Genomic DNA, 56,816 nt, shown 5'->3' on the forward strand with positions numbered 1-56,816 from the left:
GGGCTGAAATGTCACTTAAGGGTTTTCGTAAAATTCATCTGAAGCCAGGACAGACCCAGACCGTTACATTCCCTGTGCAAAAAGAACATCTCGCACTGATCGACTCCCGTCTCCAGTCTGTCGTAGAACCGGGTGAATTCAGGCTCATGGTTGGCCGCAATTCTATGGATTGGACCGCCTGCAGTCTGCACATTCAGAAGGTGGGGGTGGAGGTATGATTCGAATTCAGCGATTCATCGAAGATATGAAGCACCGACAATGGCTGGATACGATCGAGCTTCCAGCGTGGGAGATGCAGAGGGCCAGATACATTCGGCCAGGGGAATACGAGTACGAACAGGCAGAAGTAAATGAAGATGAGCAGGCAGACAAGGCTATGCAAAGATTGAATCCGCTGAACAGCGTACATGGAACGACGTATTTTCTGAGCAAACGTGTGGAGATTCCGGCGGAATGGCAGGATCAGGCTGTTGGGCTGATCTTCGAGGCCGGAGGAGAAGGGCTGCTGAAGGTGAATGGCATGCCTTATCATGGACTGGACCGGAACCACGGGTTCGTACCCTTACCGAGAAGTCGGGTAGGGGATACGCCGCAGTTAGAGATTGAACTCTACGATCCGATTCCTGAGCCGCATGATCCACTCAACCGACAAGCTGTCATTCAGCCGCCTATTCAGGGCATTCGGGCAGCATTGGTGCATGTTAATCAGCCACTGCAGAGCCTGATGTACAGCGTTACGGTACTCGCCGAGTCGCTCCGGGCATATAACGAGAAGGAGCCCAAGCGGATGGCACTTGTTCAGGCTATTTATCAGGTGATGGATAACATGTACAATGACCCGGAACGCTGGAGTGATGCAGCCTGGATACAGAACTTCGAATATGCATTAGCACAGTCGGTACAGCAGGAAGACCCGGAGGAATATCGAAGTGGCTTCATGCACCTGGTTGGACAATCCCACATTGATATTGCCTGGCTGTGGCCTGTACGTGAGACGGTTCGCAAGTCCAGTCGCACGTTCTCGACCATGTGCACCTTGATGGATACGTACCCGGATTTTGTGTATTCCCAGAGCCAACCGCAGTTGTATGCCTTCGTGAAGGATCATTACCCGGAGTTGTACGAGCGAGTTAAAGCCCGTATTGCTGAAGGCCGCTGGGAGCTGGTCGGAGGCATGTGGGTCGAGCCGGATCTGAATATTCCGAGTGGCGAGTCGTTAGTTCGGCAGATTCTGTATGGACAGAACTTCTATCAGGCGGAGTTTGGCAAACGCTCCAACATCGAGTGGCTGCCGGATACCTTTGGTTACTGTGCTTCCTTGCCGCAGATGCTGAAGCTTGCGGATATTCCTTATTTTATGACCACCAAGCTGAATTGGAATGATACCAATGCGTTTCCGTATGACCTCTTCGACTGGGTAGGCATTGATGGTACTTCGGTGCTTGCGTATCTGAACCATGGAGTGAATGAGCATACGCGTCCCAAAGATGTGGATGAACATTGGCAATCATTTAAACAAAAGGATGTGCACCCTGAGCAAATGTTGCTTTACGGACATGGCGATGGTGGTGGCGGTGTGACGAATGAGATGGTGGAGTTTGCGGAGCGATCCCATTTGATGGTCGGACAGCCGATCAGCAAATTCAGCACGGCTGGTGCTTTTTTTGAAGATATATCGTTAAACAACCCGACGTTGCCAAAGTGGCACGGGGACTTGTATCTGGAACTGCATCGCGGAACGTACACAACTCATGCGAGGAACAAACGTAGCAACCGTAAGGCAGAGGTATTATATCGGGAAGCGGAGATCTGGGGGCAATTTGCCGGGGCTTACGCCACACACACGAAGAATGATCTGGATGAAGGCTGGAAGTTGATTATGCTCAACCAATTCCATGACATTATTCCGGGAACGTCGATTCCAGAAGTTTACGTAACGTCCACCGAGGAGTACACGAAAGTATTTGCACTGGGTACATCCGCACTGCGGGAAACGCTGGATACTCTTGCGGAGAACATTGCAACAGATGAAGTTGATGGTCTCCCCTACATTATATTCAACAGCCTCGGCTGGGAACGGGGAGAAAATATCACCATTACAGGCGATGCCCATCTCGCAGGGCTTGCTGCATTTGATCGTCAAGGAAACCGTCTGGCTGTTGATCTGGAGCAAAAGGAAGACAAGTACACGCTGCTCGTGTATGTTCCATCGATTCCTGCTTTTGGGTATACAACCATATGGCTGCGCGAAGCATCGGATGTTATTCTTCCAGTAAGGGAAGAAAAATCCTTCCCTTCCACGTGGGAAACCGAATTTTACACGCTTGAGTTTAATGACTTGGGAGAGATCACTCGATGGTATGACAAAACGGTAGGACGTGACTGGCTGAAGCCTGGTGATCGGGCGAATGAGTGGCAGTTTTTCCACGACAAACCGACGTACTGGGATGCATGGGATATCGATCCACGATTTGAATCCCAGCGAGCTGGTGCGGTGCAGTTGATCTCCAGAGAGATTGTACAGCGCGGGGCTACGCGAGATGTACTACGCTTTGTCTGGAAGTTGAATCAATCGGAGATCAGTCAGAATATCATTTTGCATCGTTACCAGCGGCGTGTTGATTTCCGTACAAAAGTGAACTGGAATGAGAGCCATAAACTGCTCAAGGTGGCATTTCCGGTGGACCTGGTGGCAGCCAAAGCGGCTTATGAAATTCCGTTTGGAGCGTTGGAGCGTCCAACTCATAACAACACCAGTTGGGAGCAGGCGCAGTTCGAGGTCTGTGGACATCGTTGGGCGGATATCTCGGAGGGCAACAGCGGTGTGAGTTTGCTGAATGATTGCAAGTACGGGTATGACATCAAGGATCGGACGATCCGCCTGTCTCTGCTTCGTGCTCCGAAATGGCCGGATGAACATGCCGATCAGGGCGATCATGAATTCACGTATTCGATCCTGCCCCATCAGGGGGATTGGCGACAAGCCACTGTCGTTCGCCGGGCGATGGAGCTTAACCATCCGGTGGAAGTTGTGGCAGCGATTCAGTCTTCCGGTCATTTGCCATCTGAACACGCTTGGGTTCAGTTCCACAGTGAGCATGTCATTCTGGATGCAATCAAGCCCGCGGAAGACGGCTCTGGAACGGTGATGCGTTTCTATGAATCATCAGGAGGTCGGGAAACGGTGCAAGTTCAGTGGGCTGAAAAGGAAATTAAGGCGTCCATCATTAATCTGCTGGAGGATGAGATCCATCCGTTGGCTTGTCCAAACGGCACAATCGAACTGACATTCAAACCGTATGAAATTAAGTCCGTGAAGCTTGTTGATATCAGTAATGAGTCGAACCTTACATTTACATGAGAACGTAGAGTTACTCACTCAATCACAGGAGGTATGACATGAAATTAACGAATAAGATCGGTGTCATCGTGGATAGCTTTGGCGTAGGTGTACGGGAAGGGTTGAACAAAGCCAAAGACGTAGGTGCAGAAGGTGTGCAGATCTACGCCGTCAAGGGAGAGATGGACCCTGAAAATTTGTCACCTGCGGCGCGTAAAGAGTTGAAGAGTTACATCGATTCTCTGGGTCTTGAAATTTCAGCACTGGTTGGCGACCTGGGTGGACATGGTTTTCAGGTCAAGGAAGATAATCCGTGGAAAGTAGAGAAGTCGAAGCGGATCGTGGATCTGGCCCTCGATCTAGGCACCAACATTGTCACTACACATATCGGCATTGTTCCACATGACCCTTCATCAGAAGTTTATGCCACACTGCATGCTGCTTGTGAGGAACTGGGCCAATACGCGAAAAGTGTTGGCGCATACTTTGCCATTGAGACAGGACCGGAAACGGCTGCTGACTTGAAAGGTTTCCTGGATACGTTATCGACCAACGGAGTATCGGTGAATTTTGATCCGGCGAATATGGTGATGGTGACCGGAGATGATCCGGCGCGGGGCGTTCATCTGCTCAAGGATTACATCGTACATACTCATGTGAAGGATGGTGTGCGGCTGAAGGAAGTTGACCCACGAGACGTATACGGAGCGGTTGGTTATGCCCCTATGGATCACGATAAAATTGCCGAGATGGTCTCTTCCGGGACTTTCTTCCGTGAGGTGCCGCTGGGCGAGGGTGGCGTTGATTTTGACGGATACTTTGCAGCGCTTCAGGAGATTGGTTACACCGGTTATCTGACGATTGAACGCGAGGTTGGTCATCAGCCGGAGCAGGACATTCGCAAGGCGGTTCAATTTATCCAACAATATCGATAGGGAGCTGAGCAGATGAAAGTGGGCCTGAGCACGTATAGTTTGTTGAACGATTTGAATTCGGGTGAGATGACGGTGCTGGATGTGATCGACTGGATTGCGGCGAACGGCGGCGAGCATATGGAGATGGTGCCTTACGGTTATACCGTGGAGGATAATCACGATCTGGCGGATGCGATTCGGGAGCGGGCGGCGATTGCGGGTATTGAACTGTCCAACTACTCCATGCCAGCGAATTTCGTGCAGGAGACGGAAGAGGCGTTTGAAGAAGAGATGGCTCGGGTCAAAAGGCATGTGGATGTCGTACACCGGATGGGTGTAAAACATCTGCGTCATGACGTCACGGCGTTTACCCTGCCAAAGGAGAAGATGACCATCACCTGGTTCGAGGAACATCTGCCTCTGATGGTGCGGGGAAGCCAGATCATTGCGGACTATGCCGCGCAGTTTGGCATCACCACAACCATTGAAAATCACGGCTTCAGCGTGCAGGCGAGTGACCGGGTGCAGCGTGTTCTGCATGCTGTAGATCGTCCGAACTTCAAAACAACACTCGATATTGGCAACTTCATGTGCGTGGATGAGAACCCGATCATCGGTGTCATGAAAAATCTGCCGTACGCTTCTCTGGTCCACTTCAAAGATTTTTACTTCCGTCCTTATGATGAGCATCCGGGTGAGGGTGAATGGTTTACGACAGCCTACGGTAACTTCCTGCGAGGAGCGATCGTTGGACAAGGGGACATTCCGATCCGCAAAATTGTAAAGCTGATCAAAGACTCCGGCTATGATGGCAACATTACGGTGGAGTTCGAAGGCATGGAGGAATGCAAATCCGCATCCAAAATCGCCATGGACAACCTGCGTCGCTTCTGGGAAGAGGCGTAACGAAGCATGATGAAACATAATAAGGGATTGGATCAAGGGCCACTTTTCGAAGTGGCTCTTATTGTTGATCATCAGGATTCTGGATTGTCCATCGGTCCAGGATCATTTCGATGTAACGCATGGTATCTGTTGTCATACCATATACACGAGCTGACTGATCATCCTCTGGGGTGATATAATCCCAATATTTTTCTGCCAATTCTGCATTCCCTTGAAAAGCCCTTTCAGCATAATCAGAGATTCGGATGGCCAGTAACCGTGAGGCTTCGGAATCCGGAGGTTCCATCTTGCATGTATGAACATCTTTAAGAATATCAGCCCATTCCATGGATATTGAATTGTTCTGATTATTCAGAGGTAACGATTCCATTTCTTCAGGTGTAAAAACATCTTGTCGGAACTTGCCCGGAGGCTGATCCAGTTCACGGATGAAACCTAACATTTCATCCAGACTGATTGTACCAGATGCTCTGATGGCATATATGGTTGAAAAAAGAAGATGCTCGACCTTGCTTAATCTCTCCTGCTGTTCCTTAACGACGGCCAGTTGTTGTTCCAACGTATTATTCCATAAAGTAAGGGTACTCTCTGGTTCAGAGCGAGCAGCATCCTGATCGAGGAATTCTCCAATCTCATTCAATTTAAAATGCATTTTCTTCAAAATGGTAATCTGCTGAAGCCGTAAAATATCCTTTTCACCATATAATCGATACTGATTGTTCTCATTACGGGCCGGTCGCAGTAAACCCAGCTTTTCATAATAATGCAGTGTTCGGATGGATACTCCGGTATGTTTGGATAGTTGTCCAACGGTATACAACAGGCAGAACCCTCCCTCATGATTTATGTATTCTCCACCAGCGCCATGCATTGAGCACCGCCAGAATGATCCCACCGACGAAGATTATCATCATATACAAAATAAATATTTCGGCTAACCCGTTATCTTGCGCGGTATAGTTTAACAATGCCGGTCTATCACCTGGCATAACAACGAATCTGGCTACCTCCAGGTAAGCGATATGAAATCCGATGGAGGCCCATAAAGATCCGGTCAAACTGCGCAGAAGCTGTAACGTAATACCATAGGTCAAGAGCAGGATCATATAATCCAAGGTTATCCGGTTTCCGGCATCCATACCGACGAGCTCTTGCAATAGGCTGACACTCATCGGAACCAGCAGAAAGAGTATGATTTGAGTTACATAAGCGAAAAACACAGGAAGTCGCAGTCTGAAGCGTAATCCATCATAGACCATGCCTCGCATGGATAGTTCCTCTGGCAAAGCTTCGTACAAGAAAGCAATACAACTATTAAGTGCAACAGCAAGCAAGAACTCGGCTGAGAAGTGCCACTCCGTAATCGTAATCCAGTTGTTCATACTAGCTATCGCTAACCCGATGAAGGCCAGAGAAGTGGCAAACAATGCGCCAAAGAGCAAGTGAATTATGCTTTTTCCTGTCAGAGGAAGAAGAACGGACTTCATATGGAAGTGCCTTCGAATGACGAGTAGTACGGGCAAGACGATACTAATAATGACAACAGCTTGGATGAGATGAACCATCCATTCACCAGCAACAATAGTGCTGACAAACTCCCCTGCGAGTGTAGCAAAAAACAGACCCAATGTCATCGTCAACCAACTCATTCCAATAATGGCTATTCCACTGCTGCGTCGTTTCTTGGTTACATGTTCAGGTGACATACTCATGCTAATCCCCTCCTGAAGCCAGTATAAACCCTCGAGTTAACGTCAGGGTCAAGCAGGAAATATGCCTATCAGAATATGGTTCTGCGCAAGGATTAAGTTACGAGCAGCACAAGTGTGGTATACTGGATATATTCAGCCTGATAATAACTGGCTATGGATAGGAGATGTCACTGATCTATGCAGGTATTCGAGGACTGGAATCAGAAAGTAAAGAGGACGTTTAATGCTACGAACCCAGAGGTAGTGTTGACGGTATCGGAAGCTGGAAGTTTGCTTGGTTTGACCAAAGACCAGATGAAACTGTACGTGGACAAGAACAAACTAACGAAGGTCCCGATCATGAGAAGTGTTCACCGATACCTCTTATTGAAAAGTGAAATAGATAACATCGTTCAAGCTCGATAACTTCATAGGATTGAACACAACCATTTTACCGATAGGATTCGGGAGAGTGGTCTTTTTTTTATCGGAAAGGGGACAGAACGTGCTGAATAAAGTGTCAGGTTGGTTCTATCAGCGGGTGAATTGGAAATGGGTTGCAGCTGCGATTGTTGTTTTTGCCTGTTTTATTGCATTCATTCTGCCCTGGCAGGCGGCAAAGTCGGAGGAAGCCACAGGTGGTGGACAGTCCCCGGATTCATCGTTTCTGTACACGGCGGATGATCTTTATCAGATGGCTGAGCAGTATGGAGAAGCAGGGCGAAGCGCCTATATTCAGGCACGGTTCACATTTGATCTCATATGGCCTTTGGCCTATCTGTCCCTCTTAGTTGTTCTGTTATCGATACTCTATCGTGTGCTTCCGGTAAAGAGTCGCTGGCGTTGGGTGAATCTGATTCCGATCTTAGGTTGGGTTATGGACATGCTTGAAAATATAGGTGCATCCCTGATCATGTATCGTTATCCTGAACGTACGTCTGTGCTTGCTGAACTCACTCCGATATGTACCCTGTTGAAATGGTGTCTGATCTATGCCAGTTTTGCAGCACTGGTTCCGGGTGTTCTGATCACGGTTCTCTACTACATACGCAGGCGCAAGAAGTAGTGGGAGAGGGATGGATTAAGAATATGTTGGTAACCCTAATCGTGTAAAGGTCCGCAGTGATGAGTGCAGAAATATACGCTTGTCAAAGGACAACCCGTTCATATATACTCATGTCGCAAGTGGCGTGAATCGTATAATTACAAGAGCCCAAGGAGATGAAGAACGCATGTCGATCAGCTTGAATGTGTATCTGGTTACAGACGGTAATGGACGTGAAGCGGTAGATTTTTATCAAAAGGCATTTGGAGCCGAAGTGCTCGCGCTTCAAACATTTGGCGACGGTCCATCTGACCCGAATCACCCCATCCCGCCAGAAGCGAAAGACCGTATTATGCATGCTTCTTTGCAGATTGGCAGCTCGGTATTAATGTTGTCCGATACATTTCCAGGCATGCCGTACACTGTAGGTAATCATGTTACGGTTACGGTGAACACGGATACGGCGGATGAAGCCAAAGCGATTTTCAACCAGTTGCAAGACGGTGGCGAAGTGAAAATGCCGATACAAGAAACGTTCTGGAGTCCAGCCTACGGCTCGGTTGTCGACAAGTTTGGCGTACAGTTTCAGATCAGTGCTACGCCGGGACAAGCTTAAGAGTGTACTCTTCACTAATATAAACTTCAAATGGCAAAAACCTCCGCGATCTGCTTTGAGCAGTTGTGGAGGTTTTTTGTGCTAATTTTTGTAATGACTCGTGATTAATCTTCCTTGATTAGTCTTCCTTCTGAATCTTGGAAGGATTGTTGATTTTATAGGGAACCGGGTTACGTGTCAGCTTCTTCTTGATAATTTTCGCTTCAAACGTGATAACATCGCCCACTTCCAGTTCCTGTTTCTTAACGGTGGCACTGTGGCTTGACCAGGCTTCCCCAACATCAATGACGTCTGGCTCCGTAATGGTAACTGCTTCATAGATGATGACTTCATCGTCATTGTCCGAGAAGTGATTCGGTACGGTGGTGAACTCTTTGACAACGGCACTCATCTTCACTTTACCTTCTGGCAGATCAATCTTAACCGTCTTGGCTTTGCTCGCTGTTTTGGCTTTAGGTTTGGTTTCACTTGCTGCCCCAGACTGAGGTCCAACATACTCTTCTACTAGCCCATCCGGATCACCCTTCATCCCCGAGGAGAATTCATCAGTGTCTGTGTCGTCCGGATCATCCAGATCCACCGGAATTTCATCCGGATTAACCAAGGCATCTGGAGTTTGCGTAAGTTCAGCAGGGGTAACTGGTACGACTGTATCCGAAGTTGAGGGTTCTGTGCTGCGATCTGACCCGACATTACTTATGCTTCTGGCGCTGTAACTGGACGCTTGCATTTCCTTCAGATAAGACGGGTGAATACAATGCTTTTGTCCATTATCCAGTTGAATAACGGCTGCCATGTGATCCACATATCCAATGATGGTACACGGCATGTTCAGACCGTTTCCTTTATAATAGAACGTTTTGAGTTTGGTCGCTTTACCGGAAAGCAGGCCCCACTCCTGACATTTCTCAATCAGTTCATCTTCGTTATCCAGCGCAATAAAATCCTGCGGTTCAATCATAAATGCGTATGTCATATGGAATTTCCGCCCTTCCAATCCATTCTTCATGTTCATCGTTTCCAAATTACAACCAGTGTATCACAAATGAGCATTTTGCATAAATCGAAACGCTGAAATCTGTACTCGGAGATGAAGATTATCAACGCCTGCTCACAGAGGCCTATGCTATAATTTGATCAGAATATATGGTGGGAAGATGCCTTTGATATATATATTTCAGGAAGGGAAGATATGCATGGAGAAGAAGGTAAATCATCAAGCCGTATGGCTTGCTATAGGAACGGCTATGGGAGTCAGCATTGGTACGGCTACAAAGCAGCTTGGACTCGGGATTGCTTTTGGCTTGGCGCTTGGCATTGTGATCGGTTCGGTGGTTAGCAAACGTGCAGGGTCAGACTCGGAACATATGCTCAGCGAGCATGTCCGGGAATTGCACAAACCAGATGACTGGGAAGACGCGCTGCATTGCTCGCAGGATCATCCGGTGCTTATCCTGAAACACAGCACGACTTGTCCAACCAGTGCGAGAGCGTACAGAGAGTTTATGGCGTTTGTAGGCACCCATGCATCAGATCCCAAACAACCTATGGACTACCGCATCGTCAAAGTGATTGAAAATCGTTCGTTGTCCCGCCATATTGCGGAAGAGACAGAGGTTCACCATGAGTCACCACAGGTACTTCTGCTCGATCAGGGAAAAGTCGTCCATCATACCTCTCATGGCAAAATCACGAAGAAGAGATTATTGCAGTGGGCACAGAATCCATTTGGATGAATAATACACCTTCATAGACCCGTTCTTCTCAGCCCATATCTGAGGAGAGCGGGTCTTTTTTACGCTTTTTTTACACCTGTGACGGCATTTCTTTACCCCTTTTTTACAGCGTTTCATATTACGATTTTATATGTAGCAGGTGCAGAGAACGGTAGAGAGAGGGAGGAAGGGCGCATGGTGAATGATGCCACGATGATTGGATTGGTTGTGCTGCTGTTTGCGGTGTTTTGGGGATTCTTGAAATTCTGCGAAAAGGCTTGAGGGTAGAGAGGGGGAGCGGAATGATTGTCATCGGCATGATTGTACTCTCACTGGTAATTTATCTCGGTTATGTGCTGGTGAAGCCGGAGAAATTCTGATGCTGACAATGTGCGTAATGCGGGAACAAGGGACGTTGAATAGGGAGGAAATGCGGATATGGGTATCGGTGTAGTGCAAGTAGCGGTGACGCTACTGATCATCCTGCTACTGGTGAAACCGGTGGGAAAATATATAGTGAACGTGTTTGATGGACAGCGAACGGGGTTGGATCGGATTTTTGGTGGACCGGAGCGACTGCTCTATCGAGTAATGGGAGTACGCGAGAACGAATCCATGGGGTGGAAAAAGTACCTAACGGCTGTTCTCCTCTCCAACTTTGTAATGTTGGTATTGATGTTTCTGGTGCTGCGACTACAAAAATATTTACCGCTCAATCCGGATGGAATCGGCAATATGCCAGCGGCGCAGGCATTTAATACGGCCGTTTCGTTCATGACCAACACGAACTGGCAGTCGTATACGGGCGAGAACGCCTTGTCGTACCTGTCACAGATGCTGGCCGTGACGTTTCCGATGTTTACGTCGGCAGCGACCGGATTCGCGGTGGCTATTGCGTTCATTCGCGGGCTGGTAGGCCGTCGGGATGAACTGGGGAACTTTTACGTCGACCTTGTACGGTCGATTACGAGGATTTTTTTGCCGCTGAGTTTCATCGTGGCTCTGTTCCTCGTGTTCCAGGGGGTGCCTCAGACACTCGCGGGAGCGGTGAACGCAACCACGCTGGAAGGCGCGCAGCAGACGATCACACGTGGACTGGTCGCCTCACTGGAGTCGATCAAACACATCGGAACGAATGGTGGCGGCTGGTTTGGAACCAATGCTGCACATCCATTCGAGAATCCGACGGCCCTGAGCAATCTGGTGCATATCGTCTGTATGATGCTGTTACCCACTGCACTGGTATACGCCTTCGGCTTGATGGTCAATAACCGGAAGCAGGGTTGGGCATTATTCGCAGCGATGAGTTTTCTTTTCCTTGTGATGTTGACCACCGTATTTGTCTCCGAATATCGCGGAGTACCCGCGTTGGATGCAGCTGGTCTTCAGGGCAATATGGAGGGGAAAGAGGTCAGGTTCGGCATACCCGAATCGGCTTTATTTACAGCGGTCACGACGGCGGCTACAACAGGTTCGGTCAACAATATGCACGAGTCGCTTACCCCGCTTGGAGGTCTGGTCTCACTGGCTCAAATGATGCTCAATAACGTGTTTGGTGGTAAAGGGGTAGGGCTGATCAACGGGCTGTTGTATGTGATTCTGGCTGTGTTTATCTGTGGATTGATGGTGGGACGCACACCTGAGTTCCTGGGCAAAAAAATCGAGGGCAAAGAAGTGAAGCTCGCATCCATCGCCTTGCTCATTCATCCTTTGATTATTCTGGCGCCAACGGCAATCGCGCTTATGCGTCCCGAAGCCATTGCGTCCATCTCAAACGGGGGCATGCATGGCCTGACCGAGGTTCTCTATGCTTTTGCCTCGGGTGCAGCCAATAATGGATCGGCCTTTGCCGGACTGAATGCCAATACAGACTTTTATAACATCACAATTGGTATCGTTATGCTGCTGGGAAGGTACGTTTCGATGATCGCCATGCTGGCTATTGCGGGTTCGCTCGCTACGAAACGGGTTGTACCGGTAACTACAGGTACGCTACGTACGCACACGCCTCTATTTGCTGGCATTCTGGTTATGATGATCGTTGTTGTCGGCGCGCTCACGTTCTTCCCATCACTTGCCCTTGGACCGATTGCAGAGCATCTGGCGATGATTCAATGAGAGATATGACAGGGAAACGACAGATGGGTCAGCACAAGGACGTAACGTATGGAGGTGGCAGTGCACGATGAATGCAGTCGAACGAAAGAAGGAACAGACGATGCAACACATGGATACAGAAATGTTTAGAACGAAGGGCAATGAGCCGGATAACAACCGCGGTAATATTCAACGTGATCCCGGATCAAAACGTTCGTTAAGCAAGGATATGATAGTTCAGGCTTCACTGGATGCAGTGAAAAAGCTAAATCCGGTGGTCATGATCAAAAATCCGGTCATGTTTATTGTTGAGATTGGTACATTCATTACGCTTTTATTAAGCATCAATCCAGATCTCTTCACCGCATCCGAGGCTGGGCGCGGGTACAACATTGCCGTGTTTTTCATTTTGCTGTTCACACTGCTGTTCGCTAACTTCGCGGAGGCACTTGCAGAAGGTAGAGGCAAGGCGCAGGCGGATACGTTACGCAAGACGAAGTCGGACACCATGGCCAATCTGGTACAGAAGGATGGAACCATCCGGCAAGTGTCTTCGACCCAGTTGAAAAAAGGCGATATGGTCCGTGTGGAAGTTGGTGAACTGATCCCGACGGACGGTGAGATTGTGGAAGGCCTGGCCTCCATTGATGAATCGGCCATTACAGGAGAATCCGCCCCAGTCATCAAGGAAGCAGGAGGTGATTTCTCCTCGGTTACCGGAGGTACCCGCGTCGTGTCCGATTACATCGTCATGCGTGTTCAGACCGATCCGGGTGAGTCATTCCTTGACCGGATGATCTCTCTGGTTGAGGGTGCACAGCGCCAGAAAACGCCTAATGAAATCGCGCTGACCACCCTGCTCGCCGTTTTAACCCTGATCTTTCTGATCGTCATTCTAACGATGGTTCCGATGGCGAATTATCTGGGTATTCGACTGGATCTGGCGACACTGATCGCACTGCTTGTCTGCCTGATCCCAACCACAATTGGTGGATTGCTGTCCGCCATTGGTATTGCCGGAATGGATCGGGTTACGCAGTTTAATGTGCTCGCCATGTCGGGTAAAGCGGTGGAAGCAGCCGGGGATATCGATACGTTGATTCTGGACAAAACGGGGACGATCACATACGGAAACCGTATGGCGTCTGAATTCATTCCAGTTCAGGGCATTACTTCATCAGAGATGACGCGGGCTGCTTTACAGGCTTCTGTGCGAGATGAGACCCCGGAAGGGCGTTCTGTTGTGGAATTGGCAGGCAAACAAGGCCAAAGTTGGTCTGAGACGGAGTATGCCAATACGGAAAATGTGGAGTTCACGGCAGAGACCCGGATGTCTGGTCTGAATCTGATCAGCGGAATGAAGATCCGCAAAGGAGCGGTGGATGCAATCAAACGTTATATTGCTTCCGAAGGAGGCCGTATACCGGGAGATCTGGATGAGATTGCAAATCGTATTGCGAAGGCCGGAGGAACGCCGCTTGCTGTTGCCATCGATGAACGAATCTACGGTGTGATCTATCTGAAAGACACTGTGAAGCCAGGGCTGAAGGAGAAGTTCGCTGAGATGCGCGCCATGGGCATCAAGACCATTATGTGTACAGGCGATAATCCGCTGACCGCAGCAACCATAGCGCTGGAAGCGGGCGTGGATGATTTTATTGCAGAAGCGAAGCCCGAGGACAAGATTGCGGCGATCAAAAAAGAGCAGCAGGAGGGCAAGCTCGTCGCCATGACGGGCGACGGTACGAATGATGCTCCTGCTCTGGCGCAGGCCGATGTGGGCCTGGCGATGAATTCGGGCACCATGGCGGCCAAAGAAGCGGCCAACATGATTGACTTGGATTCCGACCCGACCAAGCTATTGTCGGTCGTCTCCATTGGCAAACAGTTGCTGATTACACGCGGCGCACTGACAACCTTTTCGATATCCAATGATATCGCGAAGTATTTTGCGATCATTCCAGCCATGTTCATTCTCGCTATGCCGCAGCTTCAGGCGCTGAATATTATGAATCTGGCTTCGCCGCAGTCCGCGATCCTGTCGGCGCTCATCTTCAACGCTATTATTATTCCGCTGCTTATTCCCATCGCGATGAAAGGGGTTAAGTATCGGGCGATGTCAGCCGAACGACTGCTTGGTCGCAATGTGTTCATCTATGGCGTAGGTGGTGTGATTGTACCTTTTATCGGCATTAAGCTGATTGACATGGTTCTGTCGGGATTTTTTTAACGAGATAACAACCCATATCAATATTGTCCTTCTATCCTAATGAAATCAGGAAGTGATCTGTATGAACATGTTCTTGACCGCCGTACGGTTATCCGTTGTGCTTATGCTGATATGCGGCTTAATCTACCCGCTTGTAACGACTGGCGTAGCTCAACTTCTCTTTCCTGCGCAGGCGAATGGAAGTTTGATTACGCAAGATGAGAAAATCATCGGCTCGTCCCTGCTGGCGCAGGAAATCCAATCGCCGGGGCTGTTCCAGCCCCGGGCATCAAATGCCAATTATGATCCAACGGCTTCAGCCGGTTCGAATCGCGCCGTAGCCTCGGAGGAGTATATCGGCGAGATGAAAGAAAAGATTGCTCAGCTCCAGCAGGAAAACCCGGGATTGAAGCAGATCCCTGCTGATCTCGTGACGGGTTCAGGCTCTGGACTTGACCCGGATCTCTCTCCCGAAGCCGCTGAGGCGCAGATCCCACGCATTAGCAAAGCTACAGGGCTTAGTGAACAGCAGCTTGTGCAACTTGTAAATGAGCATACGCAAGGCCGTCAGATGGGTATATTCGGGGAACCGCGTGTAAATGTAACGGCTCTGAATCTGGCGCTGACAGCAGAAATGAACTAACGAACATATTAGCCTGCTCACGATATATCGGGAGGGGCTTTCTCCATTTTTTTCATCCTATTTTTAAAGGAAAGGGGGAGAGGGACGGATGGAAGACAGCTTCAAGCGCAAGTCACCGGAAGAGATGTTGAGGATGATTAGGAAGCTGCAGCAGGGTACGCTCAAAATCTACATCGGCCCAGTCAGCGGATCGGGCAAAACGTATCACATGTTACGAGAAGGGAATACGTTGCGTGAGCAGGGCATTGATGTGGTCATCTGCGCTGTCTCCACAATGCGCAGACCGGAAACGGTGGAACAGCTTGGCGCACTCGAACGAATTCCAAGCATTCACTGGTTACGCCAGAGTGATGATGTAGAGATGAAGGATCTGAACCTGGATGCACTATTGGCGCGTAATCCGGAGGTTGTGCTAGTGGATGGTTTGGCACATCGCAACAGAGAAGGTGCTCGCTATGCTACACGGCTGGAGGACATTCAGTTCTTGCTCCGAAACAACATCAGTGTCATGACAACGGTGAATGTGTATGAGCTGGAAGGCTATACAGAGCTGGCACGGCAACTTACGGGGATCGCAGCAGAATATACGGTGCCTGCCGATACATTGGAGCTTGCGGATGAAGTGAAGTTGATTGATGTCACGCCGGAAACCATACTGAGCCGTCTGGCAGAAGGTCATCTGAAGGGGCATGAGGAAGAAGCTGTGTTCCGTCAAGGCAATCTGGGTATTCTGCGCGAACTGGCCCTGAGATTGGTTGCGGAAGGGGTGAATGAATCCCTGCGCGAGCATCGAGAGGAGATGGGAATTACCGTCACAACAGGCATCATGGAACGGATTCTGGTGTCCACGCAATATCATTGGAATGGCTCCATCTATATCCGGCGTGGACAACAGATTGCCAAACGGCTGAATGGTGATCTGTGCGCCGTGGTTTTTCGGAATATGAAGCAGCCATTAACCAAGGAGGCAACCGTATTTCGGCGCAATATGATCAAGTTGGTGGAGAAGTTTGGCGGCCATATGGAGGAACTATCCGTATTACACCGTCGCAACATCCCGTCTACGCTGGCGCGTTACGCCATGGAGCACCAGATTACCCGGATTGTGATGGGACACTCCCGGCGTACACGCTGGCAGGAACTGTGGCAAGGGTCCGTTGTTAACTCGCTGCTGCGCAGATTACGTGGTGTCGATCTGTTTCTGGTTGCTGATCGAGCGGCCCGGGAGGGTGAACGTGTGGTTCCGGCTAAAGTTAACGATGTGGAGTCACTGACATACCGCAGACTAAGCGAGCAGGAAATGAAGGAACAGATTGGCCAGATTCAGCGCGGCACATTCAAAATATATATCGGAGCCGCACCAGGTGTAGGCAAAACCTACATGATGCTGCGGGAAGGCAATGATTTGCTCCGCAAGGGCATCGATGTGCAGATCGGCTTGCTGGAGACACATGGGCGGGCGGAAACCGTGGAGCAGATGGGCCACCTGTCTGTGATCCCTCGCGCGAAGCGCGTTTATCAGGAAACTCGTCTGGAAGAGATGGACACGGAAGCCATTCTGCATCTTTGCCCAGAAGTGGTGCTTGTGGATGAACTGGCACATACGAATGTACCCGGGAGTGTTCGGCAAAAGCGTTATGAAGATGTTCTGCTCCTGCTGAATGCAGGCATCTCGGTGATTACCACAATGAACGTACAGCATCTCGAAAGTCTGAATGATGCCGTTGAACATATTACCGGTGTTCGTGTCCGCGAGACCGTACCCGATCGGATCATTCAGATGGCGGATGAGGTGCAGTTGATTGATGTCGCGCCCCAGGCCTTGCGGCAGCGCATGAGGGAGGGTAAAATCTATGCAACTGCCAAGGTCGAGCAAGCCCTTGCGAATTTCTTCAAAATCGGTAATCTGATTGCCTTGCGAGAACTTGCCCTGCGCGAACTGGCGGACGATGTCGATGAACGGCTTGAAACACAGCAGGCCAAAATTGCACTTCGAGGACCTTGGCGCAGACAGGAAGCGGTCTTTGTATGTGTAAGCAGTGATCGTCATGCCGAGCGGCTGATCCGGCGCGGATTCCGCATGGCTTATCGTCTAAAAGCCATCTGGAATGTACATCATATCCACATCGGTGAGTCCATGAGTGACGAAGTGAAGTGCCATCTGGAAGCGTTGGAGCAGCTGACAATTCGGCTTGGTGGTCAATTTCATATTCATCACAGTCCAAGACTGCGCGATGTACCTGAGATTTTGGCAAGAAAGGCATCGAAGGCAAGAGCAACCCAGCTGGTGGTCGGGCAGGCAAGACGGGTGTGGTGGCTGAATGGCTATCGCGGCTCAGGGTCGGTGGTCAACCGACTTGTACGCTTGTCGCGGCATCTGGATGTATTAATCGTTGCAGATTATGATTATGAACTGAGCGGGATGTGAATGGATATTGTCTGAACAAATAAAAAAAGAAACGCAGGCAGCCCACGGGAAACGGGTTCCGGCATATGTATGGGTGACCCTCGGGGTGACGCTGCTAACTTTACTGCTTCATGCCATCGGCATGAGTGGTGATTTGGTTAATGTAGCGCTTATATATCTGTTTCCCGTCCTGGTGAGTGCCGTGTATTGGGGAATGGGGCCAGCTGTATATGCCGCGAGTTTTAGCGTCATTATGTTTGACTTCTTTTTTGTCCCGCCATATTTGAGCTTTACGGTTGAGGATTTGAGATATCTCATCTCCTTTGTTGTATATCTTGCGGTGGCGATCCTGACAGCCAGTCTTGCAGGTCGATTGCGACAACAGTTGGAGATGGTAAAAGCACGCGAGGCCACGACTAACTCCCTATACGCATTGAGTCGTCAGATGACAGCCATTACGGATCTGAATACGTTGCTGGTTAACATTGCAACCCAGGTTTCGCTCACCTTGGGCAAACCAGCAGCTGTTTATCTTCCGGATGGGCAGGGGGATCTGCTGGTTACAAGCTCTTCTGCACCCGCATCAGAAGGGGAAAAGGATGGCTGGGGAGATGGAGAGTCGGAGATTGCCATTGCCAAATGGGTGTATAATCACGGACAGATCGCAGGTAAGGGATCATCCGCTTTACGGGAATCTCCCGGACTTTACGTGCCGCTACGCACAGAGGAGCAGATTCATGGCGTGCTCGCTGTGAGCATGGACGTTGGTGAGGTTCATGAGCAGCAAGAACAGCAAGAACAGCTTCGTTTGCTGGAAGCATGCGGAGGACTGGCCGCAGGTGCCATTGCCCGAGTGAAGCTGGCGGAAGAGGCCCGATTGGCGCAGATCACTGCTGAATCGGAGCGCATACGCACAGCACTGCTGGATTCTGTCTCCCATGAATTGCGTACTCCCCTAACCGCCATTATCGGCTCGGCTACGGGATTGTTGGAGAATGATATACTTTTTACACCCGAGGATCGGAGAGAATTAACAGGCAACATTCGGGATGGAGCTTTGCGTATGAATCGTCTCGTCACGAATCTGCTGGGTATGGTTCGGCTGGAGAGCGGCATGTTGCAACTGAATCGGAAATGGTGTGAAGTGGGGGACATGATCAGCGTTGTACTGACACAGGTTCGGGAATTCAGTCCGCATCGTAACATTCAAGTTGAACTGCCTGATGATCCGGCCTTCATTTACGGAGATGAAGTATTGCTGGAGCAGGTACTGGTCAATATCGTCAGCAACGCCATCAAATATTCGCCCGACGAGACCCAGATTGTCATCATTGTGGCGAGTGATAGAAGTCCGAATCAATTGACGATCATGGTTGCTGATCAAGGCATCGGTATACCGGAAGCAGAAAGAATACGTATATTTGATAAGTTCTATCGCTCAGAGTCGACTCAGCATGTCACAGGGACGGGGCTTGGTCTGGCGATCTGCAAAGGTATTGTGGAAGTCCACGGAGGTACCATTGTGGCAGAGCCGAATCCGGGCGGGGGAACGAGAATGCGCATAGATATCCCCATGGAGGCTCACGGATCACGGTTTCCCTATTCAGAACAAGGAGAGGTTGAAGAATAACATGAACGCACCACTAGGGGCTCGCATACTGGTGATAGATGATGAGCCGCAGATTCGCAAATTGCTCAAGGTCACCCTTCAGGCACACCAATTCGAACTCCACGAGTGTGGGGATGGCGAAGAGGGCGTTATTCAGGCCAGTATTGTACATCCGGATCTGATCATCCTTGATCTTGGTTTGCCGGGAATGTCTGGCATGGAGGTACTTCGCCGGATTCGCGAATGGTCACAGGTACCGATTATTGTGCTGACAGCGAAGGATCAGGAGGGAGACAAAATTGCCGCTCTGGATGGTGGTGCAGATGATTATGTAACTAAACCATTCGGGATGGGTGAGTTGGTCGCCCGTATTCGGGTGGCGCTGCGTCATGTAGCCAAAACGACGGATGAGCCAATACTGCGCTTCGGATCACTAACGGTTGATCTGGCCCAAAGGCAGGTCGAACTGGAGGGGACTTTGGTCAGATTAACCCCGACGGAATATGAGATGCTGAAGGTGCTCGCCTCGAATGCGGGGAAAATCATCACTCAGCGTCAGCTTTTGCAGCAAGTATGGGGAGGGCATCATCATGAGTCCGACAGCCATTATCTTCGAGTATATGTGGGGCATCTGCGTAAAAAATTAAATGAAGATCCAACCAATCCGCGATATATTCAAACGGAGCCTGGCATTGGTTATCGCTTTTTGCTTCCTGCAGAATAAGGTTTAATGGAGCGGGGCGTTTCTTATAAATGATGTGATGTACGCTTCGGCGGGTGAGCGCTATAGAACGAACAATACACCGTCCCCTTTAGCTGCAAAGGAAACGGTGCTTTTGTATTATGACGTGTATTTTGGCAACCAGTCGCCGTGAGCCTCAATCAACTCATCGCACATCGCTACGATGTCATCGATAGACAGCTCCGCAGCTGTATGTGGATCAAGCATGGCGGCGTGATAGATATGTTCTTTTTTTCCAGTGATTGCCGCTTCAATTGTTAGCAGTTGCGTGTTGATGTTTGTCCGGTTCAATGCCGCGAGTTGTGGAGGCAGATCCCCAATGTACGTAGGGCTGATTCCTGATCCATCCACCAAACAAGGTACCTCAACACAAGCCTCGCGAGGCAGGTTGGTGATCAGTCCGTTGTTCATAACGTTTCCGCCAATTTTGTACGGGTTATTCGTCTCCATCGCTTCGATAATATGCGATGCGTATTCACGGCTGCGGGTATGTTCAATATTTTCGCTGGCAAACAGCTTGGTACGCATTTCTTTCCAGCCTTCAATCTGGTTCACACAGCGGCGTGGATACTCATCCAATGGAATGTTGAAGCGTTCAATCAACTCCGGGTAATTCCGTTTGATGAAGTAAGGGTGGTACTCAGCATTGTGCTCGGAGGATTCCGTTACATAATAGCCAAAACGCTGCATCAGTTCATAACGAACCATGTCGTCATGCTGTTCCTTCTGTTTTTCTTTCGCCAGACGTTTAATCTCGGGGTACAGATCCTGCCCGTCTTTTGTGACTTCGAGCAGCCATGCCATGTGGTTGATGCCTGCAATTTTGGCTACGACACCCGTCTGATCGATCCCCAGTGCATCAAACAGATGTGGTACACATACCTGCACACTATGACACAATCCTACGGTTTTGATCCCACCATGTACGTTCATGACGTTGGTAAGCACGGCCATTGGGTTGGTATAGTTCAGGAACCACGCATCTGGACATACTTCCTGCATATCTCGGGCGAAATCCAGCATGACCGGAATCGTCCGCAAGTTACGGAAAATTCCGCCAATGCCGAGTGTATCTGCAATTGTTTGACGCAGTCCGTATTTCTTCGGAATCTCAAAGTCCGTAATGGTACATGGATCATATCCACCGACCTGGATGGCGTTGATGACATATTTGGCCCCGCGCAGCGCTTCTTTGCGGTCATGATATACGTTCACAACGCAACGACTTCCGAGTGAGCGGGCCAGACTGGTCAACAAACGCTCTGAGTCGCTCAAGCGTTCAGCATCAATATCGAACAATGCCAGCTCAAAATCCTGCAGTGCTTCGGTCATCATGACATCACCCAATACATTTTTAACAAAGACAGTGCTGCCTGCACCGAGGAACGTAATTTTATTCATTTAAGTTTAGCCTCCCTGAAAAATGTTGTACCCCAACTATAGGCCGATTCGGCACATATAACTATGGCTCAAACCCTTTCAAACATGGCATAATCCCATTTTTGTTCCCGCTTTCAACTAATATGGAAGCACTTTAGCTGTTATAATATAAATAGACTAAATGAAGAGGTAAGCGGAACGAAGTCAGGATGGAGGGCGAAAAATGAGTCGCATTGAGATGAATGTGGTTCCCGCAGGCTGGACACAGATGGAGCTGATGTTGTTGTTTTTCGGGTGGGAGGCATGTGATCCTGCGCATTATTGGGGACCCGGTGTACGTGATTCTTACATTGTTCATTACATCCATGAAGGACGGGGCACCGTGTACATGGGAGATCAGGAATACAAGCTTAGCGAGGGACAGGGTTTTGTCATTCTCCCGGACACACTCATTCATTATGAGGCAGATCCGAAGGAGCCCTGGACGTATTCGTGGTTTGGATTCAAGGGTGTACAAGCCAAAGCATTCATGCAACGTGCCCAATTGAGCCCGGAGCGCCCGATATATGATGCCCATGATACAAATACGATGGAACAGTTGTATACGGAGATGGTCCAGGCTTCTACGCGTCCGGGAGGCGATGTGATGAATCAGAGTCTCTTGTACCGCTTGATGGCAGAATTAATCTCTTCTTCGCCTTTGGAGGAAGAAATAGGGCAGCTTCTTTCGAGCAAAGATACGTATATCCGGCAGGCGGTGCAGTTTATGGAGAACAGGTACAGCCAGCGAACCTCCATTCTGGATATTGCCCAAGCTGTGGGGCTGGATCGCACGTATCTGTCGGGATTGTTCAAAGAGCGATATGGCATGTCGCTACAGTCCTTTTTTCTGGAGTACCGCATGAATCGGGCTGCCGAACTTCTTCATAATCCAGGGCTGTCGGTCAGTGAAGTGGCCCATTCTGTCGGCTATACGGACCCATTACTTTTTTCCAAGATGTTCAAGCGAGTGACGGGTGTGTCTCCAAAGGGTTCGAGAAATCGAGATTAGACGCATCTAGTGTTTCAAATTTGAAAGAAAAGTTTTGATCATTAAACGTCGTCCCCCGCTATACTGATACAGAAGTGTAATTGAATATGTAGAACTTGGTGCTTTGCCCGTCAGGGTGGAAGCTTAATAGGGAAGTCCGGTGTGATACCGGCGCGGTCCCGCCACTGTAACAGAGGAGTCAGGTAGCGATAATCCACTGGTTTAAGCCGGGAAGGAGCTGCAAGTGACGATGATTCTGGAGCCAGGAGACCTGCCAGGTTTTACAAACACAGTAGTACCCTACGGGAGATAGGAAGGTGTTTAGAAAGCATGATTTTTTCTGGAAATCTGTTTGTTTAAGGCGTCCTCATCCAGTAAGATGGAGATGGACGCTTTTTTTGATAGAATTTATAAGTTTTCAGCGGAGCTGTGGATGAAGAACATCATGGCACATAAATAAAGTTTTGGGGAAGGACGTTAGAGCACTTGAGCAGATATATCGTTAAACGATTATTACAACTCGTAGTCGTATTGTTCGGCATCACGTTCCTGACGTTCCTGCTAACCTACCTGTCTCCTGGAGAAAGTCTGTCAGGATAATACTAATGTGCGGGTTTTCTTTATAGTCTAAGTAAGGTTATAAAAAGAGAATGATGCAAGAAGGGTTACCCCAGAAGTCCATAGATGACTTTCAGGATAACCCTTTTGTTGTATAACAGGCATGTTGTGTGTAGTTGGGATGTGACACTGGAATTACTTGTGAATGCTTTATCGTATGTGGTTCAGTACACCTATGTCATTAAGCACACCATAGTTTTGCGCAGGCTGTATAGTACTCGGTCGGGCACTTCATGGCTATTTCATCATATATTTATTGATTGCTTCATTGGGTGATTATCGGTATACAGATATTCAGTCTTCTTTTGGAGAGGTACTCCGCATATAGACTCTTCTGTCCACATGTAGTTGGCTACATATGCTTAGCCAGTCGTGCTGATATGAGAGATTCAAACTAGTGTGGTACTTGGGATTGGAAGTCATTCCGGCTGGACTGATCAGCATGGTAAAAGACAATGTCGCCATCCTTCAGCGGCCAGTTTCTGCCTTGACTGTCTGTTGGCGTTTTGTTGAAACCTTCCATCTGCCATTGATTCATCAGTGGTGCATGAATGTATTGCAGATGGGGCGCCTCTGTATTTCCATTCCGCAGGCTCTCCATGTTGAAGTTGACTACGATATAACCATTCTTTAGAAAAATATTCGATTTCTCATCCAGCTGATTTTGTCGAGCAAGAGGTTCGAGATCTGTACCTTTTGGTACGGCATATACATCGGCAGGCAAGCTGTACTCCCCGTACCAGCGCTGGATTGATGCATTGGCCCGGTCCACGTTGACCCCGGAAGGAATGTCCGTTTTGGGTCCAATGAGTGTCCGAATTGGAGCAGACAGGATCATCCAGTCATAACGACCTACCCATGTTTTTTGATGAGATGTCTGATCGACCAGGCGAACCATATGTTCTGCCAACGTACGCTGGCTGCGTTCTTCCGCTGTCAGTTCATAAGTATACTGGTAACGCGCTGTATCACCTAACTCTGTGCCAGGTACATTTCGAAGCCGTGAGTTCAGCACAACAAAGCGTTTCTCCAGATCCTGAGCCGATCCGATACGGATTAGGCGTTCCTGGCCTCGATGGTAGTACAGATCCACTTCTTGACGGGAGGTCCCGTCTTTACTCACAAAAGCAAAAGTGGGTGTAATTCGAATACCATCCTGTTTGCCAAACATATTGCCCTTGGTCTTCAGATCGAACTTGAAATGGTACCCTGTCTTCACAGTTGCGTTAGCAAATCCCTGTACCGGGTGGCTTCCCGGTCGAATGGGCAATACAAATGGAGCCAAGTTACCTCGCGGATCACCATCAATGCTATTCATCCCGGTCCAGTAGCTAAGGCCCGTTGGTTCGGGACTACCCAATCGCTTGCGAAATACATTTTCCCAGTTGTAATCAGAGATATCAGTGACGTGAAAATCATATAACCTTCCGATGACATCTACCGGTACAGTGTCCGCTGCAACATGATGTGCCAGATTAGTATTGGCATCCTGTTGCTCGGTAAAGTTTGCAGGTGCATTCTCTGCAATATTGCGGAATACAATATGGTATTTGCCTTCGTCTACCCATACAGGGAGATAGAATGTGGTGTCCAGTTGATTGACCGGAATATCCATCCATGTCTTAGCAGGGATAAACTGGCTCCGATCTGCGTTATAGACATCAAACGGGAATTGCACCTGTTTGATTCGAAAATATTTGGCATAGTCCCGATTCCCATAACCGGGATAACTCACTGCGTCCAAGTGCTGTCCTGATGTGGGAATTCGCACAATGAACGGACGTTCCAGAATGAGTGCAGCGCTGGTTGGGTCCGGTACGGTTTTCTGATTATGCGGTTGATCATCCGATACCCAGGCGTAGTTGACGACAGGGGTGTGTACCGTGACCGTGTTGATGCCGTTAATCGGTAATATTTTATTGGCACCCCCATTCACGTTACCCGGTAGCAAATCATAATAGATTTCACCAGAGCTTGTGGTGTTTGCCTTATTCAGCAGGGAATTGCTGATCATGTTACCCGGTTTGTACAGCACATCACGCCCAATCGTTGTTGGATTAGGAATATTGGATGGCGTCGGGCCATCTTTGGTTGCTTCCACATCATTCATAATGGTTGTGTTGTTGAATTTCACTAGATCATTATTCACTTTACTTTGAGGTGTGTTGGACTCAGCCATCCCTTTTAACCGTGATGTATCATCTGGCACACTGGGAGGTTGGTTCAAACCACCTGTTAATTTGGGTGGAGTATATGAGATTGAAGAGGTTTGTCCTGGTCGTACATGGCTTTCTACGGCTTCATCATTTTTAGACTCTAGTGTTGGTGGTGTGTATCCTGTTGGATTCATCGTAACGGTCTCACCGGGCAAAGCGTAATTATTCATGGTTGCTTTAGCGATCTTGTATACTTCCAGATTGTTAATTTTCCAGTAGGAGTAGTCTCTTGTGATCTGGAAGTTGTATGGCTTGGGTACCGTGTCGTTCGCGGGTACAGGTGGCCCTGGTGTACAACCATCATCATCACATTCCTCTGGTCCAGGTACTGTCCACTCTCTGTCGTACGGGATTGTGACATTACAGTTGTATGTAACTTTACCGCTCATTTTCGCCCAAGCTTGTTTAAACAGATAATTGTCAGCAAAGGCATTTGTGTAGAGTGATTCGGAAGTAGGTATTCCTTTTAACACATTGAATGTCTCATTATCTCTGTTATCTGACTTAATAACACCGTTGGCATTTGGATCGAGATCATTCATGCTCATGATGGTTCCAGCAGAAGGTGGTCCAATCGTTGGTGTGCAACCTCCACCGCCTCCGTTACCGTCGCCCTCGCCAGTACCTGGGTTCTCTTCAACACCAATGTTTGTAGTGGTAGTTAACTGAAATCCATCTTTCTTCCACAGTACGGTGATGGTTGTAGTTCCCCTACTGACAGCTTGGACTAATCCAGAATTACTAACGGTAGCAACACCAGGATTGGAGGATTCCCATGTAGTTGTACCACCGCTGCCAGTGTTTACATTGGTCTCCGCTCCAAAGTTTCCATCTCCAGTTTTCGTCTTGACCGTTGCATTCAATTGTTTGGACTGGTTCAAGCTAAGTTGCCCGCCAGCTGTGAGGTTGATCTCTTTGGTTATTTCGGCAAAGGCCCGCCAATATATATCCGTATTGAATATGTAGTCGGCAGAGAATTTAGGTGGATTATAGGGTCTGTGGGCTGTTGGTTCAATAGCACCTCCGATTTGCATCGTAAATTTCACTGCATCACCTGTGAAACTATCTACGCTGACCAAAATAGGTTCACCCGAAGTATAGTAATCTTTATTGTCCATATACATTGGTTTTAGTGAAGCAGAATTGAATTCAGAGCTATGATGTGGTTCACCAAGCTTATCTGTATATACAGTTGGCTTGTAGACTGGTTTGTCTAAAGGAAGATTGATACACACCAAGGATGAATTGGGTTTATTTGTCGTAGAATTATTTGATAATTCTTGTCCATTACATTCTCCGTCTACTTGCCACTTCATATTATCTAGTTGATATATGTAAATGCCGATATTACTTGTACCTTTACCTTCGACGGGACTAACTTTCTTTTGAGATTTTGCTGGGGTGGAAGGCTCCCAACGTGGAGCCTCCAAAGGGGGTTTTACCCCCGGTCCACCTCCAGCAAGAATAGAAGGAATAGGTGATAATATACTTATTATGAGTAAAGAAATGAATGATTTTTTAAGTACGGAATCGAAACGCAATGCGAATCACCCTTTTGAAATTAATTTGATGTGACATTGAAGTCGGTTCCCTCTTTGGTAATAAGTTTCACTTGAGTTGTTAATTCTTTATCAAAGTGTAACAATCCCATCGACCAGTAAGTAGGATTCTTAACCTGAAATAACCCTTTACTACCAAGGAAATCATTAATATGTGGTACTGAGTATTTAGAGAAAGATTCAGAATTTGGTGATTTTAAAGCATTGATACTTGGAGATTGTAAAAGGCTACCAGCCTGAAGTTGAGTCATGGAATTTTTAATATTTAAATCAAATTCAGCAAAAGAATAATACGATCCACGCAGTAAGGTATCTTTCTCATCAACAAAAACTGGATAATAGATACTACGTTTTAATCCTGTAACATACGGATTTATGATAATCCAATTTTTTAATTTAACATCTGCATAACTAGTAACTGTAACTAATTCTTTATTTCTGACTTGAGAGAATTGATCAGTGACTCTACTGTAATCATACGAATCAAAGAATTTATTTTTTGGTGTTTTCTGATACTTAGGCGCAATAATATTCAAATTCGTACCCGTCAAACCCACCGCCCGCAGCTCATTCAGACCCTGAAAATCGGCAGGTTTTGCCTTGGCAACTGTTGCATAACGGGCGATCAATACAGCTACTTCAGCTCGTGTTGTAGTACGATCAACGCCAAATGTTTTATCGTTTGCCACACTCATCAGTCCTGTTCCCAGCGCAACGGCTACTGCATTTTTTTGAGCGCTTGCGAGTTTACCAGTGAAATATTCCTTTGTAGGCACAACGGTGTTGGTTACATCAGAGAGTGCTTGTTTGTACTCAGGATCAACCACGGTTAGCCCTTGCGTTAGCCAAGTAGCCATTTCGCCTCGTTGAAGAGCGCCTTGTGCATCCAATTTTCCCTTGTAATTAGAAGGGTTGATAAAACCTTTTGCTATAGCAGTAGAGACACCACTTTTTGCCCACTCGGGGATGTCCGTGAAATTGTTTTGTTCTTGTGTCGATGCATTAGGCTGGTCGGATAGACGTCCCAGGATACTTGCCATTTCAGCTTTGGTGACCGGTGAGCTGGGTTTAAAAGTCCCGTCGGCATACCCCTTGAAATAACCTTGTTCCACGGCTGAGTTAATCGCTGCGGATGCCCAGTGTGTAGCTGGAACGTCCTTGAATGTAGTTGTAGCTTGTGCGGCTTCTACAGAACTCCCAACACCTCCAAAACCTACGATACCCCCTGTTAATAAAGCCAATGCCGTTACGCCGGAAATTATCATTTTTCTCATGAATTTTACTCCTCTCAATTGTGAATTTTTCTCCTTGATATGTACTTTTCAGGCTACTAGATACTAAATTTGTAATAATAATCAATATTCTACCATGTAAAACTAGGCTGTTGGTATGATTTATCAATATATTTCCTCCTCTGCATAGAACTCTTACTACTTCTCCAGACCTATATTTCCTCCAAAAAACACAAAAAAAGGCCACGAATCCGCAGATTCACAGCCTTATGCTTTAAGGTCTCCAACATATGTAGTTGCATCAATAGTCAATTCAATAATCAATAAATCAAGAATACTCGATTTCCAACCATTTGAAAAGCCCATATTCTTCTTACTCTAAATAAAGTCAGGCTATCGGTGTTCCATTAGGCAATGGGCTATCCGGTGAGAGCAAGACAACATCGCCTTCACCAGGCACGCCGCCAAGCACAAGTACTTCAGAGACAAAACCGGCAATCCGCCGGGGTGGAAAATTAACTACAGCAACGACCTGTTTGCCGATGATCATGTCAGGGGTATAGCGCTGGGTGATCTGAGCACTGGAACGTTTCAGGCCAAGTGGTCCGAAGTCGATCGTCATTTTAATAGCGGGAATGCGAGCCTTGGGGAAGGGTTCGGCCTCCACCACGGTACCAACCCGGATGTCATGCTGCATGAACTCTTCAAAAGTAGCCATAGGGGTAAATCTCCTTTCAACTATTGGGGACTATTATAAATGAAAAATCAACAAAAAATCCAGATTACGCTGTATCGTAACCTGGATTTCTGTTGTGTTGCTTTGAAACAAATTAAGCGCCGTTCCAATTCTCTCCGGTGAGGTATTTCTCGGTGAGGATGGATAACATCTGAATACCTACTTCATTATGTCCGCCTTCTGGAATAATGATATCGGCATACTTTTTGGATGGCTCGATAAAAGCATCATGCATCGGTTTTACCGTTTCAAGATATTGTTTGTACACGGATTGGATCGTGCGTCCGCGTTCCTCAATATCCCGCAGCACTCTACGCAAAATCCGCACATCGGAATCAGTATCAACAAATACTTTGATGTCCATTAGACTGCGAAGGTGTTCGTCAATCAGCACATGCAATCCTTCTACAATGACAATATGGTTCGGTGCCAGTTCAACGGTCTCATTGGCAGCACGGTTATCTATGGTGAAGTCATATACGGGGGCATACGCCGCTTGGCCTTTTTTTAACAGGGTGAGATGCTCAATCAACAGATCATTATCGAATGCAAACGGGTGATCGTAATTGGTGAGTCGGCGTTGCTCAGGTGTGAGCTGCGACTGGTCTTTGTAATAATTGTCTTGGGATATAAACGTAACTTTAGCTGATCCCAGACGGTCTATGACGGAGCGAGCTACCGTCGTTTTACCGGAGCCGGTTCCTCCGGCGATACCAATAATGAGCATGGTTGTTCCATAAGCCTCCCTAAAATGGCAGCATGATGAATGGATAAAAGCGCATCAGAAATCCTTCTTTCATGGCCTTTATCCACATGTCTGTCTCTGAATACACAATTCCTTCATTGTACCATAGCACTCGACTTTTTTCATCTTGGTGAATGGACCATGTTTTGCCTTCAAGGGGCGTTATGCATGCTCATATTCATTTTACTGCATATTTTTGGATGATACTCCCTGTGGTGACTCCCATAGTGCCATTAGTCGCTGGCCGATGGAACTTTTGGTGAACAGATTCAGGATGATAAAACCAAGTACACTTCCTGTTGTATTGGCTATTATATCGTTCAGATCGGTACTGCGACCGTTGCCGAGGGTTACTCGAAGCATGAGCTGTGTTATTTCAATGAGGAAACTTAGAGCTAATCCCGCTAATGCTGCTGTTCGCATCGAATGAATCCAAGGCTTTATGAAAGGAAGCATGAACCCCAGTGGCATAAACAGCACAATGTTGAGGAGAAAGCTTGGTGCATCCGCTGTCAGAAGCGGAATCCATTGAATGCTTTGATACCATGGGGTCTGATTGGCATAAATTCCGATGTTCACGTCGATAGGGAAAAATACAAAGTGCATAACGCCCAACATATATATGGCAAATGCGAGCATCGACACATACTGCCTAACCGTGTACCTGGTTTTGCTCACCCTGGCATGGAGCATGAGGGCGAGCAGGACCAGAACGAATAATGGACCAAGTACGATGAGAGATGAGATTGAATATTGGATGGACATGGAATAGCTCCTTCGATAAGGCAATAATATTAGGCTATTGAAGCTGAATCTTCATTTCCATTCCCTTGATGAATTGTGTATCTTTAACCTCTTCGGCGAAGTCATCCTTGATCTCGAAAGGTTTCACTATCAGATATTTTACATCCTTGGCTGTTGTGGCATATATGCGTTCCGATTTCAGTTGGTTACCCTCGTATATGCCTTCGCCGCTAAGTGAGGTCAGTTGCCGCCCCTGATCATCATAGACGGCAAATCCGATGTGACTCAGCTTTTCCTGCTCCTTTGCCGTAAGTGTATTCTTATCATTCAAACTGATAACAGTAGTTAGACGAGTGGTGACAGGGGTAACCACAGCTTCCTTAACAGCGGCCATATACAGATCGTTGGTCATGGCTGTGTTAGGCAGAACCTGATGAATGTTTTCTGTTGATTTGGTAAATGGAACCGTAAGCTCGAACTCATGATCGATGCCCTGCAACGTCAATTGAACTTGAGCATCGAACTGATCCGGCCAATGTGCCGTTCCCTGATCGGAGGAAATGACCTGCTCAAAGAGCAGTGTATCTGGCTGCGTTTCTCCTACCGAACTATAGAACAGTCCGCTATTCGGACGGGTCCCGTCGACTTTTAAAAAGACATCCTCAATTCCGCTGCTCAGTTTCACGATGTCCTTGCCATTGTCATATTCGCCTTGATTCAGATTAGGCGCAGTGAAATGAACCAGAAACGCAGCACGTGTACCATCATATACCGCTTCAAGCACTTCGAGCTTCACATCCTGGTAAGCGACCTTGCTGTTAACAGGGGTAGTCAAGCCTTCGTTGCCCGCCGTTCGCAGACCCATATCGGCTTCTATCGAGCTAAAGAGGCTGCCCACGAGTGGAATATTGCGCAAGGAGGCAGCCATGGCCGGTGATACAAAGCCGGATGCAAATGCGGTAACGCCCAACACTCCGGCTGCGATCGTCGCAGCTGCAGCCTTGTGCCATCGCTTGTTCCGGCGACTGGAGCGCAAAGTCTGTTCCGTTTTCAATGTGTCTGGCGACACCGGCAGAGATTCCAGTGTGGCATCAATCCGGTTACGAACGAGTTCAGACATCAGGGGACGCTCCTTCGCTTGGTTCTTTAATTCCTGATCGATATTAAACGGGTTTGACATGTAAGTTTACCTCCCGAAAATTTTTGAATTTCTGATATAACTCCTGCCTTGCCCGAGTAAGTCTCATTTTCACTGCACTTTCGGAAATATTGAGGGCATCGGCGACTTGACGCAGGGACAGGTCCTCAAAATAATGCAAAACGACAACAATTCGTTTCGATTCCTCCAGACGGTCTACCGCTTCTCGCATATCGACCTCATCGTAGGGACTGGAATGCTCCCGCTTTACTGAAGGTACTTCCGCATAAGCGGTGGAGAGAGAGCGGCGGGACAGCATCGTGTTACATTCATTGATGAGGATACGAAACAGCCAGGTTTTAAAATACCGGGGTTCCCGGAGTGTATGCACCGATTTGTATGCGTTCAGGATTGTCTCCTGAATGGCATCGGCCACGTCCTCCTCTTTTCGCAGCATGGATTTTGCCGTATTGTACAAAGAGTTTTCAATGTCTCGAATAAGCCGGATAAAGGCTTCACGATCTCCTTGGATGGCCTGGTTAACGAGATCGGTTGAACCCATGGATAACAGCTCCTTTCGTATTGGAGGGATGAAGCCAGCACTTGGCTGGTTTTTATATGAATTAGACTGGCGGGTAGGGCATATGGTCACATTTTCTTTTTATAGTTTTAAAAAAGGGCGTTGTTATATATGACGTATCGGGTCTCTGCGTTCCCTTCAATGATAAGAGAGGTTGATTTTTCCCTAAGATTGGATGATTGACTTTTTCAAAAACAGCACTATAATAAACTTATATTCATAACACGGACTGTTACTGGGGAAACCAGGCATGACCGAATTCGATTGCTTTACTGTAATCGCTTTCGGTCTTTTTTTATTTTTGTTGGGGGGTGAGAACATTGAAGGTTATCAAGAAAGTAAACAATAACGTGGCCATCGCTATTAATGAACATAACGAAGAGGTTTTTGTCGTAGGCAAGGGTGTAGGATTTCTTAAAACGCCCTATGAGCTGACGGAGACGGACTTGGTGGAGAAAATATTTGTAGCACCAAAGAACATCCGTATGTATGATCTGCTGAACAGTATTCCGATTGAGGATATTTATCTCGCGGAGGAAGTCATCAAGCTGGGTAGTCAGATCCTGAATAAAACATTTAACCCGAATCTGCTTCTCACCCTGTCCGACCATATCAGTTTTGCATTAACCCGAACGAGAGAAGGCATCCGTATCAAAAATCCGCTGGAATGGGAAGTGCGGACACTCTATCCGGACGAGACCCGGGTGGGGGAGGCTGCGCTGAAGCTGATTCAGGAAAAAACGGATATCGCTCTGCCAACAGCCGAAACAACACTGATTGCTCTGCATTTTGTTAATGCACAGGTTGGATCGGGAGAGATGACGGATACCACCAAGGTAACTACAGTTACGGGCGAGATCCTGTCCGTGATCAAATATGCGCTCAAAATTGACTTTCAGGAGGATTCCATCCATTTCATGCGCTTTGCCACACATATCCGGTATTTCATTCTGAGGCAGATGAGCGGTAAGTCGCTCAAAGACGAGAATGAATCGCTGTTTCTAATGGTGAAGGAGAAGTTTCCGAAAGAACTCGCTTGTGTGGAGAAGATTGCGGACTTTCTGAAAAATAACTATGGCTGGACCTGTTCGGATGATGAAAAATTATACTTGATCTTGCATATTCAACGATTGATCTCGAATGAACCAACAGAATGAACCTAATGAAGGAACTAACCAAATAATCCATATTGGACTGTTACTGATTCGATCAGGCATGACCAAGCGTAGGGAATGACGATTCCCCGGCTTGGTCATTTTTTATATATCCAATTTATTCATGTAGAGGAGAAGGGTCATGAACAATAAAGACTTGGCTAAAAACGTACTTGATCTCGTTGGCGGCGAGCAAAATATATCCGGGCTAACACACTGTGCAACCCGTTTGAGATTCGTATTAAAGGATGATAACAAAGCAGACCTCAAGGCACTGGATCAGCTCGAAGGCGTGCTCAAGGCACAAAATTCCGGTGGACAGGTTCAAGTTGTTATCGGTGCTAAAGTAGACGCGGTATACAGTGAAGTGAAGAATTTAACTTCTGACCATATTGGCGAGCTTACGGAGTCTACAGACAGTGGACCGAAAAAGAGACGTAACCCCGTCAACGTAGTGCTTGAAACCATCGCAGGTATATTCACGCCTGTTCTGCCAGCACTCGTTGGTTGCGGGATGATCAAATGTTTGGCTACCGTTATAACTGCCATGGGTTACCTGGAAGGCTCCGGTTTCCTGACGATCATTAACATGATCGGGGACTGCATTTTCTACTTCATGCCGTTCTTCCTGGCTGTCAGTGCAGCAAACCGTTTCAAAACTAATCCCTATTTGGCGGTAGCTCTTGCTGCGGGACTAATGCATCCAACCATTTTGAACGCTGCGGCTCAGATTGCCGAGACGGGTGTAAATAGTATTGATTTTCTCGGCATGCCGATTCTGTTGATGAAATATTCCTCTTCCGTCATTCCTATCATTCTAGCGGTATGGATCATGAGTTATGTGTATCCAATCGTCAATCGAGTGATTCCCAAGTTTCTACAGGTCCTGCTTACCCCAATGATTGTTTTGTTCATTATGATTCCAGTGGAACTAATCGTGCTTGGTCCAGTAGGTTCATATATCGGTGACTGGTTGACCAATGGCATTAACTCATTGTTCTCAACCGCAGGTGTTCTTGCTGGTGCGATTCTTGGATTTTTCAAACCAATTATGGTCATGTTTGGTATGCACTATGCGATCATGCCGATTCAGGTTCAACAAGTGGCTACACTGGGTGCAACCGTTCTGTTACCAACGGCACTGGCGGCGAATTTGGCTCAGGCTGGAGCAGCCTTCGGTGTGTTTGTCCTAACGAAGAGTAAAACGATGAAATCAGCGGCTGCTTCGAGTGGATTCACCGCGTTGTTCGGGATTACCGAGCCGGCGATCTATGGTGTAACGCTGAAATACAAACGTCCCTTTTTCGCAGGTTGCCTGGCAGGTGGATTAGTCGGTGGATTCTACAGCTTGGTGCATACAACAGCGAATGCAATTTCACTTCCAGGTGTATTGGCAATTGGCACGTATTCCTCTGATCGTTACATGTATGTCGTTATTGGTTGTATTGCCGCCGTTGTACTCGGGTTTGTGTTCACGCTGTTGGCTGGCATCAAGGAAGATACAGATGGAAATAAATCGAAGAAGCAAGCTACGGATAAAGTAAATAGCAATCAGACAGCCGTTGCCACAGAGGCAACTACAGCGTCCGTATCATCACTGACATCCACATCTTCTGACATGCTTATCGTTAGTCCAATGACAGGGGAGATCAAACCGATCTCTGAAGTGGAGGATCAAGCGTTTGCCCAAGAATTGATGGGTAAAGGCATTGCAATCGTTCCGGCAGATGGCAAGGTATACGCTCCATTTGACGGGGTAGTCGAAGCACTTTATCGCACCAAACACGCCATCGGATTGAAGGCCGCGAATGGTGTCGAGATCCTGATTCATATCGGTGTGGATACCGTCAGTTTGAAAGGGAAATATTTTAACGCCCATATCGAACAGGGACAGACAATCAAAGCCGGAGATTTATTGGTGGAGTTTGATCCGGAGGGCATTACGTCAGCAGGATATAACACGATTACATCGATTGTGGTAACCAACATGCAACAGTACGGAGATGTGCTGACTACAGCGACCAGCGGCCCGATCCGGGAGAGTGAACCTTTGATCAAGCTGATTCCATAAAACTTGTAATAAGACCTTAATAACACGTAATAACAGGAGGAAACTAAAATGACGAATTCCAATTTTCCAAAAGATTTTTTGTGGGGCGGTGCACTGTCTGCCTGTCAGGCCGAGGGAGCTTATAATGTGGACGGCAAGAGTCTTACCATTCCAGAAGTGATGAAATTTAACGAGAAGAACGACCGTAAAGTGACCAAGCAGATCAGGGTTAATTGGGAGATGATTGAAGAGGCCAGGAATGACCCGGATACGGTGAAATATCCGAAGCGCCGGGGGATCGATTTTTATCATAATTTCCGTGAGGATATCGCTTTGTTTGCCGAGATGGGGTTCAAAGTATTCCGTTATTCCATTTCATGGGCTAGAGTATTTCCAGGTGGCGACGATGCCGCTCCGAATGAAAAGGCATTAGAGTTCTATGATCAAGTTATTGATGAATGTCTTAAACACGGTATGGAGCCCTTGATCACCATCAGTCACTTTGATACACCAATTGTACTGATGGACAAGTTCGGAGGATGGTATAACCGCAAGCTAATTGATCTGTATGTGAACTATTGTGATTTGTTGTTTAATCGCTACAAGGGCAAAGTGAAATATTGGGTGACATTCAATGAGATTAACATGAGCGTGAAAGCATCGGCCAAAACGCTGGGAATCATTGATTATGATGCTCCGAATTATGAGGAAATGTTGTTCCAGGGGCTTCATCATCAATTTGTAGCTGCGTCCAGAGCAACCAAGATGGCACATGAGATTGATCCGAATAACCAGATCGGAAGTATGGTGGCTTATTTTACAACGTATCCTTACACTTGCAAGCCGGAGGACGCACTTCAGATGCAGCAGGATGATCAGATGAAAAATCAATTTTATCTCGATGTGCTCAATAAAGGCGAGTATCCTTACTATAGTAAAACGTATTTTAAAAACAAGGAAATCCAGTTGAACATCGAGGATGGCGATCTGGATAGCATTCGCGCACACACGGCTGATTTTGTGGGGATGTCGTATTACAACTCCATGATTTCCAGTAGTGATACCGAACAACTCGAACTAACGGCAGGCAATGTACACAGTGTATATAAAAACCCGCATCTGCCGGCTAACGAGTGGGGTTGGCAGATTGATCCCATTGGCCTGCGTTATACGCTGAATCTCGTCTATGATCGATATCAAAAACCTGTCTTTATTCTGGAGAACAGCTCAGGCTTCTACGACAAACTGAATGAGGACGGAACGATCAACGATCCGTACCGGATTGATTTCCTGAGCAAACATATCGAACAGATGGGACTCGCCATTGCCGATGGGGTCGAAGTGTTGGGATACACGATGTGGGGACCTATCGACATGATCAGTTCAGGGACCTCCGAGATGAGCAAACGGTACGGATTTATCTATGTCGATCAGGACGACTATGGCAATGGTACGCTGAAAAGATATCGTAAGGATTCCTTCTTCTGGTATCAGAATGTGATCCGTACCAACGGAGCAGAACTGTAACGCACCATGAACATTTTGGGTCGTATCAAAAAAATACCCGGCGGCTTGCTGATTGTTCCTATGCTGGTCGCCGCGGTCATCAACACGGTGTTTCCATCGTTTTTTCAGATCGGAGATCCAACAACAGCGCTATTCACATCGAAAGGTACCATGGTGCTGATCGGTATGATTTTACTGATATCAGGAACACAGCTTAACTTGTCACAGCTTCTGGTGACTTTGAAGAGAGCAGGGGTGCTCTGTATTTCACGCATCCTCATCAGCTGTCTGTTCGGCTGGGCGTTTGTGCACTTTTTTGGCATAAGTGGGGTTGGAGGAGTGTCTGCGGTAGCCTTCATTGCCGTTCTGACCAGTTGTAATCCGGGATTATATCTGGCCTTGATGAACACGTACGGAGATGATGTGGATCGTGCTGCGTTTGGCATTCTGAATCTGATCGCTGTACCGGTTATTCCGGTCATGATATTGAATTCGGCAAGCGGCGTCGGTATCGATTACCTCAGTGTAATTGCTACGCTGGTGCCTTTCTTCATCGGCATACTGCTTGGTAATCTGGACAGTAATATACAGAAGATGTTCGCTCCGGGGACACTGATTCTGCTGCCTTTCCTGGGCACAAGCTTTGGGTCCAATATTGATCTGCGTATAGCATTTCAGTCCAGTCTGTCCGGTTTGCTGGTCACAGTGTTATTTTTGCTGATCTGCATGTTGCCGCTCATTGGAATCGATCGCACGATATTAAGACGGTCCGGTTACGCTGCGGCTGCGACATGTTCGGTTGCTGGACTGTCCATGGTGGTGCCATCGATGGCTGCCGAATTCAATCCGGCGTATGCGCCTTATGTGGATACAGCTATCGCTCAGATTGCGTTTGCCGTGATCCTGACGTCGGTGACCGTGCCTTATATCGTGAAGCGTTTGGCTGGAGGAACAGCGACGGAAGCTTCTGCATCAACAAATCACTAGAAAAAACAGCATGTGTTCTGTCAGGTCATGACGGATCACGTGCTGTTTTGCTTTGTACATCTATATGATCTCCTGGGGGAGGAGAGGGATCGATCGGTTTATTTTACAGATCCAGCAGTTGTTTAACACTTTCAGCTACAGCTTTGCTGGATTGCGGATTCTGTCCTGTGACCACGCGGCCATCTGTTGTGATATAGGAGCTGAAGGCAGCAGCTTTATCATATTGTGCAGCGCGTTCTCTCAATGCATCTTCCAGCAGGAAAGGAACATACTCGGTTTGTTGAGCCAATGTTTCTTCTTCATTCGTGAAGCCGGAAACGGTTTTGTCGTTGATCAAAAGCAGGCCGTTGGACAGCTTCACATTCAACAGGGCTGTAACCCCGTGGCACACGCCGGATACAACGCCACCTTTTTCATAGATTTCACGAGAAAGCTCTTGAAGTTCGGCATTGTCCGGGAAATCCCACATTGTACCGTGACCGCCTGTGAAGTAGATTGCATCGTAGTCACTTGCATTCACTTCGCCAGGTTTCAACGTATTTTTCAATTGGTTCATGAACGTTTCGTTCTCGAAATAGGCTTTGGTGCTCTCATCCAGAGAGTCGCCCAGACTTTTCGGATCAAGAGGTACGTTCCCACCTTTAGGGCTGACCAGATCGATCTGAACATTGTCATTATGGTCAAACTCTTCAATAAAGTGAGTTGCTTCGCTTAGCCATAAGCCCGTAGGCTCGTCCTTCGTTGCGTACTTATCTACATTTGTGAGAACAACCAGTATCTTTTTCATATAAAAACCTCCCGTAAAGTATATAACATCAATTTATATTAAATATCACAAAATTAAATTGTGTAAAATCTATTAGTGAATATAACATAACCATGTTCTAAAGTAAAATCATGAACGTATCGTCAATCTCCAATGTGACTTTCAAGCGTTGGAGTAAAGAACAAACTAGTCGTAGTAAATATGCCCGTAAGAATGCACTTTTACTTATTATGCCCTGCTTAATTTACTCAAATTGTAAGCGGAGGTAGGCGGGTGTAAGGGAAATTGAAATTAATTCAAATTTGAAGTTAATTTGATTGTACAACTAGTTCTTTTGATTTAGAATGGCGGAAGATGCCAACGAAAAACTGGTACAAATTACATATATACTTGGAGGAACATTCATGAAACGTTCAGGCAAATTTTTCGCTTCAACTGTAGTTGCTGCTGTTGCTGCAGTATCCATCGTCTCTTCAGCTTCAGCGAGCACAGTTTCAGTCTCCAACATCTCTGGCATAACACCTATCAACATTAGCAGTATGGATATCGAAACGGCTTTGATGATGGTTCAGAGCGAACGCGCCAAATTGCTGGATGCGCAATTGCAAACGCAAATCCAGGAAGTACAGAACCGTAATCAACAGATCGCGGAGTTGAACTCTCAATTGCAGGTAGCCCAGCAAAACGGGGATGAAGCAGCTGTTCAAAAGCTGAAAGGTCAAATTGATGCTGCAAGCAACTCGCAACAGATGGACATGCTTCGTCTGCAGTCCATGTCCAACAAGCGCAATGAAGCGTTTGATGTCATGACAAACTTTGTAAAAAAAATGCAGGATTCAAGATCATCCATCATCGGTAACATGCGTTAAGAATGGATGATTAACTGCTACAACAACACAAAAAGAGCGAAGTCGGAATTCAAATTCCGAAACTTCGCTCTTTTTGTGTTTCTCTTTTTTATGATATATACCATCTAATCCAAGTTAGCCCGACCAGTCACGACGCCGAGTGAACAGATCCTGCAACTCATCCGTCGACAATTCGGTAATCCAGTTCTCGGAGCTTGTGATGATGTTATCGCTGAGCTGCTGTTTACTCTCCAACATCTCGTCGATCCGCTCCTCCAATGTGCCAAGAGAGATGAACTTATGCACCTGAACATCTTTGGTCTGACCCATCCGATAAGCTCTGTCGGTAGCTTGATTCTCAACAGCAGGGTTCCACCAGCGGTCAAAATGGAACACATGATTGGCTGCGGTCAGATTCAACCCCACACCGCCTGCCTTGATGGACAGAATGAAGACGGACGGTTGCTTGTCCTCAGGCAATGTACGGGATTGGAATTCCTCAATCATGCGATCTCGCGCCGTTTTGGACGTGCCCCCGTGCAGATACAGCACAGGCTCCTGCAACTCCTGACGCAGTACCTGTTGCAGCATCTGTCCCATACCGATATATTGGGTGAAAATCAGGCATCGCTCGCCCTCGTCCCGTAATTCGCGGACAAGCTCCATCAGTCGTTCCAGCTTCGCGGAGCGACTAATCAGCATCGCCATATCTTGCGGACTGTACACGTCATAAGCAGATGTTAATGCGCCGTCTTCAGGCAGTTCCTCAGGCAAAGCCTCTTTGGTCAACAGCAGAGGGTGGTCACACAGCTGCTTGAGCTGGGTTAACGCCGATAGAATGGCACCTTTGCGCTTGATGCCTTCCAGCTCTTTCATTTTATCCATCAGGGCCTGTACGGACTGGTCATACAATGCACTTTGTTCGCCCGTAAGGTGAATGTAAGTCTTCATCTCGTTTTTGTCCGGCAGATCAAGCTGGATATTGGGATCTTTTTTCTTACGGCGCAACATGAATGGTTTCACCAATTGCTGTAGATCCTGCATGCGCTGCTCATCTTTATCTTTTTCAATGGCACTGATGAAGCGAGTCTGGAATGCCCGGGCGTTGCCCAGATATCCTGGATTGATAAAGTCATAGATCGACCACAGCTCGGACAACCTATTCTCGATCGGCGTACCTGTCATGGCAATGCGGTGTTTCGCCGGGAAACTGCGGACCGCCAAGGACTGTTTGGTCTGGGCGTTTTTGATATTCTGCGCTTCATCGAGACAGATGCATGCCCAGGTGTAGGTTTGTAACATCTCTTGATCCAGTGTAGCCGTAGCAAAGGACGTGATAATAATATCCACCTGCTCGGTCTGCTCCCGGAATTCTTCTCCACTTAATCGGCGTGCGCCATAATGCAGACTGACATTAATGGAGGGTGCGAAGCGGCTAATTTCCTTTTGCCAGTTGCCCAGTACGGAAGTTGGGCAGATCAGAAGTACCGGGGCTTGTCCCGGCTTGCGTGGTTCATGATCCTTGATGTGTAACAGATACGTGATGAACTGAATGGTTTTCCCGAGACCCATATCATCGGCAAGACATGCCCCAAGTCCGAATCTGCGCAGGAAACCAAGCCATGCAAAACCTTCCTTCTGATACGATCGCAGCTCGGCATGAAGCCCTGTCGGAATGGGCAGGGAAGGTGCGCCGCCTTGTCCGCCCCCGAGTTGTGCAATAACCCGGTTCAGGTGCTCATTCAGTTCTACTTCCAGCCGAATGTTCTGATCATCCTGTGGTTGCTGGTCTTCCTCGGTTTGTTGTCCTTCCTTCCATTTCTGGTTGCGATATTCTCGTTGCTCATTATGCAGCAGATGCAGGTGTAGAATATCCTGGAATGAGAGTCCCTGTTCCCGATCTACACCGCCCATGGCACGACGTATCTGTTCCAGCAGATCGGGGTCGAGAGGAACCCATTCTCCACGGAAGCGAACCAGTCGTTCATTACGGGCAACAAGGTCGGCGAACTCATCTTCGCTGAGATCGGTGTCACCAATCGCAATTCGCCAGTCAAAATGAATAATCGAGTCCAGTCCAAAGAACGACTGTCCCCGTTCACTGCCTTCCTCCGGCTGCACCTTAGCACGCAGCTTTGGTTTCTTCTTACGGGCTGCTTCCCACCAACCAGGTAGCAGAACTTGCCAGCCCGCTGCGAGCAACCTGCCGCTATCCTGCGTCAGGAACTGCCAGGCTTCCTGATCTCCCAAAGGATCACTCAGCACATTCCGCCTACCACTAATGGAGCTTCCAAGACGCGGCAGATGTGCACGCAACTGATCCAGCCATCCGGCCGAGCGATCCAGAATGAACGGTGTCCATACCTCTGGCCATTCACCTTCAAGTCTGCCCCGTGAATCCAGCATGACGGGCACCAATACAGCGGCATCCAGCTTGTTCTGCAACACCAATCGCAGCCGCCAAGATGGCTCATCCTCGTCCGGCTCCTGCAATTGCAGCATGGGTCTGAATGGTGCGGCATCTGCTTTCCAGCCAATGGATACGAGCCAGGACTGAGCATCCATCCCGGCTGTCTTGGGTAGAGTGCCGCGCTCTGGGAACAACTGCGGGAATTCACGCCGCAGATCCGTTGCAGGTTCTTCCGAACTGTACCAGCGCTGGAATACAAAGGCGGAATAGGCCGCCCCAAGTCCTTCGGCATAACTCTCGTCCGTTTGCTGAACCGCTTTGGTAAGCGATGCCCGATCCTGCTTTTTCAAGCTATCCGGGTCCCAGGTCCACTGAAGCTGTCCTGCACGGTATGCCTCGAAGCTAGGTACGTATTTTCGTTTCTCTATGGAGGATGCCAGTGCTGGAGCTAGTCGAATCAGATGTTCCGCTTGTTCGTCCCACTTCCATTCAATATGAAGCAGCGTATGCATCTCGGCAAAAAAGGGAATCACTTCTTCCGCAGGCAGAACAACCAGCTCAATCTCCTCAATCTGCCGAACTTCCAGTTCGGTCCCGTAGAAGGAAGGCGCATGCCAAGCGAACAATCGCTGCTTAAGCGACTGTCCCGGTACAAAGTGGTGTGTGTTGAGTGCTCCGTAAAACAAAGCATCGCCATATCCGGTTAAAGCGACGTGAACCTCAATCGTTTCAGTGTAAGGATGAATTAAGCTCATGAGATCAGTTTACCTTTCCGAAGCTCTTCCTGCAGGGCGCGCAGCCGACTGTTACGAACGGCGAGTGTGGTGATGAATTGCTCCCAGTGCGCTTCTTGCTTCATTTTTTTATAGATTTTGGACAGACGTTTCAACAGCTTCACCGCTGCTTTGTATCCGTCCCTGTTTTTGTGTCCGATATAACGCTCCACTGCCTGATGATAGAAGGGAAGCAGCAGCTCAGGTGCATCTTTTTCGATTGGTTGCAGCATCGCTACGCGGAATTCCAGAGGTTCCGTTCCCGTACTCAGCTGAAAATCAATCCATCTGCGCCACTGTCCACGCGAATGCATAGCATCCTCGTAGGCGGGGCGGGAGTGGGGAAGCATACTGACAAGCGTGTCCCACATACGGTTCTCTGCATCGGGCAGATGTTGAATGGCCGTATCCCATAGATGCATGTAATCATTCAAAGGTGTATTACGCCGATTCGCCAGAAGGGGGCCAAGTTGTACCAACCAATCCCCAAGTCGCTTCCATTCAGCCGAATCTGCGAGTACATGGAGAAAATGCAACAGTTGTTCTGGCGGGAAGCCGTAGGCCGAGCTTCCATGGATGAGTCGCTGCCATGCCTGATCATCCTGCCCCAGATGGAAGTGCATCCAGCTCTGCGCGAGTACTAGCGGCAGAGGCAGTGTTACGGCTTTGCCTGGTCTATCACTACTACTTCCATTATTTTGAGCGCTACTCAAGACACTTCCACCTGACTGGGAAGGTGTCGAAGCGGCGGTTATATTGCGCTCTATATCATTTAAGATAGCCTGTTCCGACACTAACATGTCCCGCGACCCTTGAAGCTCAGGTACGATCCAGTTCAACCACAGTTGTCGATAGATCGGAGTGAAGAACATCATGCTGGCTGTCTCAGGCATCATCTGTTTACGTAAATAAGCTGAGGTTTCGGCCAGTCTGCTCCAAAGTTGTTCAAGCTTGTTTCCCTTTAGACCTGACAGGTCTAGTGGATGGTTAAAGATCCGTTCAATGTCTTTCTGAAGTGCATCCACCGCGAGCTGGGCAGGGTAGCTCAAGTACACGGGGGTATGAGTGATTGAGTTACGAGCCGGCGGCACGCAGAATCGGATGAGGTGCAGCTGCACATGTAGTTCAAAAAGTTGGTCCATTGCAGCGGACAGCCTTGGTTTAATGGCATACAGCTCGTCCGTTGCTTCCTGTACGTAGGATGTGCTTGCTGTGCCAGTACGCAGCCGTCTCAGACATGAGTGGAATAGTTCGTGCCATTCCGAGATTTCGAGATCAGCAAGCTCTGTTGCACGTTCCTTGATCTGGCTGTATTGGTTGTCTGGAATATCCATATCCTGTTGTTCATCGGTATCTGCGTAGCTGGATAGTCCCGCGGACATGGCCCCGACGGGTTTGGTCGTTTGTTTGAGTGCAGTACTGGAGTGCGCATTCACAATCGCATGCACAGGTCGCTCCAGTTGCTCGGCATAACTCATTAATACAGCCGTCATATGTTTGCATACGGAACTCACCGGGCAGGTACAATGACTTGTAGTCAGGGATTGCATGCTTAGTGTGACCTCGTACTCTTCCGATCCTTGTACAACGGCCGAGATCCCTTGTTGTTCGGAATAGGTTAATGGTCCGACACGTTTCTGTTTATAATATTGGAATCCGCGCATGATCGTCAGGTTATTAAAATGCTCCGCAACCTGCCTGATCAACTGTTGCCACTGCGCATCATCCATCCTCATGTTATTTGGTATGTTCATCATTCCATCTCCTGGGGTAAACATAGGTTCAGTAATCACCACGTCTATGACATGATGCTGTAAATTTGTTGTATCCATCATATCAGTTATGAGCCAATCCGTGCATGGGTTATGAAGAATTTGAAGTTATTTTAGACCAACTGGAATCAGGATGAACACGTCGGTTCTGCTGGCGGACGGAATGCATGATTGCACCATATTGTGTATGCTTATGGTATGTATTCCTTTCAGGAACGATGCAGGCCGGGGAAACGGCCATATTACACACAACAGGAGAGAGCATATGAAAATACTTACGTTAAACACACACGCTTGGGCGGAAGAGGATCAACTGAACAAGATCAGTCAGCTGGCTGATTTTATTAATACACATCAATTCGATGTGATCTCCATGCAGGAGGTCAACCAATCGATGCAGGAAGTCGCGCTTTCTGAAGAAGAACTGAAGATGTATTATGCTACTGAACCCGATGCAGTGATTAAAAAAGACAACTATGCCTACGTCCTGCTTCAGCAGCTGACAGAGCAATATTACTGGACGTGGATTCCCGCGCATGTTGGGTTTCAAAAATACGATGAAGGACTGGCGATCCTTAGCCGGACGCCGATTAAGCAGGCTTTTGGGGAATACGTGTCTCACATGCGGGATTATAACAACTATCGTACACGCAAGATTGTGGGAATTCAGACGGTCGTCCAAGGTGAAGCAACCTGGTTTGTGAACGGACATTATAACTGGTGGGATGATGCGCAGGAACCTTTCAAGGGACAGTGGGAGTTGACGGAGAGCAAGCTTGCCCCCTACATGGACCAGTCGTTATATATAATGGGTGATTTCAATAATGTCGCGGAAGTGCGTGGTGAAGGCTATGATTATATGATGAGCAAGGGCTGGAATGACCTGTACACCACAGCATTGCAAAAGGATGAAGGAGCAACCGTGGTGAAGGCCATTGCCGGCTGGGCAGATAACAAACGCGATCTTCGGATCGACTATATTTTCTCCAATCGTCCGATTCAGGCTAAATCTTCTACCGTGGTCTTGAACGGTAAAAACGGACCGGTCGTGTCTGACCATTTTGGCGTCGCTGTAGAGATATAACAGCCGTGTGAGCATAAACCGTAAAGGTGATATCACCGCAAGTACGAAACAAAGCCTCCGCTGACTTCCTGTAAAGGGAAGTGGCCGGAGGCTTTTCACATTCTAAATCATTTGTTATGTACATTTCATATTGTTTGTTCTTTCTGTTGTGGAACTCTATTGTTATTCGAGCGCCAGCATCTGATGTACGAACTTTTTCAGATTCGCGCTTGTCTCACTAAGCTGTTCGATACTTTCCATGAACTCGGTAACAAGCTTGGCCTGATCCACTGTTGCGGTTGTAATCTGACCGATCTCCTGCTCCATATGTTTCATGGAATCTTGCACGCTGCCTAGGGACGATTCGATATCAGCTGCTGCTTGTTTCGTATGATCCGACAGTTTACGTACTTCACTGGCCACCACACCGAATCCGGCCCCCTGATCGCCCACACGGGCTGCCTCTATCATGGCGTTTAGTCCAAGCAGATTGGTTTGTTCCGATACTTCACGAATGACGTTTGTTACTTTACTTACACTGACCGAGTTCTCTGAAGCTTTTTTGGAATTGCGCAGAATCTCTTCCGAGGTCGCAGAGAGTTCTTCGGAATGTGCAGCAATCTGCTGAATGCCGCCGACGAGCGCATTAATGGTTGTTTCGTTTTCACGGATCAGCGTTTCCAGTGTCATGTGACTATCCAGTGCGTAGTTCACACCCAATATACCCACGACCTGATCGTTCTCTTTAATAGGGATTAGAATGGCATCAAAAGGTCTGCCCTGCAGATCACCAGGCATGCGTGCCACGGTACGGGAATCTCTGTTAGTCAGCATTTTGAAATGTTTATAATCATCATGCAGCTCATCCCCAACCTTCACGCCAATCTCCAGACTTTTTGCTTCGGAAAAATACAATACTTTCTCATGATCATTAATGGATATGGATATGTCGTCACGGAACATTTGGCTAACAAAAGGCATAGCATTTACCAGAGATTCAAGAGTATTCAATGTGCATCTTTCCTTCCCGATACAAAAAGTGGAATTTTTCAATCTATATAAGTTGAACTAAAGATATATTCACACGTACACTCCGATGACAGAATAACCTTCCAATCGCTGTTATCCCCAGATTTTTTTGATTCCCTTTTCTCAAGGGAAAAATCCGGTGATAAAGGCGAACGCTTCGCTTTTTCAGTTTTTTCTGTCCTCTACGTTTCTGTGTAAATGATTAGTTCAACATATATAGTTTCTATATCGGTAATATTTTCCGTTTTTTTGAATTAATGTCCCAATGAAGGTGTAATTGGCGAAGTAAAAACCGAATTTTCTGATTTTTTGAAAGCGTAATCAAAAATCTGTAGCCACCACAGAACATGTCAGTTATACTGGGATTATTATTCGGCTATTCAGAAGATAACCAAGGGACATACCTATTTCCCGGTAAGGGGATTACCCACCTAGGTTAAGCGCTATACTTTATTACTGCATATTAGTTTAGTGCTCTAGTGTGGACGGTATGAATGCTATGATATAAGACTTTATTTCAACAGAAGAAGGGTGTGTGCCATCGATGACGACCTATTTCAGTGAACCGCAGAGCATGTATTACCGATTTGGAGAAGATCAGGATCAGGTGTTGAAGGTGCTAGCCGAGAGGTATATTGGAGCCAATGCACAGGCTGATTTTGTATATCGGGTATTCCAGAAGTCTGGTATTTTGCAAAATGAAAAAGGGCTTTATGATCTGAATTTAGGTAAACGCTTTCCTGATGCACCTAAAGACCATATATCCTACGCAGCTGCACTGGTTTGGGGGGACGAGGACCGGAATCTGGACGTGTTGGTCCGCTGTTATGGGCCTGTTCGTTTCTATTTCAATGAGCAGATGGTCTATCGCTCAACCGTAATGGATGAGATTAGTCCAGACGCAACGGTGAAGCTCAGCATCGATATCAAGCCTGGTTGGAACACCATTTGGCTGGAGATGAAAAACACCCCTGCCGGATTTGGCTGCCAATTTGGGTCAGATGAAGGAAAAGTGCGCATTTTGAATGTATTTGCTCCATTTCAGGAGAGACAGGGGCAAGCGGGGTGGGTGTTCTCCCAACCGAACCTGGCTGCCAGTAAGCAACCAGACCTGCTTGGAAAAGAATCAGACGTCAGCTTGAATTGGCTGCCTGAGACAGGCTGGTCTGATGTAGATAAAACCAAGCCAGCTTTCGAACGAATATTCGGAAATCTTACTGGTAAGCATGCTTATGCTTGGACCCATCTGAACAATAACGATTCAACCGGGAATGCAGTGCGATTGTCAGGTCAATCTTCCGGTTCTCTAAGTATATGGATTAGCGGCAAGCCTGTGGCGCAAGTGAAAGAAGCGGGTCCGTTCGAAGTGGATGTACCAGCTTCTTTTGGGCGGAGTGACCTGCTTGTCCGAAGTGAATATGACGATACGGCTGGACCTTGGCATTTTAATTTGAAAGCAACCGTGTCGGGCAAGCCGCTCTCACTGGAACTTCCTCAGCGTGTGCACGGAGCTAATGGAGAGTCTTGGTTATATGTTGGACCTTTTGAGTCGGAGGTTGAACCGGACTTGGCGGATCTGACTCGAACGGACCGAGTGTATCAAACGGGTCTAGAACTGACGTATTGGCGCTTAGATCGACCGGATGCTTGGATCAGACCTTATTATGAGAACGCGATGTTAAGCAACAAATGGACAGTGGGCAGTGTGACCAATTATGGTCGCTGGGATTATCCATTGGGTGTCACTGTATATGGTCTATTACGGACGGGGCGTTATTTGCAAAGACCGGACATTACACGTTATGCGGCTGAGCATGTTCAGGCATGTACCCAGATGTATGAGTACTCCTTATGGGATCGGGAGCAGTATGGTTTCCCGGCAGTCAATCAACAATTGGTCATGCTGAAAATGCTGGATAACTGTGGTTCTTTTGGTTCGGCCATGCTAGAAGCGTATTCAGAGTGTCATGAACCAACGTTTCTTCCGATTGCTGAACGGATTGCAGATTTCATGCTTTCCCGCCTGGAACGGCAGGAGGATGGTGCATTTTATCGCACATGTGTAGGGGAGTATGCCGAGAATACCATGTGGGCAGATGACCTCTATATGAGCACGCCGTTTCTCGTTCGTTATGCACGGGTGACAGGCAACTCTGCCGCATTGGATGAAGCCGCCAGACAATTTTCACTGTATCGGAAGTATCTGTTTATGCCTGAGTTCAAGATCATGTCCCATGTGTATGATTTCAAATACGGACAGGCAACGCAGATTCCATGGGGACGGGGAAATGGCTGGACACTGTTTTCCTTGACAGAGGTATTGGAAGCTTTGCCAGCAGAGCATCCCGAGCGTCCAGCTTTAATAGAATTCTTCAATGAGCTGTGTGAAGGGTACGCAGCGCTTCAAGGGGAGAGTGGGTTATGGCATCAGGTGTTGAATGTTCCACAGACGTATGAAGAAGCCTCCTGCACGGCGATGTTTGCCTATGGTTTTGCGAGAGGTGTACGCTTTGGCTGGTTCAAAGACCCTGAAGTTTACGTCACGGCTGCCGAGCGGGCTTGGAAAGGACTCATCTGCAAAGCCATTGATCGTCAAGGGAATGTCCATGGCGTGTGCAGCGGATCACGATATGCGTTTACGGCAGAGTATTATGATCAGGACTTGCGTACCGTCACCAATGACAATCACGGAATAGGCATTATGATGCTGGCAGGAACTGAAGTAGCAAAAATGAAGAAACATCTGGCTGAGCACAGGGTGTCTTCACCTGCCGTCTCACATTCCTGACAGACCACCGAGGTCTGATTTTCATACTATCGTTTCTATACAACAAGTTGTCTTCTGCTCCACGTAATACGGTTGTATATCCGTAATCATATTTGAGACGGGATCATCACCGCTGGGAATATCATTCCTGGTGGTTTTTGATTCCTGTAACTCCTTACTTTTTTGAAAGGAAAGCTTACTTTTGTTTATGTCATGTGCAGTAATAGACCGATACAATAGGTTTTGTAAGCGATTCCATAAATGCAAGAAGGGGAGGAAATTCATTTATGATGATTACAAAAAAGTGGGTAACCCTGTTCTGCCTGTCCCTGTTATTGTTCGCTACAGCCTGTTCTGGAGGGGCCACCGATACACCATCTTCTTCTGGAGAAGCAAGTGGAAGTGAAGGAGATTCATCAGGCAAGATTGAACTGCGCATGACCTGGTGGGGATCACAGACCAGACATGATCTGACGACCAAAGTGATCCAATTGTTTGAAGAGAAACATCCGGGAATCACCATTAAACCTGAATATTCCGGTTGGGACGGTTACTTTGACAAGTTGACTACACAGGTAGCCGGTTCAAATGCACCAGATATCATCCAGATGGATTACGCCTTTTTGACTGACTTTGCCCGGCGTGGTGCCTTGCTTGACCTGACTCCGTTTGCAGAGAGCAAAGAGCTGCGGACAGAGGATCATGATCAGAGCATGATTACAGCCGGTTCGATTGACGATAAATTATATGCAATTACCCTCGGAGTTAACGCACCAGGTGTCATCTATGACGCCACCGTATTTCAGGAATTAGGTATAGAAGAACCACAAGAGAGCTGGACATGGAAGGATTTTGGGGATATTGCAACCAAGATCGCCGCAGCCAAAGGTGAGGGGTTCTATGGATCGGCAGACATTTCCGGTACAACGAACATGTTTGAAGTGTTTATTCGGCAATCCGGGAAAGGATTGTTTGATGGTGGCACAATGACAGCTACCAGCGAGGAGCTTCAACAATGGTTCGATATGTGGAGCGCACTACGCGAGAATGGTGGAGTGACTACAGCGGAGATAACGGCATCCACAACCAATGCGCTGGAGACACGACCGATCTCACTGGGCACAGCCGCCATGGACTTTGCATGGTCCAATCAATTGCTGACATTCCAGCAGGTGAACAAAAACCAGGATCATAAGCTTGGCATACAAGTGCTTCCGCATGGTGTAGGTGAAAAGCAAATCGGTGAATATCTGAAACCAGGCCAGTTCCTCTCCGGTTATGGTAAAACCAAACATCCAAAGGAAGTTGCCATGTTCATTGATTTCATGGTCAATGATCCAGAAGCAACCGCTATTCTTGGTTCTGAACGTGGGGTGCCGGTCAATTCCAGCATTCGTGAACAGATGCAGCCTACGCTGCCGGAAGCGGAGCAAACCATTTTCCAATTTATCGATACTGTATCGAAGAACTCCAGCGAGATTGACCCGCCATACCCGCAAGGATTTGCTGAAGTGGACACAAGTTTCAAGAGCGCAAGCGAGCAGATCGCCTTCGGTCAAGGCAATACTCCAGATGTCATTGCCCAGTTTATTGAAGGAGCCAAGGCTACGCTTGGATCGAGTCAATAATAATTGAAACTGTCTCACACTTCTAATTCTGCGGGGAGGTTGCGAAGATGACGACATCACAGGTCAGTCAAGCCCGAATCGAGCGTGTAACTACCCGGCGGGTAAAACGGAGATATGCGCATAATGGAGCCGCACTTCTGTTTCTCGCCCCATGGCTTGTCGGATTGTTATTCCTTACCCTAGGTCCAATGTTGGTATCGTTATACATCTCGTTCACCGATTACAGTATCCTGGCCGCCCCTTCCTGGGTCGGTCTGGATAACTACACCACGATGTTTACATCGGATAAACTGTTCACTCAGTCGCTCAAAGTCACCTTCACGTATGTCGCTGTATCCGTACCGGTCAAATTGATCTTTGCGCTGCTTGTAGCGATGTTGCTCAACAAAGGGATTCGAGGATTAGGTATTTATCGGACAGTGTATTACATCCCTACATTACTTGGAGGTAGCGTGGCGATTGCGATGTTGTGGCGTAAAATGCTGGGTGGGGACGGGCTACTCAATAGTGTGCTTGCCATGGTAGGCATTAAAGCGCCCGATTGGGTAGCGAATCCGAAATATGCTCTGTACTCCATCGTGCTGTTATCCGTGTGGCAGTTCGGATCGTCGATGATTATTTTCCTGGCAGGCCTGAAGCAGATTCCACCCGAATATGATGAAGCCTCAGCGGTAGATGGTGCAGGTCCTCTGCGGAGATTCTTCTATATAACGTTGCCAATTCTGTCACCCGTTATCTTCTTCAATCTTGTCATGCAGCTGATTACATCCTTTCAATCGTTCACGCAGGCTTTTGTTATCAGTAATGGTAGCGGTGGGCCAGTGAACTCAACCCTAATGTACTCTCTGTATCTGTACAAAAAAGGATTTTCATTCTTTCAGATGGGTTATGCTTCTGCGATGGCCTGGGTGCTGGTCATCCTGATTGGCGTATTTACATTGCTCGTATTCCGCAGTAGTAAGCTGTGGGTGCACTATGAGGATGGTGGGAAATCATGATTGGACAACGGAACTCTACAGCATGGGTCGTCAGCAAACATGTGTTGATCTCAGGCATCGCCTTTGTCATGCTCTACCCGATCCTCTGGATGCTGGGCAGCTCATTCAAACCGGGACATATGATCTTTACAGAGACCTGGTTTTGGCCACAGGAATGGAATTGGCAAAATTACATGAATGGCTGGTCGGGAATTCAGGGCAACCCGTTCTCCCGGTTTCTAACTAACTCTGTCGTTCTATCGCTTGGCGCCGTGCTGGGCAATGTGATTTCCTGCTCTATGGCGGCGTATGCCTTCGCCCGACTGAATTTTCGTTTCAAAGCCATCTGCTTTGGCCTGATGCTCATGACGATCATGTTGCCCCATCATGTGACGCTGATCCCGCAGTATATTCTCTTCAACCACCTGGAGTGGGTGAATACGTATCTGCCGCTTGTGGTGCCAAAATGGCTGGCGACCGACGCCTTCTTCATTTTCCTCATGGTACAGTTCTTCCGGGGATTACCTAAAGAGCTGGATGAGGCGGCTACCATCGATGGATGCGGTCCTGTGAAAATATACACCAAAATCATCATTCCACTGGCTTTCCCAGCATTGGTTACCACGATGATCTTTACGTTCTTGTGGACATGGGACGACTTCTTCAGTCAGTTGATCTACCTGAGTGACGTTAGCAAATACACCGTGCCGCTAGGTCTGCGCCTGTTCCTTGATTCCAGCTCTCAATCCGATTGGGGCCCGATGTTTGCCATGTCGGTGTTGTCGCTGGTGCCATGTTTTATCGTATTTATCGTGTGTCAAAAGTACTTCGTGGAAGGAATCGCGACCTCTGGGCTCAAAGGGTAATTCCAAGACGAAACGAGTTGATTTTTCCATGAGGAAAGGAAGATGGTCTTCATTTATTAATCAAAAGCTGCAACAAAGCAAGCTCTCCACATTGATGGTGACTTGCTTTATTGCGTTTAACCTCCTGCTCGTCTCGGTTGTGGTCTGGCTGGCATATCAGTCTTTCTCAGCAGTCACCTTTGCGGAGATTAGCAAAGCACGCCTGGCTCTTCTGAACGAAAGCACACGTCGGGGATTTGATTTCATCACAGGGGTAACCGGAACTTCCTATGCTTTGGCAAGCAATCGGGAACTGTCCAGTCTGCTCGAAACGGCTGATACGGGCAGGCTTGCACAGATTCACCAGCGGAGAGAGGTCTCTCGAATTCTGGATCATACCATGGTCGTGAGTGAAGGCATCACTTCCATCGAACTGTATACGGATGTCTTCAATGAAGTGACAGTGACTATGGCTGATCGCATATTTCCGGTGGACACCATCGCACACGACTCTTGGTTTGCTACGCTGGAAAAGGCTGATGCGGCTTGGGTTCCGCTGCGTGAGAACGAATCTGGCCAATCCCTGGTCGGATACGCCCAACGGATTTTCGACAGTCGTGGCGGAACGGTTGCTTATGTACTCATTCGACTGAGTAGAGCCGACATCGTACGCAGGTTTGCTGATGTACCCATGGCGCTTGATGGAAAAGTCCTGTTGGTAGATACGGCTGGTAATGTCGTAATGCAGATGGGGAGAGTTGATCCAACAGGGGAGAATGAACGAGCGGATCGAAGAAATGAAGCGAGTACAGTACAGGAAACGGGTGAAGCTGTAAATTCATCTTCTTCTATTATAGATAGTGCATGGATTCAGGAACATATCCAGCATGGTGCAGATGGGTACGAAGTAGTTTCCGGCCAACCTGGAGGTGCTCAATTGGTGCTGTACTCCAGGCCAGCCATGCTTCAGTGGCGCCTCGTACAGACTATTCCGGTATATACACTGTTATCTCCGCTCAGACAAGCAGGCTGGCAGATCCTTGGCATCGCCGTGCTGGGACTATTATGCTCGGCTGTGCTGGCGTACCTGTTTGTAAGGCAGATCATCCGGCCTTTGCGACAATTAATCAAACGAATGAGACAACTGGAGAAAGGGGACTTCGATACCCGGGTCCAACTTTCGTTTACAGAGGAATATGCCCATTTGGCTTATGGCTTTAATCACATGGCTTCACAGCTCACAACGCTGATGGAACAGGTGAAGGATGAGAGCCGGGCCAAGCGTGAAGCCCAGACGGGCTTGCTTGAGGCCCAGATCAAACCCCATTTTTTATACAATACCCTCGACATGATCCACTGGCGCGCACTTGATTACGAAGCCAAGGATATCAGTCGCATGATTGTACAGCTCAGTAAGCTGTTACGGATCGGACTGAGTGGAGGGAGACTGTTTATACGGGTTCGTGATGAGTTGGAACATGCCCGTTGCTACGTTAACATCCAGTCAGAGCGGCTGCCGTTCTCCATTCAATATCAGGAGCGGATCGATCCGCATATTCGCGGTTGTTACATTCCCAAGATCATTTTGCAGCCCTTTATCGAAAATGCCGTTATGCACGGGCACCCTGAAGAAGGCACACTTCGAATTCAGGTGCATATGAACGAAGAGGTTGGCCCGCATGAGGATATCGTCATTCGTATCACGGATAATGGGCGGGGTTTGCCGGAGGGGTGGAAACTCGAAGAGACGTGTGGCATCGGCGTACGGAATGTACATCAGCGCATTCAGCTTTATTGTGGGAAGAGGTATGGTGTTCAACTGAGCGATAGAGAGTCAGGTGGAGTGGAAGTGACCATTACGCTGCCGCGTATTGAGACCGACGAGCAATTAAATCTATGGCTGGATGGTGAAAAATGATGAAGACCATTATGCTTGTTGATGACGATCCTCATATTGTAAAGGCATTAACAGATCATATCGATTGGCCTTCTCTGGGCCTCAGCATTGCAGGCACTGCTTCCAATGGCTTGGATGCGCTAGAGCTGTTTCACCGTATGCATCCAGATGTCGTTATGACTGACGTATATCTACCGGGGATGACCGGGCTTGAGATCACACAGACGTTGCGACGTGATCATCCCCACTTGCCGATCATCATTCTTAGTGGATATGACGAATTCGAGAACGCCCGGGCAGCCATGCGCTGGGGGGTGAATCACTTTTTGCTGAAGCCGGCAGAGGTCGAGGAGATTGAGTCTGTGCTGCGGGAGGTGCTACTGGAACAAGATGTGCGAGAGCGGCATGAGCGGCTGGAGCGGACATACAAGCAGGAGGTCGGACGGGTACTTCCGTATTTGCGCAAACAATTTCTTCACGAACTGCTGACTACGCGATATCGGGCAGACGAGCTGCCCAAAGAACGCATGGACTATATAGGCATTCACATGTCCTCCCAGACACGCGCCATTAGTCTGCAACTGAATCGCCCCGTATTTTTGACACGGATGAAAGAACGGGATTGGCAGCTTCTCCGTTATGGTGCAGCCGATATTATTCAGGAGACGGTGAAGGAGCAAGCGGCGCGCATGAATGGTCAGTTAGAGATTGTTGATTATTCGGATCAGGTATTTGTGTTGCTTCTATTAGGAGATAAAGATCATCTGGAGGAATGCCTGCTACTCGTGGAGAGGATGATCGATCAGATCTTTACGTATCTGAAAATTGAAGTGAGTGCTGGAATCGGAAGATCCAAAAGTCACCCATGTGAGGTGATAGATTCCTATCTCGAGAGCAGGGAAGCGGTGGAAACAGCAGAGTTCCAAGGTGGAAGTCGTATCTACCACTATGAAACATCAGAGGAAACAGAACCAAGTGTGACCGATTATTCATTATTGCTTCGTCAATGGAATGAGGCTTGGGCGGATATTCGACCTGACCTGGCCGAAGAGGTATGGCATCATATTTGCCTTTTGCTGAAAGAGGGGAAATGTGTTGGGATACAGGATGTACAGGTTGTGGCCGTTAGTCTGTTTGACACGTTGATGCATAGCTGGAACCGACTTCATCCTATGTTAGCGCCGCCGCTGGCGATGAGTGATTTTTTGCGTGAAATTCAATCGAAATATGCTTTGCATGATCTGGTAAACTGGATGGATCGTATTATCTGCGACTGGCTGGAACAGATACGTAAGGAGATGGGCGAGAAGAAAAGCAATAAACTTATCGAGCAGGTGAAACAGTATGTAGAGCTTCATTACGCCGAAGAGATTAGTTTTGAAGCGATCGCCAAGGGGCTGTTCGTACATCCGAAGTATCTGAGTCAACTGTTCAAAAGGGTGACCGGTGAGAATTTCGTCAGTTATTTGAACGGGTACCGGATTCAGAGAGCGTTGGAACTGTTGCAGTCGGGACATTACATGGTATATGAGGTGAGCGAGATGACGGGGTTCCGTAATGCAACGTATTTTAGCCAGGTGTTCAAAATGCTTACGGGCAAGAGTCCGTCTGAGGTGGGGTAGAGCGATACAGGTACAGTAATTAAATAAAGTGGAAGAGGAGGTATGGTTCTTATGATGATCGATCAGCAGGAATATTACATTAGAGGCTTATCTTACTCCATTAGATCGGCAGAGGAAAAGGATGCTGAGGCCTTGTCTTCACTACGTGTACAAATCGATGGGGAAACCGAGAACATGGATCGTGAAGAGGGCGAGGCGTATATCGACGCAGCCGGGTTTAGGCGGATCATCCATTTGGACACTGAGAAGTCACGGAATCTGTTCCTTGTTGCTGTAGTAGCGGGTGAGATTGTGGGATACTCCCGATGTGAAGGTACAGAGCTGAAGCGCTTTTGCCATAAAGTTGAGTTCGGCGTGTGTGTAGCCAGAGAGTTCTGGGGGCATGGGATTGGCAAGAACTTGTTAGAGAAGTCGATAGAATGGGCAGACCAGACTGGTGTAGAGAAGATGACGTTGAACGTGCTGGCATCCAATGAAAAGGCAATCGAGTTATACCAAAAGAGTGGCTTCGAGATCGAAGGTATTTTGAAAAAGGATCGTAGACATGCGAATGGACAGTATTACGACACGATAGTGATGGGCAGGTTCAGAGACTTATAATGGTATAAAAAGTGAAAAGCAGAATCTAAATAAGCTCACAGCTTATGGAGTTTAATTATTAGATTTGATACCGACATAATAGATAGCAGTGTTATTGAGAAGATGTATTATGTTTCTTATCTTATAGAACGAATGTAATGATGTTGAATGAGTCTATTCACAACCTATTATTGAGATAGATTAGACCGGTGAGTGTATATAGGATATAGT

Annotated in this window: 44 protein-coding genes and 1 riboswitch (1 of these 45 only partly in view); of the genes, 29 read left to right on the plus strand and 15 right to left on the minus strand. The window is 47.8% G+C overall.

The genetic code is table 11. The annotated features are described in order from the left end of the window. The 4 genes in view from EL84_RS09485 to EL84_RS09500 are tightly spaced (at most 38 nt apart) and all read left to right on the plus strand, a layout consistent with a single transcriptional unit that may run on beyond the window. A protein-coding gene (locus EL84_RS09485) for a glycoside hydrolase family 3 N-terminal domain-containing protein (RefSeq protein WP_047841497.1) crosses the window boundary here: on the plus strand, window positions 1–218 show its end. It extends 2,095 nt beyond the left edge of the window; only the last 218 of its 2,313 coding nucleotides appear in the window; its start codon lies off the left edge, out of view; it ends in the stop codon at window positions 216–218. Further along, a complete protein-coding gene (locus tag EL84_RS09490) occupies window positions 215–3,361 on the plus strand; it encodes an alpha-mannosidase (RefSeq protein ID WP_047841498.1) in 3,147 nt (1,048 codons plus the stop codon). The genes EL84_RS09485 and EL84_RS09490 overlap by 4 nt, the downstream gene beginning before the upstream one ends. Before the next feature lie 38 nt (window positions 3,362–3,399). Then, entirely contained in the window at window positions 3,400–4,275 is an 876-nt protein-coding gene (locus EL84_RS09495) for a sugar phosphate isomerase/epimerase family protein (protein WP_047841499.1), read from the plus strand. 12 nt (window positions 4,276–4,287) lie between these two features. Next, window positions 4,288–5,160: a sugar phosphate isomerase/epimerase family protein gene (locus tag EL84_RS09500; protein WP_047841500.1), complete on the plus strand. Its 873-nt coding sequence runs from the start codon at window positions 4,288–4,290 to the stop codon at window positions 5,158–5,160. Between the two features lie 58 nt (window positions 5,161–5,218). On the opposite strand, the gene EL84_RS09505 is transcribed toward EL84_RS09500, so the two are convergent. Both EL84_RS09505 and EL84_RS09510 read right to left on the minus strand, forming a co-directional pair. Beyond that, complete coding sequence (locus tag EL84_RS09505; RefSeq protein ID WP_047841501.1) at window positions 5,219–5,980, minus strand: MerR family transcriptional regulator; 762 nt, start codon at window positions 5,978–5,980, stop codon at window positions 5,219–5,221. Between the two features lie 16 nt (window positions 5,981–5,996). Continuing rightward, window positions 5,997–6,872 (minus strand): type II CAAX prenyl endopeptidase Rce1 family protein, encoded by an 876-nt coding sequence (locus tag EL84_RS09510; protein ID WP_047841502.1) that lies wholly within the window; start codon window positions 6,870–6,872, stop codon window positions 5,997–5,999. Window positions 6,873–7,049: 177 nt separating this feature from the next. Between EL84_RS09510 and EL84_RS09515 the strand changes: the two genes are divergently transcribed. The 3 genes from EL84_RS09515 (at window position 7,050) to EL84_RS09525 (ending at window position 8,512) form a co-directional block, all read left to right on the plus strand. Beyond that, a complete protein-coding gene (locus EL84_RS09515; protein ID WP_017691180.1) occupies window positions 7,050–7,277 on the plus strand; it encodes a hypothetical protein in 228 nt (75 codons plus the stop codon). Window positions 7,278–7,356: 79 nt separating this feature from the next. Further along, a complete protein-coding gene (locus EL84_RS30775; RefSeq protein WP_053061438.1) occupies window positions 7,357–7,917 on the plus strand; it encodes a hypothetical protein in 561 nt (186 codons plus the stop codon). 166 nt (window positions 7,918–8,083) lie between these two features. Continuing rightward, on the plus strand, window positions 8,084–8,512 hold the full coding sequence (locus EL84_RS09525; protein WP_047841503.1) for a VOC family protein: 429 nt from the start codon (window positions 8,084–8,086) through the stop codon (window positions 8,510–8,512). Between the two features lie 118 nt (window positions 8,513–8,630). Here EL84_RS09525 and EL84_RS09530 read toward each other — a convergent pair whose 3' ends face one another. Beyond that, a complete protein-coding gene (locus EL84_RS09530; protein ID WP_047841547.1) occupies window positions 8,631–9,488 on the minus strand; it encodes a hypothetical protein in 858 nt (285 codons plus the stop codon). Window positions 9,489–9,708: 220 nt separating this feature from the next. Between EL84_RS09530 and ytxJ the strand changes: the two genes are divergently transcribed. The 8 genes from ytxJ to EL84_RS09565 all read left to right on the plus strand — a co-directional run bounded on the left by ytxJ (window position 9,709) and on the right by EL84_RS09565 (window position 19,916). Next, complete coding sequence (gene ytxJ, locus EL84_RS09535; protein ID WP_235431510.1) at window positions 9,709–10,248, plus strand: bacillithiol system redox-active protein YtxJ; 540 nt, start codon at window positions 9,709–9,711, stop codon at window positions 10,246–10,248. 296 nt (window positions 10,249–10,544) lie between these two features. Then, window positions 10,545–10,607 (plus strand): potassium-transporting ATPase subunit F, encoded by a 63-nt coding sequence (locus EL84_RS33080; protein ID WP_390924986.1) that lies wholly within the window; start codon window positions 10,545–10,547, stop codon window positions 10,605–10,607. A gap of 58 nt (window positions 10,608–10,665) precedes the next feature. Next, window positions 10,666–12,345: a potassium-transporting ATPase subunit KdpA gene (gene kdpA / locus EL84_RS09540; RefSeq protein WP_047841504.1), complete on the plus strand. Its 1,680-nt coding sequence runs from the start codon at window positions 10,666–10,668 to the stop codon at window positions 12,343–12,345. 208 nt (window positions 12,346–12,553) lie between these two features. Then, a complete protein-coding gene (kdpB, locus tag EL84_RS09545) occupies window positions 12,554–14,554 on the plus strand; it encodes a potassium-transporting ATPase subunit KdpB (RefSeq protein WP_047841549.1) in 2,001 nt (666 codons plus the stop codon). 61 nt (window positions 14,555–14,615) lie between these two features. Further along, window positions 14,616–15,176, plus strand: coding sequence for a potassium-transporting ATPase subunit KdpC (gene kdpC, locus EL84_RS09550; protein WP_047841505.1), 561 nt, complete (start codon window positions 14,616–14,618; stop codon window positions 15,174–15,176). An 88-nt stretch (window positions 15,177–15,264) separates the two neighbouring features. Further along, window positions 15,265–17,604 carry a histidine kinase gene (locus EL84_RS09555; protein WP_047841506.1) on the plus strand — a complete coding sequence of 780 codons (2,340 nt, stop codon included), beginning with the start codon at window positions 15,265–15,267 and terminating at the stop codon, window positions 17,602–17,604. A gap of 7 nt (window positions 17,605–17,611) precedes the next feature. Further along, on the plus strand, window positions 17,612–19,213 hold the full coding sequence (locus tag EL84_RS09560; RefSeq protein ID WP_235431511.1) for an ATP-binding protein: 1,602 nt from the start codon (window positions 17,612–17,614) through the stop codon (window positions 19,211–19,213). 1 nt (window position 19,214) lies between these two features. Beyond that, window positions 19,215–19,916 carry a response regulator gene (locus tag EL84_RS09565; protein ID WP_047841508.1) on the plus strand — a complete coding sequence of 234 codons (702 nt, stop codon included), beginning with the start codon at window positions 19,215–19,217 and terminating at the stop codon, window positions 19,914–19,916. Between the two features lie 117 nt (window positions 19,917–20,033). On the opposite strand, the gene EL84_RS09570 is transcribed toward EL84_RS09565, so the two are convergent. After that, window positions 20,034–21,335, minus strand: a complete 1,302-nt coding sequence (locus EL84_RS09570) for an alpha-glucosidase/alpha-galactosidase (RefSeq protein WP_047841509.1) — start codon at window positions 21,333–21,335, stop codon at window positions 20,034–20,036. Between the two features lie 202 nt (window positions 21,336–21,537). Between EL84_RS09570 and EL84_RS09575 the strand changes: the two genes are divergently transcribed. Further along, window positions 21,538–22,365: an AraC family transcriptional regulator gene (locus EL84_RS09575; RefSeq protein ID WP_047841510.1), complete on the plus strand. Its 828-nt coding sequence runs from the start codon at window positions 21,538–21,540 to the stop codon at window positions 22,363–22,365. A 79-nt stretch (window positions 22,366–22,444) separates the two neighbouring features. Beyond that, a riboswitch (cobalamin riboswitch) is annotated at window positions 22,445–22,638 on the plus strand. Window positions 22,639–23,356: 718 nt separating this feature from the next. On the opposite strand, the gene EL84_RS09580 is transcribed toward EL84_RS09575, so the two are convergent. From EL84_RS09580 to EL84_RS09610, 7 genes are all read right to left on the minus strand, one after another. After that, window positions 23,357–26,257, minus strand: a complete 2,901-nt coding sequence (locus EL84_RS09580) for a DUF5704 domain-containing protein (protein ID WP_235431512.1) — start codon at window positions 26,255–26,257, stop codon at window positions 23,357–23,359. A 482-nt stretch (window positions 26,258–26,739) separates the two neighbouring features. Continuing rightward, complete coding sequence (locus EL84_RS09585; RefSeq protein ID WP_047841511.1) at window positions 26,740–28,011, minus strand: S-layer homology domain-containing protein; 1,272 nt, start codon at window positions 28,009–28,011, stop codon at window positions 26,740–26,742. 346 nt (window positions 28,012–28,357) lie between these two features. After that, window positions 28,358–28,687, minus strand: coding sequence for a chaperone CsaA (csaA, locus tag EL84_RS09590; RefSeq protein WP_047841512.1), 330 nt, complete (start codon window positions 28,685–28,687; stop codon window positions 28,358–28,360). 112 nt (window positions 28,688–28,799) lie between these two features. After that, entirely contained in the window at window positions 28,800–29,432 is a 633-nt protein-coding gene (gene udk, locus EL84_RS09595) for a uridine kinase (protein ID WP_036616377.1), read from the minus strand. A gap of 201 nt (window positions 29,433–29,633) precedes the next feature. Beyond that, on the minus strand, window positions 29,634–30,215 hold the full coding sequence (locus EL84_RS09600; RefSeq protein ID WP_047841513.1) for a VanZ family protein: 582 nt from the start codon (window positions 30,213–30,215) through the stop codon (window positions 29,634–29,636). A 34-nt stretch (window positions 30,216–30,249) separates the two neighbouring features. Next, window positions 30,250–31,374 (minus strand): DUF4179 domain-containing protein, encoded by a 1,125-nt coding sequence (locus EL84_RS09605; RefSeq protein WP_047841514.1) that lies wholly within the window; start codon window positions 31,372–31,374, stop codon window positions 30,250–30,252. Next, a complete protein-coding gene (locus EL84_RS09610; protein WP_047841515.1) occupies window positions 31,358–31,894 on the minus strand; it encodes a sigma-70 family RNA polymerase sigma factor in 537 nt (178 codons plus the stop codon). Before EL84_RS09610 ends, EL84_RS09605 begins: the two co-directional genes overlap by 17 nt. Window positions 31,895–32,223: 329 nt before the next feature. Here EL84_RS09610 and EL84_RS09615 point away from each other — a divergent pair, with 329 nt between their 5' ends. From EL84_RS09615 to EL84_RS09630, 4 genes are all read left to right on the plus strand, one after another. After that, window positions 32,224–33,069, plus strand: coding sequence for a PRD domain-containing protein (locus EL84_RS09615; RefSeq protein ID WP_235200849.1), 846 nt, complete (start codon window positions 32,224–32,226; stop codon window positions 33,067–33,069). Window positions 33,070–33,208: 139 nt separating this feature from the next. Next, window positions 33,209–35,137: a beta-glucoside-specific PTS transporter subunit IIABC gene (locus tag EL84_RS09620; RefSeq protein WP_047841516.1), complete on the plus strand. Its 1,929-nt coding sequence runs from the start codon at window positions 33,209–33,211 to the stop codon at window positions 35,135–35,137. 48 nt (window positions 35,138–35,185) lie between these two features. Beyond that, window positions 35,186–36,643, plus strand: coding sequence for a glycoside hydrolase family 1 protein (locus EL84_RS09625; protein ID WP_047841517.1), 1,458 nt, complete (start codon window positions 35,186–35,188; stop codon window positions 36,641–36,643). Between the two features lie 6 nt (window positions 36,644–36,649). Then, complete coding sequence (locus EL84_RS09630; RefSeq protein ID WP_047841518.1) at window positions 36,650–37,609, plus strand: 2-keto-3-deoxygluconate permease; 960 nt, start codon at window positions 36,650–36,652, stop codon at window positions 37,607–37,609. A gap of 103 nt (window positions 37,610–37,712) precedes the next feature. On the opposite strand, the gene EL84_RS09635 is transcribed toward EL84_RS09630, so the two are convergent. Then, the gene (locus EL84_RS09635) at window positions 37,713–38,396 is read right to left on the minus strand and encodes a type 1 glutamine amidotransferase domain-containing protein (protein ID WP_047841519.1); all 684 of its coding nucleotides are present in this window, start codon (window positions 38,394–38,396) and stop codon (window positions 37,713–37,715) included. A 383-nt stretch (window positions 38,397–38,779) separates the two neighbouring features. Between EL84_RS09635 and EL84_RS09640 the strand changes: the two genes are divergently transcribed. Continuing rightward, window positions 38,780–39,244: a hypothetical protein gene (locus tag EL84_RS09640; protein ID WP_047841520.1), complete on the plus strand. Its 465-nt coding sequence runs from the start codon at window positions 38,780–38,782 to the stop codon at window positions 39,242–39,244. 114 nt (window positions 39,245–39,358) lie between these two features. Here EL84_RS09640 and EL84_RS09645 read toward each other — a convergent pair whose 3' ends face one another. Both EL84_RS09645 and EL84_RS09650 read right to left on the minus strand, forming a co-directional pair. Further along, entirely contained in the window at window positions 39,359–42,379 is a 3,021-nt protein-coding gene (locus tag EL84_RS09645; protein WP_152682990.1) for a DEAD/DEAH box helicase, read from the minus strand. Between the two features lie 5 nt (window positions 42,380–42,384). After that, window positions 42,385–44,163, minus strand: coding sequence for an SWIM zinc finger family protein (locus EL84_RS09650; protein WP_161799414.1), 1,779 nt, complete (start codon window positions 44,161–44,163; stop codon window positions 42,385–42,387). Window positions 44,164–44,443: 280 nt separating this feature from the next. On the opposite strand from EL84_RS09650, the gene EL84_RS09655 reads away from it, so the two are divergent. Continuing rightward, entirely contained in the window at window positions 44,444–45,262 is an 819-nt protein-coding gene (locus EL84_RS09655; protein WP_047841523.1) for an endonuclease/exonuclease/phosphatase family protein, read from the plus strand. A 162-nt stretch (window positions 45,263–45,424) separates the two neighbouring features. Here EL84_RS09655 and EL84_RS09660 read toward each other — a convergent pair whose 3' ends face one another. After that, window positions 45,425–46,252: a methyl-accepting chemotaxis protein gene (locus EL84_RS09660; protein ID WP_017691152.1), complete on the minus strand. Its 828-nt coding sequence runs from the start codon at window positions 46,250–46,252 to the stop codon at window positions 45,425–45,427. A 562-nt stretch (window positions 46,253–46,814) separates the two neighbouring features. On the opposite strand from EL84_RS09660, the gene EL84_RS09665 reads away from it, so the two are divergent. The 7 genes from EL84_RS09665 to EL84_RS09695 all read left to right on the plus strand — a co-directional run bounded on the left by EL84_RS09665 (window position 46,815) and on the right by EL84_RS09695 (window position 56,606). After that, window positions 46,815–49,058 carry a glycoside hydrolase family 105 protein gene (locus EL84_RS09665; RefSeq protein WP_047841524.1) on the plus strand — a complete coding sequence of 748 codons (2,244 nt, stop codon included), beginning with the start codon at window positions 46,815–46,817 and terminating at the stop codon, window positions 49,056–49,058. Window positions 49,059–49,324: 266 nt separating this feature from the next. Next, window positions 49,325–50,665, plus strand: a complete 1,341-nt coding sequence (locus EL84_RS09670) for an ABC transporter substrate-binding protein (RefSeq protein WP_053061439.1) — start codon at window positions 49,325–49,327, stop codon at window positions 50,663–50,665. A gap of 47 nt (window positions 50,666–50,712) precedes the next feature. Next, on the plus strand, window positions 50,713–51,663 hold the full coding sequence (locus tag EL84_RS09675) for a carbohydrate ABC transporter permease (RefSeq protein ID WP_036616398.1): 951 nt from the start codon (window positions 50,713–50,715) through the stop codon (window positions 51,661–51,663). Beyond that, complete coding sequence (locus tag EL84_RS09680; RefSeq protein ID WP_047841525.1) at window positions 51,660–52,508, plus strand: carbohydrate ABC transporter permease; 849 nt, start codon at window positions 51,660–51,662, stop codon at window positions 52,506–52,508. The genes EL84_RS09675 and EL84_RS09680 overlap by 4 nt, the downstream gene beginning before the upstream one ends. 28 nt (window positions 52,509–52,536) lie before the next feature. Next, window positions 52,537–54,405 carry a sensor histidine kinase gene (locus EL84_RS30780; RefSeq protein WP_053061440.1) on the plus strand — a complete coding sequence of 623 codons (1,869 nt, stop codon included), beginning with the start codon at window positions 52,537–52,539 and terminating at the stop codon, window positions 54,403–54,405. Further along, window positions 54,402–56,006 (plus strand): response regulator, encoded by a 1,605-nt coding sequence (locus EL84_RS09690; RefSeq protein WP_047841526.1) that lies wholly within the window; start codon window positions 54,402–54,404, stop codon window positions 56,004–56,006. Before EL84_RS30780 ends, EL84_RS09690 begins: the two co-directional genes overlap by 4 nt. 51 nt (window positions 56,007–56,057) lie before the next feature. Further along, on the plus strand, window positions 56,058–56,606 hold the full coding sequence (locus EL84_RS09695; RefSeq protein WP_047841527.1) for a GNAT family N-acetyltransferase: 549 nt from the start codon (window positions 56,058–56,060) through the stop codon (window positions 56,604–56,606). Window positions 56,607–56,816: the final 210 nt, after the last annotated feature.

Origin of the sequence: Paenibacillus sp. VT-400, assembly GCF_001029205.1 — a bacterium.
GTDB classification, from domain to species: domain Bacteria; phylum Bacillota; class Bacilli; order Paenibacillales; family Paenibacillaceae; genus Paenibacillus; species Paenibacillus amylolyticus.

Coding starts and splice junctions, on each gene's coding strand:
- EL84_RS09665 (WP_047841524.1), top strand. CDS start 46,815: ATGACGACCTATTTCAGTGAACCGCAGAGCATGTATTACCGATTTGGA.
- EL84_RS09655 (WP_047841523.1), top strand. CDS start 44,444: ATGAAAATACTTACGTTAAACACACACGCTTGGGCGGAAGAGGATCAA.
- EL84_RS09525 (WP_047841503.1), top strand. CDS start 8,084: ATGTCGATCAGCTTGAATGTGTATCTGGTTACAGACGGTAATGGACGT.
- EL84_RS09500 (WP_047841500.1), top strand. CDS start 4,288: ATGAAAGTGGGCCTGAGCACGTATAGTTTGTTGAACGATTTGAATTCG.
- EL84_RS09630 (WP_047841518.1), top strand. CDS start 36,650: ATGAACATTTTGGGTCGTATCAAAAAAATACCCGGCGGCTTGCTGATT.
- EL84_RS09570 (WP_047841509.1), bottom strand. CDS start 21,335: ATGAATAAAATTACGTTCCTCGGTGCAGGCAGCACTGTCTTTGTTAAA.
- udk (WP_036616377.1), bottom strand. CDS start 29,432: ATGCTCATTATTGGTATCGCCGGAGGAACCGGCTCCGGTAAAACGACG.
- EL84_RS09605 (WP_047841514.1), bottom strand. CDS start 31,374: ATGTCAAACCCGTTTAATATCGATCAGGAATTAAAGAACCAAGCGAAG.
- EL84_RS09515 (WP_017691180.1), top strand. CDS start 7,050: ATGCAGGTATTCGAGGACTGGAATCAGAAAGTAAAGAGGACGTTTAAT.
- EL84_RS09650 (WP_161799414.1), bottom strand. CDS start 44,163: ATGATGAACATACCAAATAACATGAGGATGGATGATGCGCAGTGGCAA.
- EL84_RS09555 (WP_047841506.1), top strand. CDS start 15,265: ATGGAAGACAGCTTCAAGCGCAAGTCACCGGAAGAGATGTTGAGGATG.
- EL84_RS09625 (WP_047841517.1), top strand. CDS start 35,186: ATGACGAATTCCAATTTTCCAAAAGATTTTTTGTGGGGCGGTGCACTG.
- EL84_RS09640 (WP_047841520.1), top strand. CDS start 38,780: ATGAAACGTTCAGGCAAATTTTTCGCTTCAACTGTAGTTGCTGCTGTT.
- csaA (WP_047841512.1), bottom strand. CDS start 28,687: ATGGCTACTTTTGAAGAGTTCATGCAGCATGACATCCGGGTTGGTACC.
- EL84_RS09600 (WP_047841513.1), bottom strand. CDS start 30,215: ATGTCCATCCAATATTCAATCTCATCTCTCATCGTACTTGGTCCATTA.
- kdpC (WP_047841505.1), top strand. CDS start 14,616: ATGAACATGTTCTTGACCGCCGTACGGTTATCCGTTGTGCTTATGCTG.
- EL84_RS09675 (WP_036616398.1), top strand. CDS start 50,713: ATGACGACATCACAGGTCAGTCAAGCCCGAATCGAGCGTGTAACTACC.
- EL84_RS09490 (WP_047841498.1), top strand. CDS start 215: ATGATTCGAATTCAGCGATTCATCGAAGATATGAAGCACCGACAATGG.
- EL84_RS09585 (WP_047841511.1), bottom strand. CDS start 28,011: ATGAGAAAAATGATAATTTCCGGCGTAACGGCATTGGCTTTATTAACA.
- EL84_RS09695 (WP_047841527.1), top strand. CDS start 56,058: ATGATGATCGATCAGCAGGAATATTACATTAGAGGCTTATCTTACTCC.
- EL84_RS09670 (WP_053061439.1), top strand. CDS start 49,325: ATGATGATTACAAAAAAGTGGGTAACCCTGTTCTGCCTGTCCCTGTTA.
- EL84_RS09690 (WP_047841526.1), top strand. CDS start 54,402: ATGATGAAGACCATTATGCTTGTTGATGACGATCCTCATATTGTAAAG.
- EL84_RS09575 (WP_047841510.1), top strand. CDS start 21,538: ATGAGTCGCATTGAGATGAATGTGGTTCCCGCAGGCTGGACACAGATG.
- EL84_RS09510 (WP_047841502.1), bottom strand. CDS start 6,872: ATGAGTATGTCACCTGAACATGTAACCAAGAAACGACGCAGCAGTGGA.
- ytxJ (WP_235431510.1), top strand. CDS start 9,709: ATGGAGAAGAAGGTAAATCATCAAGCCGTATGGCTTGCTATAGGAACG.
- kdpA (WP_047841504.1), top strand. CDS start 10,666: ATGGGTATCGGTGTAGTGCAAGTAGCGGTGACGCTACTGATCATCCTG.
- EL84_RS09530 (WP_047841547.1), bottom strand. CDS start 9,488: ATGACATACGCATTTATGATTGAACCGCAGGATTTTATTGCGCTGGAT.
- EL84_RS09620 (WP_047841516.1), top strand. CDS start 33,209: ATGAACAATAAAGACTTGGCTAAAAACGTACTTGATCTCGTTGGCGGC.
- EL84_RS09610 (WP_047841515.1), bottom strand. CDS start 31,894: ATGGGTTCAACCGATCTCGTTAACCAGGCCATCCAAGGAGATCGTGAA.
- kdpB (WP_047841549.1), top strand. CDS start 12,554: ATGATAGTTCAGGCTTCACTGGATGCAGTGAAAAAGCTAAATCCGGTG.
- EL84_RS09680 (WP_047841525.1), top strand. CDS start 51,660: ATGATTGGACAACGGAACTCTACAGCATGGGTCGTCAGCAAACATGTG.
- EL84_RS30780 (WP_053061440.1), top strand. CDS start 52,537: ATGAGGAAAGGAAGATGGTCTTCATTTATTAATCAAAAGCTGCAACAA.
- EL84_RS09635 (WP_047841519.1), bottom strand. CDS start 38,396: ATGAAAAAGATACTGGTTGTTCTCACAAATGTAGATAAGTACGCAACG.
- EL84_RS09565 (WP_047841508.1), top strand. CDS start 19,215: ATGAACGCACCACTAGGGGCTCGCATACTGGTGATAGATGATGAGCCG.
- EL84_RS09495 (WP_047841499.1), top strand. CDS start 3,400: ATGAAATTAACGAATAAGATCGGTGTCATCGTGGATAGCTTTGGCGTA.